Source organism: Cytophaga sp. FL35 (assembly GCF_014349235.1).
Taxonomy (GTDB): domain Bacteria; phylum Bacteroidota; class Bacteroidia; order Flavobacteriales; family Flavobacteriaceae; genus Euzebyella.
This window is the reverse complement of record NZ_JACSOH010000016.1, coordinates 57,672-115,342: the sequence shown is the minus strand read 5'-3', so window position 1 is coordinate 115,342 and position 57,671 is coordinate 57,672. Positions and strand designations below refer to the sequence as shown.

Annotated in this window: 48 protein-coding genes and 5 tRNA genes (2 of these 53 cut by a window edge); 17 read left to right on the top strand and 36 right to left on the bottom strand. The window is 39.5% G+C overall.

What is annotated here, in order from left to right; all coding sequences use genetic code 11:
- The 5 genes from BIZ36_RS13905 to BIZ36_RS13885 all read right to left on the bottom strand — a co-directional run.
- Positions 1–2,149, bottom strand: the 5' end (the start) of a protein-coding gene (locus tag BIZ36_RS13905) for a Calx-beta domain-containing protein (RefSeq protein WP_187458508.1). It extends 2,321 nt beyond the left edge of the window; only the first 2,149 of its 4,470 coding nucleotides appear in the window; it begins with the start codon at positions 2,147–2,149; the stop codon falls past the left edge of the window.
- Positions 2,150–2,315: 166 nt separating this feature from the next.
- Entirely contained in the window at positions 2,316–6,065 is a 3,750-nt protein-coding gene (locus tag BIZ36_RS13900) for a Calx-beta domain-containing protein (RefSeq protein WP_222937397.1), read from the bottom strand.
- 174 nt (positions 6,066–6,239) lie between these two features.
- Entirely contained in the window at positions 6,240–8,192 is a 1,953-nt protein-coding gene (locus BIZ36_RS13895) for an OmpA family protein (protein ID WP_187458507.1), read from the bottom strand.
- A gap of 14 nt (positions 8,193–8,206) precedes the next feature.
- Positions 8,207–9,166: a PorP/SprF family type IX secretion system membrane protein gene (locus BIZ36_RS13890; RefSeq protein WP_187458506.1), complete on the bottom strand. Its 960-nt coding sequence runs from the start codon at positions 9,164–9,166 to the stop codon at positions 8,207–8,209.
- A 14-nt stretch (positions 9,167–9,180) separates the two neighbouring features.
- Positions 9,181–12,270 (bottom strand): T9SS type B sorting domain-containing protein, encoded by a 3,090-nt coding sequence (locus BIZ36_RS13885; protein ID WP_187458505.1) that lies wholly within the window; start codon positions 12,268–12,270, stop codon positions 9,181–9,183.
- A 379-nt stretch (positions 12,271–12,649) separates the two neighbouring features.
- Here BIZ36_RS13885 and BIZ36_RS13880 point away from each other — a divergent pair, with 379 nt between their 5' ends.
- The gene (locus BIZ36_RS13880; protein ID WP_187458504.1) at positions 12,650–14,239 is read left to right on the top strand and encodes a peptide chain release factor 3; all 1,590 of its coding nucleotides are present in this window, start codon (positions 12,650–12,652) and stop codon (positions 14,237–14,239) included.
- Between the two features lie 53 nt (positions 14,240–14,292).
- On the opposite strand, the gene BIZ36_RS13875 is transcribed toward BIZ36_RS13880, so the two are convergent.
- From BIZ36_RS13875 to BIZ36_RS13755, 25 genes are all read right to left on the bottom strand, one after another.
- The gene (locus BIZ36_RS13875; RefSeq protein WP_187458503.1) at positions 14,293–14,604 is read right to left on the bottom strand and encodes a DUF3467 domain-containing protein; all 312 of its coding nucleotides are present in this window, start codon (positions 14,602–14,604) and stop codon (positions 14,293–14,295) included.
- A 51-nt stretch (positions 14,605–14,655) separates the two neighbouring features.
- Positions 14,656–18,954 (bottom strand): DNA-directed RNA polymerase subunit beta', encoded by a 4,299-nt coding sequence (rpoC, locus tag BIZ36_RS13870; protein ID WP_187458502.1) that lies wholly within the window; start codon positions 18,952–18,954, stop codon positions 14,656–14,658.
- A gap of 37 nt (positions 18,955–18,991) precedes the next feature.
- Positions 18,992–22,801, bottom strand: coding sequence for a DNA-directed RNA polymerase subunit beta (gene rpoB, locus BIZ36_RS13865; protein WP_187458501.1), 3,810 nt, complete (start codon positions 22,799–22,801; stop codon positions 18,992–18,994).
- Positions 22,802–22,957: 156 nt separating this feature from the next.
- On the bottom strand, positions 22,958–23,338 hold the full coding sequence (rplL, locus tag BIZ36_RS13860; protein WP_187458500.1) for a 50S ribosomal protein L7/L12: 381 nt from the start codon (positions 23,336–23,338) through the stop codon (positions 22,958–22,960).
- 51 nt (positions 23,339–23,389) lie between these two features.
- A complete protein-coding gene (gene rplJ / locus BIZ36_RS13855) occupies positions 23,390–23,905 on the bottom strand; it encodes a 50S ribosomal protein L10 (RefSeq protein ID WP_187458499.1) in 516 nt (171 codons plus the stop codon).
- Between the two features lie 28 nt (positions 23,906–23,933).
- Complete coding sequence (rplA, locus tag BIZ36_RS13850) at positions 23,934–24,623, bottom strand: 50S ribosomal protein L1 (protein ID WP_187458498.1); 690 nt, start codon at positions 24,621–24,623, stop codon at positions 23,934–23,936.
- 20 nt (positions 24,624–24,643) lie between these two features.
- The gene (gene rplK / locus BIZ36_RS13845) at positions 24,644–25,081 is read right to left on the bottom strand and encodes a 50S ribosomal protein L11 (RefSeq protein ID WP_072994518.1); all 438 of its coding nucleotides are present in this window, start codon (positions 25,079–25,081) and stop codon (positions 24,644–24,646) included.
- Positions 25,082–25,148: 67 nt separating this feature from the next.
- Positions 25,149–25,700: a transcription termination/antitermination protein NusG gene (gene nusG / locus BIZ36_RS13840; protein ID WP_187458497.1), complete on the bottom strand. Its 552-nt coding sequence runs from the start codon at positions 25,698–25,700 to the stop codon at positions 25,149–25,151.
- A 9-nt stretch (positions 25,701–25,709) separates the two neighbouring features.
- Positions 25,710–25,898: a preprotein translocase subunit SecE gene (secE, locus tag BIZ36_RS13835; RefSeq protein ID WP_187458496.1), complete on the bottom strand. Its 189-nt coding sequence runs from the start codon at positions 25,896–25,898 to the stop codon at positions 25,710–25,712.
- 11 nt (positions 25,899–25,909) lie between these two features.
- Positions 25,910–25,985 (bottom strand) — tRNA-Trp (locus BIZ36_RS13830).
- 76 nt (positions 25,986–26,061) lie between these two features.
- Positions 26,062–27,249, bottom strand: coding sequence for an elongation factor Tu (gene tuf / locus BIZ36_RS13825; protein WP_187458495.1), 1,188 nt, complete (start codon positions 27,247–27,249; stop codon positions 26,062–26,064).
- Positions 27,250–27,305: 56 nt separating this feature from the next.
- A tRNA-Thr gene (locus BIZ36_RS13820) sits at positions 27,306–27,377 on the bottom strand.
- Between the two features lie 82 nt (positions 27,378–27,459).
- Positions 27,460–27,532: transfer RNA gene (locus BIZ36_RS13815), tRNA-Gly, on the bottom strand.
- An 83-nt stretch (positions 27,533–27,615) separates the two neighbouring features.
- Positions 27,616–27,697, bottom strand: a tRNA-Tyr gene (locus tag BIZ36_RS13810).
- A gap of 24 nt (positions 27,698–27,721) precedes the next feature.
- Positions 27,722–27,795 (bottom strand) — tRNA-Thr (locus BIZ36_RS13805).
- Between the two features lie 112 nt (positions 27,796–27,907).
- On the bottom strand, positions 27,908–28,210 hold the full coding sequence (hpf, locus tag BIZ36_RS13800) for a ribosome hibernation-promoting factor, HPF/YfiA family (protein ID WP_187458494.1): 303 nt from the start codon (positions 28,208–28,210) through the stop codon (positions 27,908–27,910).
- 38 nt (positions 28,211–28,248) lie between these two features.
- The gene (locus tag BIZ36_RS13795) at positions 28,249–29,139 is read right to left on the bottom strand and encodes a tyrosine-type recombinase/integrase (RefSeq protein ID WP_187458493.1); all 891 of its coding nucleotides are present in this window, start codon (positions 29,137–29,139) and stop codon (positions 28,249–28,251) included.
- Between the two features lie 138 nt (positions 29,140–29,277).
- A complete protein-coding gene (gene rpsU / locus BIZ36_RS13790) occupies positions 29,278–29,472 on the bottom strand; it encodes a 30S ribosomal protein S21 (protein WP_187458492.1) in 195 nt (64 codons plus the stop codon).
- A 113-nt stretch (positions 29,473–29,585) separates the two neighbouring features.
- Positions 29,586–30,755: an acyl-CoA dehydrogenase family protein gene (locus tag BIZ36_RS13785; protein ID WP_187458491.1), complete on the bottom strand. Its 1,170-nt coding sequence runs from the start codon at positions 30,753–30,755 to the stop codon at positions 29,586–29,588.
- A 12-nt stretch (positions 30,756–30,767) separates the two neighbouring features.
- Complete coding sequence (locus BIZ36_RS13780; RefSeq protein ID WP_187458490.1) at positions 30,768–31,646, bottom strand: ComEA family DNA-binding protein; 879 nt, start codon at positions 31,644–31,646, stop codon at positions 30,768–30,770.
- A gap of 15 nt (positions 31,647–31,661) precedes the next feature.
- Positions 31,662–33,731: an amino acid carrier protein gene (locus BIZ36_RS13775; protein ID WP_187458489.1), complete on the bottom strand. Its 2,070-nt coding sequence runs from the start codon at positions 33,729–33,731 to the stop codon at positions 31,662–31,664.
- 112 nt (positions 33,732–33,843) lie between these two features.
- Entirely contained in the window at positions 33,844–34,851 is a 1,008-nt protein-coding gene (locus BIZ36_RS13770; protein ID WP_187458488.1) for a potassium channel family protein, read from the bottom strand.
- Positions 34,852–34,853: 2 nt separating this feature from the next.
- Entirely contained in the window at positions 34,854–35,081 is a 228-nt protein-coding gene (locus BIZ36_RS13765) for a PspC domain-containing protein (RefSeq protein WP_121848075.1), read from the bottom strand.
- Between the two features lie 83 nt (positions 35,082–35,164).
- The gene (locus BIZ36_RS13760) at positions 35,165–36,448 is read right to left on the bottom strand and encodes a DUF2851 family protein (RefSeq protein ID WP_187458487.1); all 1,284 of its coding nucleotides are present in this window, start codon (positions 36,446–36,448) and stop codon (positions 35,165–35,167) included.
- A 75-nt stretch (positions 36,449–36,523) separates the two neighbouring features.
- On the bottom strand, positions 36,524–36,832 hold the full coding sequence (locus tag BIZ36_RS13755; RefSeq protein WP_187458486.1) for a rhodanese-like domain-containing protein: 309 nt from the start codon (positions 36,830–36,832) through the stop codon (positions 36,524–36,526).
- 178 nt (positions 36,833–37,010) lie between these two features.
- On the opposite strand from BIZ36_RS13755, the gene BIZ36_RS13750 reads away from it, so the two are divergent.
- The 12 genes from BIZ36_RS13750 to BIZ36_RS13695 all read left to right on the top strand — a co-directional run bounded on the left by BIZ36_RS13750 (position 37,011) and on the right by BIZ36_RS13695 (position 46,388).
- Positions 37,011–37,457, top strand: coding sequence for a MarR family winged helix-turn-helix transcriptional regulator (locus BIZ36_RS13750; RefSeq protein WP_187458485.1), 447 nt, complete (start codon positions 37,011–37,013; stop codon positions 37,455–37,457).
- 22 nt (positions 37,458–37,479) lie between these two features.
- A complete protein-coding gene (locus BIZ36_RS13745) occupies positions 37,480–38,112 on the top strand; it encodes an NAD(P)H-dependent oxidoreductase (protein ID WP_187458484.1) in 633 nt (210 codons plus the stop codon).
- 36 nt (positions 38,113–38,148) lie between these two features.
- Complete coding sequence (locus BIZ36_RS13740; RefSeq protein WP_187458483.1) at positions 38,149–38,724, top strand: YceI family protein; 576 nt, start codon at positions 38,149–38,151, stop codon at positions 38,722–38,724.
- 326 nt (positions 38,725–39,050) lie between these two features.
- Positions 39,051–40,448: an anthranilate synthase component I family protein gene (locus BIZ36_RS13735; protein WP_187458482.1), complete on the top strand. Its 1,398-nt coding sequence runs from the start codon at positions 39,051–39,053 to the stop codon at positions 40,446–40,448.
- Between the two features lies 1 nt (position 40,449).
- Positions 40,450–41,013 carry an anthranilate synthase component II gene (locus BIZ36_RS13730; protein ID WP_187458481.1) on the top strand — a complete coding sequence of 188 codons (564 nt, stop codon included), beginning with the start codon at positions 40,450–40,452 and terminating at the stop codon, positions 41,011–41,013.
- A gap of 43 nt (positions 41,014–41,056) precedes the next feature.
- Positions 41,057–42,049 carry an anthranilate phosphoribosyltransferase gene (gene trpD, locus BIZ36_RS13725; protein ID WP_187458480.1) on the top strand — a complete coding sequence of 331 codons (993 nt, stop codon included), beginning with the start codon at positions 41,057–41,059 and terminating at the stop codon, positions 42,047–42,049.
- Between the two features lie 131 nt (positions 42,050–42,180).
- Positions 42,181–42,969: an indole-3-glycerol phosphate synthase TrpC gene (trpC, locus tag BIZ36_RS13720; protein ID WP_187458479.1), complete on the top strand. Its 789-nt coding sequence runs from the start codon at positions 42,181–42,183 to the stop codon at positions 42,967–42,969.
- A gap of 12 nt (positions 42,970–42,981) precedes the next feature.
- The gene (locus tag BIZ36_RS13715; RefSeq protein ID WP_286174786.1) at positions 42,982–43,671 is read left to right on the top strand and encodes a phosphoribosylanthranilate isomerase; all 690 of its coding nucleotides are present in this window, start codon (positions 42,982–42,984) and stop codon (positions 43,669–43,671) included.
- Positions 43,671–44,852: a tryptophan synthase subunit beta gene (trpB, locus tag BIZ36_RS13710; RefSeq protein WP_187458478.1), complete on the top strand. Its 1,182-nt coding sequence runs from the start codon at positions 43,671–43,673 to the stop codon at positions 44,850–44,852. Before BIZ36_RS13715 ends, trpB begins: the two co-directional genes overlap by 1 nt.
- Positions 44,849–45,613, top strand: coding sequence for a tryptophan synthase subunit alpha (gene trpA, locus BIZ36_RS13705; RefSeq protein ID WP_187458477.1), 765 nt, complete (start codon positions 44,849–44,851; stop codon positions 45,611–45,613). Before trpB ends, trpA begins: the two co-directional genes overlap by 4 nt.
- A gap of 3 nt (positions 45,614–45,616) precedes the next feature.
- A complete protein-coding gene (locus BIZ36_RS13700; protein WP_187458476.1) occupies positions 45,617–46,138 on the top strand; it encodes a DinB family protein in 522 nt (173 codons plus the stop codon).
- 109 nt (positions 46,139–46,247) lie between these two features.
- Positions 46,248–46,388 (top strand): hypothetical protein, encoded by a 141-nt coding sequence (locus BIZ36_RS13695; RefSeq protein ID WP_187458475.1) that lies wholly within the window; start codon positions 46,248–46,250, stop codon positions 46,386–46,388.
- A 74-nt stretch (positions 46,389–46,462) separates the two neighbouring features.
- Here BIZ36_RS13695 and BIZ36_RS13690 read toward each other — a convergent pair whose 3' ends face one another.
- The 3 genes from BIZ36_RS13690 to BIZ36_RS13680 form a co-directional block, all read right to left on the bottom strand.
- Positions 46,463–48,181, bottom strand: a complete 1,719-nt coding sequence (locus tag BIZ36_RS13690; RefSeq protein ID WP_187458474.1) for a RagB/SusD family nutrient uptake outer membrane protein — start codon at positions 48,179–48,181, stop codon at positions 46,463–46,465.
- Positions 48,182–48,348: 167 nt separating this feature from the next.
- Positions 48,349–50,928 (bottom strand): phosphoenolpyruvate carboxylase, encoded by a 2,580-nt coding sequence (locus BIZ36_RS13685; RefSeq protein ID WP_286174783.1) that lies wholly within the window; start codon positions 50,926–50,928, stop codon positions 48,349–48,351.
- 336 nt (positions 50,929–51,264) lie between these two features.
- The gene (locus tag BIZ36_RS13680) at positions 51,265–51,930 is read right to left on the bottom strand and encodes a uracil-DNA glycosylase family protein (protein ID WP_187458473.1); all 666 of its coding nucleotides are present in this window, start codon (positions 51,928–51,930) and stop codon (positions 51,265–51,267) included.
- 128 nt (positions 51,931–52,058) lie between these two features.
- On the opposite strand from BIZ36_RS13680, the gene BIZ36_RS13675 reads away from it, so the two are divergent.
- Positions 52,059–52,187 carry a 30S ribosomal protein THX gene (locus tag BIZ36_RS13675; protein WP_187458472.1) on the top strand — a complete coding sequence of 43 codons (129 nt, stop codon included), beginning with the start codon at positions 52,059–52,061 and terminating at the stop codon, positions 52,185–52,187.
- Here the strand turns inward: BIZ36_RS13675 and yaaA are convergent, their stop codons facing one another.
- From yaaA to BIZ36_RS13660, 3 genes are all read right to left on the bottom strand, one after another.
- A complete protein-coding gene (gene yaaA / locus BIZ36_RS13670; RefSeq protein ID WP_187458471.1) occupies positions 52,188–52,949 on the bottom strand; it encodes a peroxide stress protein YaaA in 762 nt (253 codons plus the stop codon).
- A gap of 105 nt (positions 52,950–53,054) precedes the next feature.
- Positions 53,055–54,080 carry an RluA family pseudouridine synthase gene (locus BIZ36_RS13665; RefSeq protein WP_187458470.1) on the bottom strand — a complete coding sequence of 342 codons (1,026 nt, stop codon included), beginning with the start codon at positions 54,078–54,080 and terminating at the stop codon, positions 53,055–53,057.
- Positions 54,081–54,083: 3 nt separating this feature from the next.
- Entirely contained in the window at positions 54,084–54,671 is a 588-nt protein-coding gene (locus tag BIZ36_RS13660) for a PASTA domain-containing protein (RefSeq protein ID WP_187458469.1), read from the bottom strand.
- A 208-nt stretch (positions 54,672–54,879) separates the two neighbouring features.
- Here BIZ36_RS13660 and BIZ36_RS13655 point away from each other — a divergent pair, with 208 nt between their 5' ends.
- From BIZ36_RS13655 to BIZ36_RS13645, 3 genes are all read left to right on the top strand, one after another.
- Positions 54,880–55,863, top strand: coding sequence for a D-alanine--D-alanine ligase (locus tag BIZ36_RS13655; protein ID WP_187458468.1), 984 nt, complete (start codon positions 54,880–54,882; stop codon positions 55,861–55,863).
- 81 nt (positions 55,864–55,944) lie between these two features.
- Positions 55,945–56,400 (top strand): pantetheine-phosphate adenylyltransferase, encoded by a 456-nt coding sequence (gene coaD / locus BIZ36_RS13650; RefSeq protein ID WP_187458467.1) that lies wholly within the window; start codon positions 55,945–55,947, stop codon positions 56,398–56,400.
- A 245-nt stretch (positions 56,401–56,645) separates the two neighbouring features.
- A protein-coding gene (locus BIZ36_RS13645) for a PAS domain-containing sensor histidine kinase (RefSeq protein ID WP_187458466.1) crosses the window boundary here: on the top strand, positions 56,646–57,671 show its 5' portion. 819 nt of this gene lie beyond the right edge of the window; the window shows 1,026 of its 1,845 coding nt (coding positions 1–1,026); the start codon lies at positions 56,646–56,648; its stop codon lies off the right edge, out of view.

Below are 57,671 nucleotides of genomic sequence, written 5' to 3'. Positions count from 1 at the left end.
TAGCTTTGGCTCCTGTTCCGGAAATCGCATAAAAAGAATCCAATGTAAAGCTAGTTCCTTCATTGCTCAATCCGTCAAATCCTTGATAAAGGTTTATATTAACCGCAGGCAATGAACGATCTTCATAGAAAACCATTAGGGCCCAGCCCCCCAATACAGTACTTGTGCTGCAATAATCTCCTGTATTATTTATGTCGAGGTCACTAAAGTCAAATATATTGGAACTCAAATTGGTTACTCCCTGTACTATGGCCGTTACGTCACTTACATATCCATAAAAATTCCTATTCCCTAAGGAAGTTTGATACAGCAAGTTTGCCGAAACGCTCTGTCCTTCAAAAGTAACATCTGCATCCCTAACCGTGCTGGAATGCGACCAGTAGAGATAAGCCCTTTCTACACTGGCGGTAGCGGGAACAGGGGAAACTAAACTATTGCTAGAAGTAGTGGTAATTGCACAAGGGTCTCCCCCATTTGGACTGGTTCTAAGAGTACCTCCGGTGGTTGAATAGTCATAATAACCATCAAATTCCTGAAATAGGGTCAAGGGGTCATTGGCCAAAATTTGGGAATTAATGGTTCCAGTACCTATATCATTATAATTTACTTGGGCGTAATCTGCTTCGGCATCGGTAAATTCAATGGTAAAACTTTCTGCCAACTCAGGAATTCCATCGTTAGCTATAGGAACGGAAATGGTCTGTATATTATTCAATTCACCTGTAAAGGTAAGGGTACCGGAAGAGTTTGTATAATCTGAACCTGCCGTTGCTGTCCCATCCACCGTTTGAAAATCTACTGTAAAAGGCTCCTCTACAAAACCAAAGAGAAAAATATTCCTACCATGGGCAGCCCTAGTGGATCTTACGGTAAATACTGCATTTCCAACATCTTCATCAAAAGAGATATCATCAATAATAATTATCGGCCCCTCGGGAAAGCAGTTTACCTCAGCTTCCCATCCGGCTCCAGTTGAACTTCCGTTAGAGACAAATCTAAACGTTAGACAACCGTTCGCTGCATTGGAATTAATACTGGTAGGCACATTAGAACTATCATATTGGCCAATTAAATTTCCAGAAGTAGAGTTGCCATCATAGATATAAAGTACATCTCCGGAAACCACCTCAAAACTGGTAAAGTCAATATTTAGATATGTATCTGCCGTATCTGGGCAAATAGTGTAAACAATATCTTCATTATTATTATAATTATTGAGTCCGCCCGGATCAAAAAATGTATCGCTGCAAGTGGTAACGGATTGTCCATTGGTCATAATCAATGCATCGTCATCAATAATTGTGGCTGTGGCCGTATCCGAAATATCTACGGAAGGATCGGTAACTACTGTAAATTGCAGCATGAATTCCTCCGGATTTTCAATTACTGAATCATCTAAAATGGAGACTGTAACAATTTCAGAGTCTCCAGCAGTACCATTAAAATTGAGCACCCCAGTTGAATTACTATAATCACTCCCTGCATTTGCCGAACCATCTACCAATTGATAATTTACAGAAAACGGACTTCCGGCATTGGTGCCCGTATGATTTACCGTAAAAGAAACCGAACCATCATTTTCATTCACAGAAACATCATCTACCTCAATTACCGGTATAGGTGCCGGAAATGTGGCAGTAATTTGAAAATTATCAATATAAGCATAATCATTGCTTCGCCAATTATAGAAGGATTTGATAAACCGTATGGTAGTATTATTAGATATAAACCCTGAAATATCTTGTGTAAAGTTTCCATTGGTATTCCCCGTAATGGTAGCAATGGTGGTGTAAGAAGCGCCTCCATTATTGGATACCTGTACCGCCAAATCCCTGCCTCCACCCAAACTTACGGACTGCCAATCAAAAGAGAGTATAGCAGAAGAGGCACCGGTTAAGTTTGCGGTCCTCCGTATAGTTTCGGAATAGAGATAATATAGTTCCAGTCTATTTCCGGTAATTCTAACATACTGACTATTAGGACCATTATTAGTATCACCCGTCTCTATCCAGTTACTGCTAAAGTTTTGGGAACCATTGTTGTTAGCATAGGAAACAGTATTGAACCGATCCAAATAAGTTTCTTGTGCCAAACATTGGAATCCCTGTAAGGATAAAAAGAAGATAAAAAGAAATTGTAAGAACTTCATTCAATCAGAATTAGGCTCACCGCACTTAGTGAGAAAAAGCCCAAAATAGGATTATGAATTCTTTGCTTTAAAAATTTTGTTGTGAAAAACCTTAATTATGGCATCAACCGATGAAATTTAGTGGCACGCAATCTAAAGTCCTAAAAAAATAATGTAGGAAGAATCTTTAGTTTTTGTCAACCCTGTAAGTTATTCTTCTATTGGTAATTACGGTTGGAACCCTAACTTCAACTATAGGTGAAAATTCCGATGTGGAGTTAGATAAAGTTGCTGTTGCAGTGATTAAATTACCCAATTCCGTTCCCGATGGAAAGGGCAATGTAATTTTAAACCTATTACTATTATCTGAATGTCCATCAAAAATTATATAGGAGGAAACCGAGGTGTCTTGATCATTGGCAGAACCTTCTGTTACGGTACCAATATATGTTTGACCTTCGCCATAATCTTTAGTCAGTCCAAGCGTATTGTCACCGGATATAGCGGTGCCCTCATTTACATCCGTAAAATAGAACTCTAAAGTAGCCCCAGGTCTGGCCCACCCCATTACCACTAAATTATTACCTGATTGATAGGCAGCAGAAAGAATAGGGAAATTCAATAAATCATTGGAGCCTGAATCGGAATCGTTCATATCGTTAACCGTAACGCCATCTCCGGAAAGGTCAATTCCCAATGCGGGGACCGCAGTACCATTGTTGTAAAAAGAATTTTGACTAATTAGATTTCCAGTTCCCGTTCCGGTGGTTGTCAAACCGGGGCCAGCGTTGGTATGAATACTATTATTGGTTATTTGAGAGTTACTTCCCGCTAACTCAATTCCCATTTGTTCCGGTTCCGTACCACAATTTCCTCCTATACGCCCAGAACCGGTTATGGTATTTTCTGTTATCACTAAATTACCCGCAGAAGAGGCCGCATCTATTCCAATAGACCCAGCATTCTCTATTAGGTTCTGCTGTATTACAATACCACTGCCTCCATTAATAATGATATTATCATCACAAGAGGTAGCACCATTGGAGAACAGATGATTATTTGAAATTACGGAGCTGGTGCCTCCATTAATATAAATGCCGGCATCCGTATTGTGGGCAATATAATTTGAATCGGCCAAAATATTGCCTCCTCTATTTTCAATACCAAAATCAATATTACCAGAGGAACTACCCGCAGCATTCACTCCTAAAAGATTCTCCAGTATGGAAACACTTCCACCATTTACTCTAACCGCAGCATTGTTATTTGCATACACCGCTATATTTCTTACCACTGTGTTTGCTGCGTTTATTTTTAGGACATCCCCGGCATTCCTGTGAATTTGAATTTCGGGCAATTCATACGCAGGCAATGAAATAGCACTGGTTCCTACAGTTCCCCCACCAATATTACCAGCATTGGTATCTCCTGAATATGCGGTTTGTGTTCTGCCGTCTATAACGGTGTTTGTGTCCGTTATTGACGTTGGCACGTAGGTATTATTTATAAAAATATCAAAATAGCTACCATTATAGTTCCCATCTGCGGTCCTTCCCAAACTATCGCCGCTTGGGGGAATCATAAAAATGGAGGTGTCTTCACCTGCAACTGGATCAAAAATAGAATTGGCCTCAATATCCAAACCTATCTGGTCCAGATTATTACTGTTGATCACAAATTGTTCTAAAGAACCTTGGCCACTTTCATTGGTATTTACAATCGTATTAAAATTATAACCAAAATCAATACCTACGATACCATTACTTGCCAAGGTAACTGTAGACGTTGACTGGGCCCCTATTAAAGTACCGGCGGCAACATCTTGTGCTGAAGGATCGGCACCTCCTACTTCGTTGGTTTCATCTACGATATTGGCACCGTTATGAAAACTTCTAAATGTCTGTACCCCATAACAACCGGTACAGGTATCCCCTCCACCTCGAGAGGAACGTACCGTTTCATTTACAACTCTAACCGTATAATTGCCATCTGCCATTCCTCCAAAAATATACTGCCCATTTTTATCTGTGGTGGTGGTATTGAATAATATTCCCAATGAGTTATAAAGCTCCACAGTAGCTCCCTCCACAGGTAGTCCTGAGGCATTGGCCCTATTCCTACCTGGGCCTCCGGGGTAATTTATGTCCTCGAAAACGTATCCCGTAACCAAATTGGAGGGAACCTTAATAAGCACTGCGTTAGAAATTACATAATCTTGTCCTACATCAACATTCGCAGTAACTTGTGTATCCGTTGGAGCTATATACGTGGCAATATCAAAAGTATCCCAATCCAAACCATAAAGGGTAGCATCATTTATATTTGGCGTTTGGGTATTATCAAAGGCAGTGGAGTTATAAGCGTTATTGCCTGTTTGACCTCCATCCCCTGATAATGTAAAAGTAAAATTTGCCTGATTGGTGATAGATAAACTTTCACCATTGGGATTCGTGGTACCAGCACTACTACCATCTAGTGTTGCATCACCTTCCCAAGACAAAAAAGATGCTTTTGCGCCTGTTCCTGCAATGGCAAAGAAGGAATCTAAGGTAAAGGAACTACTTGCGTTACTCAAACCATCAAAACCTTCATACAAATTAATATTGGATGCTGGAAGGGAGGAATCTTCGTAAAATATCATGAGTGACCACCCTGCCATTACCGTAGCCGTATCGCAATAGGGAGAACCGGAGTTGATATCCAAATCACTAACGTCAAAAGTGGTGGTTCCTAAATTGGCCACCCCAATATTATTGATGATAGAGGTCACATCTCCCACATATCCAAAATGTGTTAAGGTGTTACCATTAAAATCAAGTCCTGCTTCATAAATTCGCTCGGCAGTGACCGTTTGTCCTTCAAAAGTAACGGTATCATCTAGAACATAACTTGAATGTGCCCAATATAGATAGGCTTTCTGAATACTTGCCGTTGCCGGAACAGCACTGAACAATGTATTACTTGAAGTTGTTGCCACGGCACAGGGATCTGTATTATTGTCTAAAGTTCTGAACGTTCCAGCTGTGGAAGTATAGTCTACATAGCCGGCAAATTGATCGAACAAAACCAATGGTTGATCAAAAGGTATTTGAGAATTGATAGTGCCTGTAGCCGTATCCGAAATATCAACACTTGGGTCACTAACAGCGGTTAGGCTCAACGAAAAAGTTTCATCAGCTTCTATTACCCCATCATTTGTAATGGGAACGGACACCGTTTGCGACTCACCTAAAGTTCCATTAAAAGTAAGAGTTCCGTTTGTTGCCACATAGTCTGAACCCGCTAGGGCAGTTCCATCCACGGTGGTGTAATTGACGGTGTAAGAACCAGAGGCCGCTGCTCCCTGTTGGGATACCGTAAAAGTAAGATTGCCGGAATTTTCATCAACTGCAACATCCTCAATATTTAAATATGGATTAGCACTTGCCGTAATTTGAACGTTATCAATTTGGGCAGAATCATCCGCCGCCCAATTGTCCGTTGTTTTACTAAAAGCCACCATGGTATTAGGAGCTATATAACCGGATATATCCAAGGTAAAGGTACCGCTACCAGAAACTGCACCAACCAACGTAAAATTAGCACCACCATTATTGGACATATACACACCAAACTGTTGGGTACCGCCTAGACTATTGGATGTATAATCAAAAGAAAGGGTTGCAGAAGTATAGGCAGATAGATTAGCTTCCCTGTAAATAAACTCATTAAATATATATTGAAAGGTAAGTTGACCAGAATTGATGGCAATGTACTGTGCCGCAGGTCCAAGGTCTGTATCATTGGCTTCTACCCAATTGGTGGACCAATTTTGGGTACCATCATTATTGGAATAAGAAACCGTGGAGAAGGTATCTAAAAAAGTATCTTGTGCTAAAGCATATGGCGCAATCGCAAAGAACACTATGCAAATAATATAACTTAAATTAATCCTCAAGACATATTTCTTTAATTAAAAGTAAATATATTCCTACTTTTATTAAAGAATAAACTTTTGTTGTGAAAAGGTATTTTCTTATTACAATCCGCTCAATAACCGATGTTTGGCATCTATAAATGAAAAAGGCGACCCAAAGGTCGCCTACATCAGAACTTAAAAATAAATAAGATTTTACTCCGTAATAATAAACTCAGAACGTCTATTGAATTGATGCTGCTCCTCTGTACATTTTACACCATCATCACAGTTGTTAAGTAATTTGGTTTCCCCATAACCTTCACTCTGCAACCGCTCTTTAGCAATTCCCTTTTTAATCATATAATTAATGGTAGATTCCGCTCGTTTTTGAGACAACCAAAGGTTGTAGGAGTCCTTGCCTCTACTATCTGTATGGCTATTGACCTTGATTTTTAAACTTGGGTATTTCTCCATGGCCGCAATCACCTTTTCCACCTCTATTTCAGAATCCTTTCTAATATTGTATTTATCAAAATCAAAATAGATGGTACTTAGTTGAAGTAACTTTGCCAAATCATCACCAAATCCTGCACTTACCGTGTTTCTTTCCAAGTAAAAATCAATGGTTTTAGGGTTTCCATCTGATTTCCCCAAGTACTCCTCCGCAGGAATATAACCTTCGGTACTGGCCCTAATAAAATTGCCCTGATTACAATCTACCAATAGTTCATATTTTCCATCCTGATCTGTAATGGCGGATAGAATTTCGGTATTGTTTTCATCAATTACCTTAACCGTGGCACCTACCAACACCTCATTGGAAATCTTGTCCCTCACAATTCCATTTACGGGCTGTCTACAGTCTAGAACTAAAGGTTTTGTTTCTACAAATGAATAAATATCATCTGCCCCAAGGCCCTCAGAACGATTAGATGCAAAATACCCCTCACGAGTATCTTCATTAAAAATAAAGGTAAAGTCATCCATTCTACCATTAACGGGTTCACCCACATTCATGACTATACCATCCCATTTATTTTCAGATATTTTTGTGCCGAAAATGTCCAAACCACCAAGACCAGGGTGACCATCCGACGAGAAATATAGCACCTCTTCCGAAGTTACAAATGGAAATGTTTCCCTAGCTTCCGTATTTATGGTGCTACCTAAATTTTGAGGGGTCCCAAAGGTTCCATCCTCATTGATGGATACTTTGAAAATATCCGATTCACCCAAGGAACCAGGCATATCGGAAGCAAAGTACAATGTTTTTTCATCCGGACTCAATGCCGGATGTGCCACTGAATAATCATCACTGTTAAAAGGGAGGGACTCGATATTGGACCACAAGCCTTCATCATTTTTGGTAGCCCTATAGACCTTTAAACGGACAATACCTTTACTATCCTTTACATATTTACCCTCTTTATAATTATTTCTTGTGAAATAAAGAACGGAAGCATCTTTTGTAGTGGCAGAGGTAGATTCATGCAATCTTGTATTCACATGGTCTCCTAATTTTATAACTAAATTGTTGGAGATACTATCTGCATTTACCTTGTACAAATCCAAGAAATCTTTGGAATTCCAAGTGTGGCGGTATCTAGCAAAGTTACCTGTATCCCTATCGGATGAAAAAATCAAACCTTCCTTGTAAAAAGTAGGGGCAAAATCTGAATAGGGTGAATTATACCTAAACGGAGCCACATTAAATCTACCCGAATTCTTTTTTATCTCATTTAGGTAATTACGTTCTTGATTATAGGTAGATGCCCTTACGTCCTCTCCTGTTGCCTCCAAGAACTGGGACATCACTTCATTGGACTTATCATATTGCTGAAGTGTTTTTAAGGTTTGGGCATACCTAAAATAATATTCAGGGCTTGTTTCTTCCTTATAATCATTGACCAATTTCTCATACGTATTGGCAGCTTTGGAATAATCCGCATTAAAATAGTATGCGTTACCCAACTTTTTTAGCAAGTCTGCAGATGCGTATCCCCGTTGCAATACTTTTTCATAGATATCGATTGCCGGTCTAAAGGAATACTCTTCATACTTTTCATTTGCCTTGGTAACCAAACGATCCGGTTTTTCTTGGCCATAGCCGTGGGTCGTCGCCCCCAAGAGAAACAATACGATTACTATTTGTATTTTTTTAATCATGGTAAAGTATCTATTTAGAAGAAACGTGGGGATACTAATTTTTCAAATGATTTAACCAATTCCCATCTTAAAAAAATCTCAAAAGACCCGCTATTGAATTGAGTATCTCCTAAAGAAGTAGTTTCTGCATCGTACGCCAGGCCCAATAAAATTTGATCGGTAATCTGAAAACCTGCCAAGCCACTCACAGCCGCATCCCAACGGTAGGCAGCACCTAATGAGAACTTTTCGGCAAAGAGGAAATTGGCGGAAACGTCTAACTGTAACGGTGCCCCACTCACCATTTTACTTAAAAGCGCAGGTTTAAATTTCAGATTATCGTTCAAATCAAAAACGTAGCCTGTAATTAAATAGAAATTAATTCTGTCCTGAGAAAGAAAATCAACATCATTGGCATCATTTGAACCGTCATCAAAATGTTCAGTCTCTAAAAGGTTAGGTGCCGAAAGACCTGCATAAAATTTATCCGTATGATAATAGAGCCCTAAACCAAAATTGGGCGAAAACTTGTTCTCAATATTATCTGTGTTGGTAGCTTCCTCAAATCCTGGACGTTGTCTTAATTGTTCAAAGTCCAAATTGAGCATATTACCTCCCAATTTTAGGCCAAAAGACATTTTCCCCTTTAGCGAAACATCAATAGTATACGAAACAAGGGCGTCAATATAGGTTTCTTGAATGGTTCCTTCGCCAATTTTGTCATTTACGACAGATAAGCCATATCCTACCCTACTGTTCCTAATTGGAGAGTGCAGGTTTAGAGTAAAAGTTTCCGGTGCCCCGTCTACCCCTACCCACTGGGAACGGTAAAGAGCAGCAGCACTTAATTGTCCCCTTGATCCCGCATAGGCAGGGTTTACGCTCATGGTATTGAACATGTATTGTGTATACTGCGCATCTTGCTGAGCAGTTCCTTCACTCCAAAAAATCAATAATAAAAATAGAGAAGCTAAAAGACTCTTGTTGATCGTCATAGGTCCTTACTGGATTATTTGCTAATATATATGTAACCTCTGTCCGTTACATTTCTATTATCTACAGTGTTGTAATCAAAGATATAAAAATATACTCCCGCGGGAAGGTAGTCTCCAACACTTACCGTACTTCTACCTTTGGAACGACCATCAAATACATTGTTTTGATTGTTATAGTCTTCTCCTGCATAAACTTCTACACCCCATCTGTTGAAAATCTTCAACGAATTGTTCAAGGCCTTATCTACATTTTCAATCCATAGGAATTCATTCTTACCATCCCCATTTGGAGTTACCATCTGCATTACTACAATTTCCGTTGTTTCCGTTGGATCTAGATAAGAAGGTGTTCCATCATTATCACCATCATCATTAGTAGGGTCCCCATCATTGTTCAAATCCTCATTAGGCGTATCAATACCATCACCATCATCATCAAAATCACGATAGTTTACATCTTCCGTACCATCTGTATCCGGTAAATCATTAGCGGGGTCATCTATCTCATCGTTTACATCAAACCCGTCATAGATATCACTCCCCTCATAACCATCATCCAATCCATCTCCGTCCGAATCCTCTCCCAAAAATTCTTGGTCAGGAATACCGTCAAAGTTAAAATCGTTGCCTTCATTATTATCTGGCACCATATCGTTATCACTGTCCAGATCCCTGTAGTCTTCCGTATCCGCACCATCAGTATTTACAGGAGTTAAACCGTTTGGATAGGCTGAATTTACCCCATTATTTTCCGCATAGGTAGCTTCATCATCATTGTTTGGTGCAATATAGCCATCAGTTGTCTGTGCTTCTACATTGTCCGGAATTCCATCATTATCGGAATCAATATCCAAATGATCCGGATATCCATCCTCATCTGTATCCCAAGGCTCCGTATTTGGATTGTTATCGCCGTCCCAATTTGGGTCTTCCACGGTATCTAAAATTCCATCATTATCATCATCCAAATCTACACTATCCGGCACTCCGTCACCATCCGTATCGGTATCTGGATTAGGGCTACTGTCCGGGTCCAAATAATCAGGTGTACCGTCCTCATCAGAATCGTCGTTGGTAGGGTCACCATCACCATCGCCATCTTCGTCCGGGGTATCAATACCATCACCATCATCGTCAAAATCACGGTAATTAACATCTTCAGTACCATCAGTATCAGGCAAATCGTTGGCAGGATCGTTAATTTCATCATTTACATCAAAGCCATCATTTACATCTGCACCTTCGTAGCCATCATCAAGACCATCACCGTCCGTATCTACACCTGTGTATTCTTGGTCCGGAATTCCGTCAAAATTAAAATCATTGCCTTCATTATTATCCGGAACCGAGTCATTGTCACTATCCAGGTCAATATAGTCTTGGGTATCTTCCCCATCCGTATTTACAGGATTTAATCCCTCAGGGTAAGCGGAATTCAAACCGTCATTTTCAAGATAGGTAGCTTCATCATCTTCGTTTGGTGCTATATAACCGTCTGTTGTTTGTGCCTCAACATTATCTGGAATTCCATCGTTGTCCGAGTCTATATCCAAGTGATTAGGGTAACCATCACCATCTGTATCCAGAGGATTGGTTAATGGGTCATTATCCCCGTCTAAATTAGGATCTTCCACCGTGTCAAGAATACCATCATTATCATCGTCCAAATCTACTGAATCAGGAACACCGTCACCATCCGTATCCTTATCATTGTCATCATTAGGGTCTAAATAATCCGGTGTACCATCACCATCTGTATCATCATTGGTAGGGTTTCCATCTCCATTGGCATCTTCGTCCGGGGTATCAATTCCGTCTCCATCATCATCAAAATCCCTATAGTTCACATCTCCTGTACCATCCGTATCAGGCAGATCATTGGCGGGATCATCAATTTCGTCGTTTACATCAAATCCGTCATTTACATCCGAACCTTCAAAAGCATCGTCCAGGCCGTCCCCATCAGAATCCAAGCCTGTAGCCACTTGATTGGGCAGACCGTCAAAATTAAAGTCATTACCCTCATTGTTATCCGGTACTGTATCATTATCGCTATCGGCATCTAAATAATCCTCTAGATTATCACTGTCCGTATTTACGGGAGTGATTCCCGATGGATAAGCAGTGTTCACCCCATTGTTATCTAAATAGGTCTGAGCATCATCATTATTAGGCGCAATATAACCGTTTGTAGACTGACCCTCTACGTTGTCTGGAATTCCATCATTGTCCGAGTCAATATCCAAATGATTAGGGAACCCATCACCATCCGAGTCCAAAGGGTTGGTCAATGGATCATTATCCCCGTCAAGATTTGGGTCCTCTACAGCATCTAGAATACCATCATTGTCATCATCCAAATCTACATTGTCATTTACCCCATCGCCGTCTGTATCTACACAAACGATTGGGGTTACCCAAACGCGAATACCATTGATAGGAAAACTGGACGTTGTGTAAAACTCAATATCCGTTACCGGTGATTGGGACTCCCATGAAAACCTATTAGGACCATAAATTGGAGAAGCGGTCGTATTTTCCACGTAGTATTCATTGCCGGACTGACCAGAAATTATACCAGCAGGTAGAGGTGCGGTTTGCACGTAAGTTGTTCCATCCAAAGCCCTAATACCGTCCCTATGATTCGAATCTACCCTTGCGGAATGCTCGGCAACAATCATAACTGGTACCGAACCAGAAAAACGAAAAGTAGCAGGAAGATTTTGATTCACTTCAAAAAGTTGCAGGGTACTTTTAGAACTGGCACCTTCTACAGTTACTAATATGCTTCCCGCAGGCAAACCCCATTTTGAACTTAAATCAACGTTGGACGCGTTTAAACTACCATCGGTAACACCATCGGCAAAACCAAAATCTGTAGTTCGTAACTCTCGTGTAGCCAACAGAGGACATCCGTCATAAGTGGTGCCATTGGATAGATTAGAACTAACCGATTCGGTTTGATTTTTTCCTTTTGTAGCATTAAGGTTTTTAGCCTCTGCAGACTTAAAAGAAAGTACAGCCAAAAGGAAAGAAAACGTAAGATTTAAATAAGTACGTTTATTCGTTTTTGAGAATAGAACGCATGGGGTAATTTTTTCCATAAATGATTAGTTTCAATTCAACTAAGCACCATGGCCCGTAGATTATGTAGGTAAGAAGTTTGGGACCTCCAAGTAATTTCAATGCAAGATATATCTAAAAATTAGATCAACAAATGTTTTTGGCCCGCGCCCCTTAACTTTCTGTTCTACGAACTTAATTTATCGATAAAAAGAAAGGAAAGGGTTTGGGTATATTCTACCAAATCCCCGTAAAATCGATAAAATGCTTGCTAAGAAGGCAATATTTGACAAATCCTTTCCGTGATTAAAAATCATGTAAAATAAATAAAAATTAGGCGTACGATATCAAATGGAAAGTACCATATTCATTCCGCCAGAGTTTGTATATTAAGTAGTATTTTTGCCCAAATTTTTCCACATGAACTTTAAAGAGCAAATTCAAAAAAGAAGAACTTTTGGTATTATATCGCATCCGGATGCAGGTAAGACTACCCTAACGGAAAAGCTCCTTCTTTTTGGTGGTGCAATTCAAGAAGCTGGTGCTGTTAAGAATAACAAGATTAAAAAGTCTGCCACCAGTGACTTCATGGAAATTGAAAGACAACGTGGTATTTCTGTTGCAACGTCGGTTCTTGCCTTTATCTATAAGGACAAAAAAATAAACATACTTGATACCCCTGGACATAAGGATTTTGCAGAAGATACCTTTAGAACACTTACCGCTGTTGATAGTGTTATTGTGGTAGTGGACGTTGCCAAGGGGGTTGAGGAACAAACGGAAAAACTGGTAGAGGTTTGCCGAATGCGCAACATCCCAATGATTGTTTTCATTAACAAACTGGACCGCGAAGGTAAAGATGAATTTGACCTTCTAGATGAATTGGAACAGAAACTTGGTCTTTCCGTTACACCTTTAAGTTTTCCCATTGGTATGGGCTATGATTTTAAAGGCATCTATAATATATATGAGAAAAACATCAATTTATTTAGCGGGGATAGCAAAAAGAACATTGAGGAAACCATTGCTTTTGATGATGTTTCCAGTCCTGAATTAGAGAATATAATTGGTAATAAAGCCGCCCAAACATTACGTGATAATTTGGAGTTGGTAAAGGGGGTTTATCCAGATTTTGACAAAGAAAGCTATTTAAAGGGAGAACAACAGCCCGTTTTTTTTGGTTCTGCCCTTAACAATTTTGGAGTCCGTGAGCTGTTGGACTGCTTCATTGAAATTGCACCCGCCCCAAGAGCTAAAAAAGCCGAAGAACGTGTGGTAGAGGCCTCCGAAAAGGATATGACGGGCTTTGTTTTCAAAATCCATGCAAATATGGACCCTAAGCACCGTGACCGTTTAGCCTTTGTAAAAATTGTTTCTGGAACATTTGAAAGAAACAAACCGTATCTACACGTAAGACAAAATAAAAATTTGAAATTTTCCAGCCCTAATGCGTTTTTTGCCGAAAAGAAAGAAATTGTTGACATTTCCTATCCTGGGGATATTGTAGGTTTACACGACACCGGGAATTTTAAAATTGGGGATACGCTTACCGAAGGAGAGGAACTGCATTACAAAGGTATACCAAGCTTTTCGCCGGAGCATTTCCGATACATCAACAACGCAGATCCCATGAAGTCTAAACAACTTTATAAAGGAATTGACCAACTTATGGATGAAGGGGTTGCCCAGCTGTTTACTTTGGAGATGAACGGTCGAAAAGTAATAGGAACCGTTGGAGCCTTGCAGTTTGAAGTAATCCAGTACCGCTTGGAGCATGAATACGGTGCCAAATGTAGTTATGAGAACTTTCCGGTTCATAAAGCATGTTGGATAGAACCTGAAGACCCCAAAAACGAGGAATTCAAGGAATTTAAGAGGGTGAAACAAAAATTTCTAGCAAAAGATAAGAAAGGTCAATTGGTATTTTTGGCAGATTCTCAATTTTCACTACAAATGACCCAACAAAAATATCCAACGGTTAAATTCCATTTTGTTTCGGAATTTGACTAAATCGAATATTTAGCAACAAAAAAGCCGCAATATTCAAATTGCGGCTTTTTAATTTATGCCTCTCCCGTTGGCCCAAAATTAATTGGAATGGGAGGTTGCTCATAATCCTTAATGGTACCGTGTGCCTTCTCAAAACGAGCCACATTATCATTTAAGGCCTTTAAAAACTTCTTTGCATGTTGGGGCGTTAAAACAATTCTACTTTTAACTTTAGCCTTTGGAGACCCAGGCATAACGCTAATAAAATCTACCACAAATTCAGATACCGAATGGTTGATGATTGCCAAGTTGGAATAGGTTCCCTCCGCGGTTTTTTCATCTAATTCAATATTGAGTTGCTTTTGTTTCTGCTCTTTATCGCTCATATCTAAAAAAGAAACCCCCAATAAAATTATTGAGGGTTTATCTATTTATTATTAGAATTTCAGTGCTTCCTTACGGGCCATGATTTCATCATACTCCTCCTTGGAACCTACAATGATATTATCGTAATCACGCATACCGGTACCGGCAGGAATCTTATGACCTACAATAACATTTTCTTTAAGACCTTCTAATGTATCTATCTTACCGCTTACCGCAGCTTCGTTCAATACTTTAGTTGTCTCTTGGAAGGATGCCGCAGAGATAAACGATTTGGTTTGAAGCGAAGCTCTTGTAATACCCTGAAGTATAGGAGTAGCTGTAGCTGCAACCGCATCATTTGCCTGAACCAAGTTTTTATCCGATCTTCTCAAGACAGAATTCTCGTCACGAAGCTCACGCGCCGTAATAATCTGACCTTCTTTTAGATTATCGGAATCACCTTTATCAACAACAACTTTCTTACCGTAAATCTCATCGTTCTCACGGATGAAATCATCCTTATGGACCAATTGGTTTTCAAGGAAGATAGTATCACCTGGGTCTTGAATCCTAACTTTACGCATCATCTGTCTTACTACAACTTCAAAATGCTTATCGTTAATTTTTACTCCTTGTAAACGGTAAACTTCCTGTACTTCGTTCACCAAATATTGCTGAACTGCTGATGGGCCTTTAATTGCCAAGATATCCTCGGGCGTTATGGAACCATCTGACAATGGCATACCTGCACGAACGTAATCATTTTCCTGAACAAGAATCTGATTAGAAAGCTTCACCAAGTACTTCTTTACTTCACCAAGTTTGGACTCGATGATAATTTCACGGTTACCTCTTTTGATTTTTCCAAAAGAAACTACCCCATCAATTGCCGAAACTACAGCTGGGTTAGAAGGATTACGTGCTTCAAAAAGCTCGGTTACCCTTGGAAGACCACCGGTAATATCACCCGCCTTGGCAGATTTACGAGGTATCTTCACTAAGATTTTACCCTCTTTGATATCCTCACCGTTGTCTACCATAAGGTGTGAACCTACAGGAAGGTTATAAGAACGTAGTGTTTCGCCTTTATCATTCTGAATCAATAAAGTTGGAATCAACTTCTTATTTCTAGACTCAGAAATAACTTTTTCCTGGAAACCTGTTTGCTCATCTATTTCAACTTGGTACGTAACCCCTTGCTCAATATTCTCATAAGCAATCTTACCTGGGAACTCAGAAACAATTACACCGTTGTATGGATCCCACGTACAGATTACATCTCCTTTTTTAACTTCAGCACCATCCTTTACCATTAGCTGAGAACCATAAGGAATGTTATTGGTACTCAAGTTGATTCCTGTCTTACCGTCAACTATTTTGATTTCTGTAGTACGGGAAATAACGATCTCACTTGGGTTACCTTCTGCATCTGTTCCGGTTACTGTTCGTAAATCTTCAATTTCTGCCCTACCATTAAATTTGGCAACCAACTTATTATCCTCAGAGATGTTACCCGCAATACCCCCCACGTGGAAGGTACGCAACGTAAGCTGTGTACCAGGCTCACCAATGGATTGGGCTGCAACAACTCCTACAGCTTCACCTCTCTGTACCATTTTGTTTGTAGAAAGGTTTCTTCCGTAACACTTGCTACAAATACCTTTTGGAGCTTCACAAGTAAGTGCGGAACGAACTTCCACTTTCTCGATAGGCGAATTATTGATTTTCTTAATATCCGACTCCATAATTTCCTGACCAGCACTTAAAAGAAGTTCTTCTGTAAGTGGATCGAAGACATCATGAAGCGAAACCCTACCAAGAATGCGCTCCCCAAGGGATTCTACTACTTCTTCATTTTTCTTCAAGGCCTCTACCTCAATTCCACGAAGGGTACCACAATCTTCAATATTGATGATAACATCTTGGGAAACGTCTACCAGACGACGGGTTAGATAACCAGCATCTGCCGTTTTTAATGCGGTATCCGCAAGACCTTTACGTGCACCGTGGGTAGAGATAAAGTATTCAAGAATCGATAGACCTTCCTTAAAGTTAGAAAGAATCGGGTTTTCAATAATTTCACCACCACCTGCGGTAGATTTCTTAGGCTTGGCCATCAAACCACGCATACCGGTCAACTGTCTAATCTGCTCCTTAGAACCCCTCGCACCTGAATCCAACATCATATATACGGAGTTGAATCCTTGCTGATCCTCTCTAATTCGCTTCATTGCCAACTCCGTTAACATGGCATTGGTAGAAGTCCAAACGTCAATTACCTGATTGTAACGCTCATTGTTAGTAATAAGACCCATGTTATAGTTGGCCATAATACCATCAACTTGCTCATTGGCACCGGCAATCATATCCAATTTTTCAGCAGGAATAATAATATCACCTAAACTGAAGGACAATCCACCTTTAAAAGCGAATTCATACCCCATGGTCTTGATCTTGTCCAAGAACTCAGCAGTAGCTGGGACGTTGGTAACCGCCAAAATATCACCAATAATATTCCTTAAGGCCTTTTTGTTCAAGACTTGGTTGATGTAACCTGCTTGTACCGGTACATTTTTGTTGAACAATACTCGACCTACGGTTGTTGGGATAATTTGATAAACCAATTCACCCTCTTCATTGAAGTCTTTAGCTCTAACTTTAATACCGGCATTCAAATCAACTTTACCCTCGTTGAAGGCAATCTCCACCTCTTCAGAAGAATAGAAAGTCAAACCTTCACCTTTTACTGGAACCTCTGGAGTAGACTTACGCTCTTTGGTCATATAGTAAAGACCTAGAACCATATCCTGAGAAGGTACAGTAATTGGCGAACCATTGGCCGGGTTCAATATATTTTGTGAAGCCAACATCAACAATTGAGCCTCCAAAATAGCTTCTGGCCCTAAAGGAAGGTGAACCGCCATCTGGTCACCATCAAAATCCGCGTTAAATGCGGTACACGCCAATGGGTGAAGACGAATTGCCTTACCTTCAATAAGTTTTGGTTGGAATGCCTGAATACCCAAACGGTGCAATGTAGGAGCACGGTTCAAAAGAACAGGGTGCCCTTTCAGTACATTTTCCAAGATATCCCAAACTACAGGCTCTTTTTTATCTATTATTTTCTTGGCAGACTTAACGGTCTTAACAATACCTCTTTCAATCAATTTTCTGATGACGAAAGGCTTATATAGCTCTGCGGCCATATCTTTTGGAAGACCACATTCATACAAGTTCATTTCTGGACCAACGACGATTACCGAACGTGCCGAATAATCCACACGTTTACCTAGAAGGTTTTGACGGAAACGTCCTTGCTTACCTTTTAATGAATCTGAAAGAGATTTTAAAGGTCTGTTAGATTCAGTTTTTACTGCCGAAGCTTTTCTGGTGTTATCGAAAAGAGAATCTACCGCTTCTTGAAGCATACGTTTCTCATTCCTTAAGATAACCTCAGGAGCCTTTATTTCTACCAATCTTTTTAAACGGTTGTTACGAATAATAACCCTTCTATAAAGATCATTTAAATCCGATGTCGCAAAACGACCACCATCCAATGGCACCAATGGGCGCAATTCTGGCGGAATTACCGGAATTACTTTCATGATCATCCATTCCGGATTGTTCTCACGATTATCCTGAGATTCACGTAATGCCTCAACAACCTGAAGTCTTTTTAAAGCTTCTGTTTTTCTCTGCTTGGAAGTTTCTGTATTAGCCTTGTGACGCAACTCATACGAAAGTTCTTTCAAGTCAATTCTTGCCAAGAGGTCGATAAGACATTCCGCACCCATTTTAGCGATAAACTTGTTAGGGTCAGACTCTTCCAAGTATTGGTTCTCTACCGGAATAGATTCCATAATGGTCAAATACTCTTCCTCAGTCAAGAAATCCATTTTCTTGATTTCTTCACCTTCAGGACCTTTGGCGATACCTGGTTGAATAACCACATAACGCTCATAGTAGATGATCATATCCAATTTCTTGGATGGCAGACCTAACAAATAACCAATTTTGTTAGGCAAGGAACGGAAGTACCAAATGTGAGCTACAGGAACTACCAAGTTAATGTGCCCTACTCTATCCCTACGTACTTTCTTTTCGGTAACCTCTACACCACAACGGTCACATACGATACCGCGGTAGCGAATTCTCTTGTATTTACCACAAGCACACTCATAATCCTTAACAGGTCCAAAGATACGCTCACAAAAAAGCCCGTCACGTTCCGGTTTATGGGTACGGTAGTTAATAGTTTCAGGTTTAAGGACCTCCCCGCGAGACTCGGCCAGGATAGCTTCTGGAGAAGCCAATCCAATGGAAATCTTATCAAACCTTTTTACTGGATTATTATCTTTAATTCTAGCCATAATGTACTATGCTACTGTATTATAATGTATGTTAAATCTATTCTTCCAAACGTATATCCAAGCCCAAACCTTTAAGTTCGTGCATCAATACATTGAAAGATTCCGGTAAACCGGGCTCTGGCATGGTTTCACCCTTAACAATGGATTCATAGGTCTTGGCCCTACCGATAACGTCATCTGACTTAACAGTCAAAATTTCACGCAACGTGGCCGAAGCTCCATACGCTTCCAAGGCCCAAACTTCCATCTCTCCAAATCGCTGACCACCAAATTGTGCTTTACCACCAAGAGGTTGTTGCGTAATAAGTGAGTATGGTCCAATGGAACGGGCGTGCATTTTATCATCTACCATGTGACCTAATTTCAACATGTAGATTACACCCACCGTAGCGGCCTGATCAAAACGCTGTCCGGTACCTCCATCAAACAAATAGGTATGACCGAATCTTGGAATACCAGCCTCATCTGTATACTTATTGATTTCATCCAATGAAGCTCCGTCAAAAATTGGAGTAGCAAACTTTTTGCCCAATTTTAAACCTGCCCAACCTAAAACAGTCTCATAAATCTGACCAATGTTCATACGGGAAGGTACACCTAATGGATTCAATACGATATCTACAGGAGTACCATCCTCTAGGAAAGGCATATCCTCTTGACGTACAATACGGGAAACGATACCCTTGTTACCATGACGACCGGCCATTTTATCACCCACCTTTAACTTACGTTTTTTAGCGATATAGACTTTAGCCAATTTCATAATTCCAGCAGGAAGCTCATCACCTACAGAGATAGTAAACTTGTCCCTTCTTAGGTTCCCTTGAAGATCGTTTAACTTGATCTTATAGTTGTGTAGCAAATCTGCGACCGAAGTATTGGTATCCTTATCCGTTGTCCAGCTTCCGCCTACCAAGTGGGCAAAATCATCAACGGCATTCAACATTTTCAAAGTATACTTCTTTCCTTTTGGAAGAACTTCCTCTCCCAAATCGTTCAATACACCTTGAGAAGTTTTACCATTCACTAAAGTGAACAATTTCTCAATCAAAATATCCTTTAGCTCTTGGAATTTTACTTCGTATTCAAGCTCAAGCTTGTTCAACTCTTCCTTATCCTCGGAACGTTTACGTTTATCCTTTACAGAACGAGAGAACAGTTTTTTATCAATAACCACACCTCGTAATGAAGGAGAAGCCTTTAAAGAAGCATCTTTAACATCACCAGCCTTATCACCAAAAATCGCTCTAAGTAATTTTTCTTCCGGAGTAGGATCAGATTCACCTTTTGGCGTAATCTTACCAATAAGGATATCACCAGGCTTAACTTCGGCACCAATTCTAATCATACCGTTTTCATCCAAGTCCTTAGTAGCCTCTTCTGAAACGTTAGGAATATCATGGGTAAGCTCTTCCGCACCTAGTTTGGTATCCCTTACTTCCAAAGAATACTCATCTACGTGAATGGAGGTAAAGATATCCTCTCTTACTACTTTCTCAGAAATTACGATCGCATCCTCAAAGTTATAACCTTTCCAAGGCATGAAAGCAACGGTAAGGTTACGACCAAGGGCCAATTCGCCTTTTTCAGTTGCATAACCTTCACAGAGAACTTGACCTTTTTTAACCCTATCACCTCTTCTTACAATCGGTTTTAGGTTTATGCTGGTACCTTGGTTGGTCTTTCTAAACTTAACCAACTCGTAAGTCTTTGAGTCTTCATCAAAACTAATGAGACGCTCATCATCCGTTCTGTCATATTTTACAGTAATCTTCTTGGCATCAACGTACTCCACGGTACCATCTCCCTCTGCATTTACCAATACTCTAGAATCTGATGCCACCTGACGTTCCAGACCTGTACCTACAATTGGAGAATCCGGTCTTAACAATGGCACAGCTTGGCGCATCATGTTCGATCCCATCAGTGCACGGTTCGCATCATCATGCTCCAAGAAGGGTATCAACGATGCAGATATAGATGCAATTTGATTAGGTGCAACATCCGTATAGTTAACTTCTACTGGGTCAACTACCGGGAAATCTCCCTCTTCCCTTGCAATTACTTTTTCCGTATCAATAGTGCCATCTTCTTTTAGCGGAATGTTTGCCTGGGCAATTTTCATTCCTTCCTCTTCTTCAGCACTTAAATAGGTATATTCCGCTACATCAACCTTTCCATTCTCCACCTTTCTGTAAGGGGTCTCCAAGAAGCCCATTGGATTTACCTTAGAGAATACAGATAGGGAAGATATCAAACCAATGTTTGGACCTTCAGGCGTTTCGATTGGACAAAGTCTACCGTAATGCGTATAGTGAACGTCACGTACCTCAAATCCTGCTCTTTCCCTTGAAAGACCACCTGGACCCAAAGCAGATAATCTACGCTTGTGGGTAATCTCGGCCAATGGATTCGTTTGATCCATGAACTGAGACAACTGGTTGGTACCAAAGAACGAGTTGATAACGGAAGACAAGGTCTTTGCGTTGATCAAATCAATTGGAGTAAACACCTCGTTATCACGAACGTTCATACGCTCACGAATGGTACGTGCCATACGAGCCAAACCAACACCGAATTGGGATGACAATTGTTCGCCTACCGTTCTAACACGACGGTTAGACAAGTGATCGATATCATCAATCTCCGCTTTAGAATTAATAAGCTCGATCAAATATTTTATTATAGTAATGATATCCTCTTTGGTCAAGACTTGCTTGTCCATTCCTATATCAAGACCCAATTTTTTGTTCATTCTGTAACGACCAACCTCACCTAAATTGTAGCGTTGATCGGAAAAGAACAATTTATCAATAATACCCCTAGCAGTTTCCTCATCTGGCGGTTCAGCATTTCTCAATTGACGATAGATATGCTCAACAGCTTCTTTTTCAGAGTTGGTTGGATCCTTCTGAAGGGTGTTGTGAATAATAGCGTAATCTGATTGACTATTGTTCTCCTTGTGTAAAAGAATAGTTTTTACATCGGCATCAATAATCTCATCGATATGGTCTTTTTCAAGTACCGTATCACGATCTAAAATGATTTCATTTCGTTCGATAGAAACTACCTCACCGGTATCCTCATCAACGAAATCCTCATGCCAAGTGTTCAAAACCCTAGCCGCCAATTTACGGCCCAATACTTTTTTGAGACCGGCTTTAGACACCTTAACCTCTTCTGAAAGGTCAAAAATCTCCAAAATATCCTTATCCCTCTCAAAACCAATGGCCCTGAACAAGGTGGTTACCGGTAATTTTTTCTTTCTATCAATATAAGCGTACATAACGCTATTGATATCTGTTGCAAACTCTATCCAAGAACCTTTAAAAGGAATAACTCTGGCAGAATATAACTTGGTTCCATTTGCGTGAAAAGATTGCCCAAAGAAAACACCAGGAGAACGGTGCAACTGAGAAACAACAACTCTTTCCGCCCCATTGATTACGAAAGTTCCACTTGGGGTCATATATGGTATTGTACCTAAATACACATCTTGTACAATTGTCTCAAAATCCTCATGCTCAGGATCGGTACAATACAATTTAAGACGGGCTTTTAAGGGCACACTGTAAGTTAACCCACGCTCTATACATTCTTGAATGGAATATCTAGGCGGGTCAATAAAATAATCTAAAAATTCTAGTACGAACTGATTTCTAGTGTCCGTAATTGGGAAGTTTTCTTGGAAGGTGTTGTACAAACCTTCATCACCCCTTTCGTCAGATTTGGTCTCAAGTTGAAAGAAATCTTGAAAAGACTTAATCTGAATGTCCAAGAAATCCGGATAATCCGGTGTATTCTTAGAGGATGCAAAGTTAATTCTCTCAGTCTGTTGTGTAAACATCTATGGACAGTGTTTTGAACGTGAATACTCTAAAATGCGTAAGCTGTACATGGGTCGTATGTGGCCTCACATACGTATTGAATATAAAAACAAGTTTAGGTCCAGTTCCGTCCTGGGACGAAAAAAGACCTAAACAAGGTGCTATAATTGCCGCTATTATTTAAGCTCAACTTCTGCTCCTGCTTCTTCCAAAGATTTTTTGATACCTTCAGCCTCGTCTTTAGAAACACCTTCTTTTACAGCTTTAGGTGCGCTATCAACAATGTCCTTAGCGTCTTTCAATCCAAGACCGGTCAATTCTTTAACCAACTTAACAACAGCTAGTTTAGAACCACCTGGAGCTTTAAGGATTACGTCAAACTCAGACTTCTCTTCAGCAGCTTCACCAGCGTCTCCACCAGCACCACCAGCAGCCACAGCTACTGCAGCAGCAGCAGGCTCGATACCATACTCTTCTTTTAATATATCAGCCAACTCGTTTACCTCTTTTACGGTCAAGTTAACCAACTGTTCTGCGAAATCTTTTAAATCTGCCATTTTTCTATCGTTTAATAAAAATTTTTAAAATATACTTAGTTTAGTGCGTACTTATTTTTCTGATAATGTTTTAAGGATACCAGCCAATTTGCCACCACCGGACTTAAGACCGGAAATAACATTTTTAGCAGGCGATTGCAATAGTGCGATAACTTCTGCCACCATTTCTTCCTTAGACTTGATACTTACAAGGGCATCAAGATTATTATCACCTATATAAACTGCTTCTTCAACGAAGGCTCCTTTCAACAAAGGCTTATCAGACTTTTTTCTGAAGTTTTTGATAAGTTTTGCAGGGGCGTTCCCTACTTCGGAAAACATCAAGGAAGTGTTACCTTTCAACACACCAGGAAGTTCTCCAAACTCCTTATCGGAAGCTTCCATTGCTTTTGCAAGCAAGGTATTCTTAACTACCGCAAGCTTTATGTTCGCTTTAAAAGCAGCTCTTCTTAAATCAGAAGTCTGTGTAGCGTTCAATCCCGAAATATCGGCCAAGTAAATACTTGGGCTTTCGGCCAACTGCGAAGTCAAATCCTGTATTACGATTGCTTTTTCTTCTCTTGTCATACTGTAAATTTTGAACTACCCAGTTCTGTTAAACTGTCTTTGGATCTAATTGAACACTAGGGCTCATGGTGCTGGACATAAAAATAGATTTCATATAAACACCTTTTGCCGCTGCTGGCTTCATTTTCACCAAAGTTTCAATAAGTTCTTTGGCATTCTCTGCAATTTTATCAGCAGAAAAAGACACCTTACCAATTGCCGCATGAACAATACCTGTCTTATCCACTTTAAAATCGATTTTACCAGCCTTAACATCAGATACTGCCTTAGCAACATCCATAGTTACAGTACCAGTCTTTGGATTTGGCATTAAACCTCTAGGACCTAGAATCCTACCTAAGGGACCCAATTTACCCATAACGCTAGGCATGGTGATGATAACATCAACATCTGTCCAACCGCCTTTAATTTTATCCAAATACTCATCTAAACCAACAAAATCAGCACCGGCCTCTTTAGCCTCTGCCTCTTTATCTGGAGTAACCAATGCAAGAACCTTCACATCTTTACCAGTACCATGGGGAAGTGTCACAACACCACGAACCATTTGATTGGCTTTTCTAGGGTCCACACCTAAACGAACCGCTAAATCAACAGATGCATCAAACTTAACATTGGTAATTTCTTTTACCAAAGCGGCCCCATCATTGATAGAGTATAATTTATCACTATCAATTTTAGCTCTGGCCTCTTTTTGTTTTTTTGTCAACTTTGCCATTTAAATTGCTTTATAAGATTTTAAAAAGGTCTTTTACCTGCTACTTTAAGACCCATAGACCTTGCTGTACCAGCTACCATACTCATGGCAGACTCTATGGTAAAGGCATTTAAATCCGCCATTTTGTCTTCAGCGATAGCCTTTACTTGATCCCAAGTAACATTACCTGATTTTACTCTGTTAGGTTCGCCAGATCCTTTTTTAATCTTAGCTGCTTCCATCAATTGAACGGCCGCCGGAGGTGTCTTCACAACAAAGTCGAACGACTTGTCTTTATACACGGTGATAACAACAGGCAATACCTTACCTTGTTTGTCCTGAGTCCTAGCATTAAACTGCTTACAGAACTCCATGATGTTAACACCGGCAGCACCTAAGGCGGGTCCAACCGGTGGCGATGGATTCGCAGCACCTCCCCTAACTTGTAGCTTAACTACTTTACCTACTTCTTTTGCCATTGTATTAAATTAAATTGAAGTTGTATTTATTTATGGAAGCAACACAACTTAAATATGTAACACTTACTTATATTTTTTCTACTTGCATGTAGCTGAGCTCCAATGGTGTTTTTCTACCGAAAATTTTAACCATTACCTCAAGCTTACGTTTTTCCTCATTGATTTTCTCAACCGTTCCGTTAAAACCATTAAAAGGACCATCGATCACCTTTACCGTTTCACCATGAACGAAAGGAATAGCTACCGTATCCGTATTTACGGCAAGTTCATCAGCCTTACCTAACATACGGTTAACTTCCGCTTTCCTTAAAGGCACAGGGTCCCCACCTTTGGTTTCCCCTAAAAAGCCAATAACATTGGTAATGGAACGAATGATGTGAATCATTTCACCACCTAAATTGGCCTTTATCATAATATAACCCGGAAAATAAACTCTTTCTTTATTTATTTTCTTTCCATTTCGAATCTGCACCACCTTTTCGGTAGGCACCAACACGTCCTCCAAATAATCAGAAAAGCCATGACGCTCCACCTCGGACTCAATATAACCTTTGATTTTATTCTCTTGGCCACTGACCGCGCGCACCACATACCATTTCTTTTCCAATACTTCTGACATTGCCCTTGACTAGTTTAAGACGTTGTTGAAATACAATTGTACCAATTTGCTGAAGACCGTATCGACACCCCAAGTTGCCAAAGCAAATAAAACAGAAAATACAGCTACCACAACCATTAGATTGGAAGCCTCTGCTCTCGTAGGCCACGTAACATTATTACGCAACTCCTCTATCGATTCCTTAATATATGTCAACATGCTATTATATTTGGCACGGGAGGAGAGACTCGAACTCCCGACACCTGGTTTTGGAGACCAGTGCTCTACCAACTGAGCTACACCCGTATATAATTGCACTTAAAGGTGCCCAACAAAAGAAGGACACCCTTAAGAACAATTTTATTACTATATCTATAAGATATTAATCTAGAATTTTGGTAACCTGACCAGCACCTACAGTTCTACCACCTTCACGGATAGCGAAACGTAGACCTACGCTCAATGCGATTGGCTGAATCAAATCTACAGTAATTGTCAAGTTATCACCTGGCATTACCATTTCAACACCATCAGGAAGACTAATGTTACCAGTAACGTCTGTAGTTCTTACGTAGAACTGTGGACGATAGTTGTTATGGAATGGAGTGTGACGACCACCTTCTTCTTTCTTCAAGATATAAACCTCTGCTTCAAATTTAGCATGTGGCTTAACAGAACCTGGCTTACAGATAACCATACCTCTTTTGATATCGGACTTTTCAATACCTCTCAAAAGGATACCAACGTTATCACCAGCCTCACCTCTATCCAAAATCTTACGGAACATCTCAACACCAGTGATAGTAGAAGCCAATTTCTCAGCACCCATACCAATGATATCAACCGCATCACCAGTATTTGCAACACCTGTTTCAATACGACCGGTAGCAACAGTACCACGACCAGTAATAGTGAATACATCTTCAACAGGCATCAAGAAATCCTTATCCACATCTCTCTGAGGCAATTCAATCCACTCATCAACAGCTTCCATTAGACTCATTACGGTATCCACCCATTTTTGCTCACCGTTAAGTGCACCCAAGGCAGAACCAGAAATTACAGGACCATTGTCACCATCGTACTCATAGAAAGAAAGCAATTCTCTTACTTCCATTTCAACCAACTCCAAAAGCTCCTCATCGTCAACCATGTCAACTTTGTTCAAGAAAACAACGATTCTTGGAATACCAACCTGACGACCTAAAAGGATGTGCTCACGAGTTTGTGGCATTGGACCATCTGTAGCAGCAACAACCAAGATAGCTCCATCCATCTGAGCAGCACCAGTAACCATGTTCTTCACGTAATCCGCGTGACCAGGACAGTCAACGTGAGCATAGTGACGATTGGCAGTTTGGTACTCAACGTGTGAAGTATTGATCGTAATACCCCTTTCTTTCTCTTCAGGAGCGTTATCAATAGAATCAAAGCTTCTAAGCTCAGAAAGACCGGCATTTGCCAATACAGTAGTAATAGCAGCGGTCAAAGTTGTTTTACCGTGATCAACGTGTCCAATAGTACCTATATTTAAGTGCGGTTTGGAACGATCAAAAGTTTCCTTTGCCATTTTAAATGAATTTTAATCTTAGTTTATATATTAGTGTACAAATAATGCCTTAATTGAGCCAACGACGGGAATTGAACCCGTGACCTCTTCCTTACCAAGGAAACGCTCTACCCCTGAGCTACGTCGGCGTAAAGTGTTTAGTATCTTCATCCCTAAACAATAAAGGAAGAGATGCCTGCCTTCGCAGAATTGGCACGACTGCCAATTTAGAGCGGGAGACCGGGTTCGAACCGGCGACATTCAGCTTGGAAGGCTGACGCTCTACCAACTGAGCTACTCCCGCGTTACTTTTCAATATTTCAAAAAAATTGACCGCAAAAGTAACGATTCTTAGTCAATTCACGGAAATTAATTTCCGATTTTTAGTGGGGAGAGCAGGATTCGAACCTGCGAAGACATAGTCAGCAGATTTACAGTCTGCCCTCGTTGGCCGCTTGAGTATCTCCCCGCCTTATTTTTTCCAGTATTTCAGAGCCGATGGAGGGACTCGAACCCACGACCTGCTGATTACAAATCAGCTGCTCTAGCCAGCTGAGCTACATCGGCTTTTTACTCAATTTCACACCTCAAAAGAGGCATAAAAAAGTCCGCTATTTCTAACGGACTGCAAATGTAGAGATATTTTTATTTATTCAAAACAAAATCGAAAAAATTTTCATCATGCATGCACACGAAGTTTTTCTTTTCGCTTGATTAATTTCCTTTCAAGAGATCCACAGGAAGAATCTATAGCCTCTTCAAAAGTTTTACATTGTTTCTTTACCATGAACTTATCGCCTGGCACATTGAGCATTATCTCAACAATCTTGTTTTCCTTCGCACTAGTGTTCTGCACTTTTAAGTAAACATCAGAACTTATGACCTTGTCATAAAAAGTTTCCAACTTGTCCATCCGATTTTGTAGAAAATCTATCAATTTTCCGTCGGCATTGAAATTTACTGATTGCACATTTACCTTCATAGGTCGTAATTTTTAGGTTAAACAATGTAAGCGTATCCTCATTTCTTTCCTCTGGGATGAGCCTTGGCATGCACCTTTTTTAACTCGGCAATACTATTGTGCGTATAAACCTGGGTAGAGGCCAAGCTTGAATGCCCAAGTAATTCCTTCACTGAATTCATGTCCGCCCCCTTACTAAGTAAGTGGGTAGCGAAGGTGTGTCTCAAGATATGAGGACTCTTTTTTACTTTAAGCGACACCTTACTAAGGTACCTATTTATTGTTCTATAAACAAGGGTTTCATATAATTTATAACCCGATTTTAACACCATTACATAGTTCGAATCTTCCGTTCCAGGCATCTGCCTACGCAGGTCAAGATACACCTTCATCAATTTGCAGGTATCTGGAAGCAAGGGTATGACACGCTCCTTATTCCTTTTTCCCAACACCTTGACTAATCCATTATTTAAATCGATACCGGAAAGCTTCATATGAATCAACTCTGCACGCCTCATGCCGGTTTCGTACATTAATTGAATCATTAAGCGATCTCTAGTTCCTTCAAACGTATCTGGGTATTGGATATTGGATAGCAAGGAATCCATTTCCGATTCTGAAAAAGGGATTTGAACCTTTTTAGAGGTTTTCAATGCACGATGTTTTGCCAAGGGATTTGAATCAATCAGCCCTACACCCTGCAAAAATTTAAAATATGCCTTTAGAGAGGCCGTTTTTCTATTAACGGACCTATTGGAAACACCGTTCTCCACCAAACAAACTACCCAACTCCTAATCACAGGGTACGAAACTGTGTCAATACGCTGCTCGTCAAGCCTGTTCTTACAAAAGAACGAGAATTCTTCAACATCGTTCACATAAGCCGTTACCGTATGTGCAGAATACTTTTTTTCAAGTGCTAGATAATCGGAAAAGGCTTTTAGCTCCATATAAGCTAAATTATAAAGATTTAACGGTACATCTTAAACGCGAAATAGAAAGAAAAAATTACAGAAAAGACCAAAATAAAAAATCCCATCACGAGGATGGGATTTGATAATTATATTTGTACACCATTTTTAGGGATTTTAGACTTCCTCTTTATCCCTTAAGCTCTGAATGTATTGTGCTTTTTGAATTTGAGCTCTACGCTCTACGGAGGGTTTTGTGAACTGCTGACGCTTACGCAATCTTCTCATCGTTCCCGTTTTATCGAATTTTCTCTTGAAACGCTTTAAAGCCCTATCGATGTTTTCTCCTTCTTTTACTGGTATAATTAACATTGGCTACAACCTCCTTTCTTTAAAATTAAGGCTGCAAATATATAACTAATTTACAAACCCCAACAAATAATTTCACTTAAATTTTGAAGCTTTTATAATTAGCTTCCTGTAGGCTATTTTTTAGGTGCTCTATATTCTTTCTTGTCAATTATTATTTTAGAAAGGATCTCTTTTAATATCTCCGAGGTTCCCCCTCCTATGGGCCCCAATCTACTATCTCGTAATAAACGGGCCATTGGATAATCTTCAATATATCCGTAGCCCCCTAAAAATTGCAGGCAGTTGTAAATGACCTCATCTGCCATTTTTGTAGATTTTAACTTAGAGATAGTGGCTTCCTTAACCACATATTCACCTTTATCCAATTTATAGGTTACCCCATAATTGTAACTTTTGCAAAGTTCCATATCCGCATAGAGGTCTACCAACCTATGCCTTAATGCCTGATACTGGTTAATGGGTTTGCCAAAAGTCTCTCTTTCGTCCATGTATTGCAAAGCGTATTCCAACGCATATTCTGCTCTTGCATGGGCATTGACCCCCATAATCAAACGTTCCAAGGCAAAAGCTTCCATGATGAAGCCAAAGCCCATACCCTCTTCTCCAATGATGTTTGTTGCCGGTACTTCTACATTGTCAAAGGCAAGTTCACCGGTATCCGAGGCCCTCCATCCCAATTTGTTCAATTTATTGGCAGAAACACCCTTACTTCCCAAATCTACTATAAATATGCTAATTCCCTTATTACCTGCCTTGGGGTCCGTTTTGGCGGCTAAGACAATATAATCCCCATAAACGCCATTGGTAATAAAAGTTTTGGAACCATTGATAACATAAATATCACCTTTTCTTTCTGCAGTGGTCCTTATACCTGCCACATCGCTACCTCCAAAAGGCTCCGTAACTCCTAAACATCCTATTTTTTCACCCAATACACTGGGTTCCAGATAACGTTTTTTCTGTTCGTGACTGGCATTCTTGTTAAGATGGGTCATGGCCAAATACGCATGTGCCCACATGGCGGCGGCAAATCCACCGGAATTAATTTTTTGAAGTTCTTCAATAAAGATGATAGTATAAAAAAGGTCCAATCCTAGACCGCCATATTCCTCAGGGGTAGCAAGCCCAAAATATCCCATTTCACCAAATTTCCTCCAAATGAAGGACTCTATTTGACCTGTTTCTTCCCACTTTTCTATATGCGGGACTACTTCTTTCTGTAAAAAATCTTTAAGGCTTTCTCTAAATAATTGATGTTCTTCAGTGAAGCACATACCATGCATAGCTTATTTTTTTTATAAGGACAAATATAAAGCTATTCTATCTATCTTGTCCGAAGGAAAACCATCAATATGCTTTAATTCATCAAAGGAAAGAATGCTGCCGTTCTCCATTCTCTGCCGCACTATCGCTTCTGCCACACTATATCTAATATAAACCAATTTGGAAATTTCTTCTGCTGTGGACGCGTTAATATTGATTTTATTTACCACGGGCTTTTCCATCACCTTAAATCGCTCCAATACCCGCTCTACAACTTCTGGTTCTAAATGATAAACGTCATATAACTGTTCATCAACTAAAAAGCCCCCTAAACGGTCCCTAAACTTAACTATTCTTGCCGAAAGCTTTTCACCTATTCCATTCACCACACGCAAATCTTGGGCTGTAGCTTTATTTAAATCCTTAAGCTCATTGGACGCTCCTTGATTTTTTTCCTTTGAAACTCTAACTTTTTGAGGAGTACTGTTGTTCTTAGTATTTACCCAATCTGGAAACTTAAAATATGGAGAAATAACGCTTAACAAAGAATCCGAAATTTGGGTCACCTTTTTAAATTCCAACGCCGAATTGACAAACTTACCTTTGGACCTAAATTCATGAAGCCGGTCTATTTCAGCGTTGGACATCCCCAACGTATATCCTTTATAATCCGTTATATAATTAGGATTGAAAGGATATATTTCAGATTCTTCTTCCGAATCCAAGTTTTGAAGACTATCAATTTGTGATTGCCATTCCTTGTTTTGAATAAAACTAGGCTCCTTTTCTCCTAAAGGTAAATAGTCAAGAGCAACATAGCTCAATTGAAGAAAAGCTATGACCAACAGCAAATAAAAAATCCCACTTCGTTCCTGTTTACTGAACCTGAAGTGGGACTTAAATTTCTTCATTTATTTTACAAAATGTTATTTGGCCAAGCGCTGCTTTTTAAATAACTGATTGGCCTTTAATTTTCTCCAGTATTCTCCTAAGTCTTCTTTTACTTCTCCAGACATTATGTATAGACCTATAATATTAGGAAAGGACATTGCTAAAATCATCATATCCGAAAAATCAAGAACTGCTCCTAAACTAACAGAAGCCCCGATAACCACGAAAATCAAAAACAAGATTTTATAGATCATTTCCGATTTCTTGCTTTTTCCAAATAAATAGGTCCAAGCCCTCATTCCATAGTATGACCAGGAAATCATAGTAGAAAAGGCGAATAAAAAAACCGCCAATGCCAGTACATATGGGAACCAAGAAATCTGACTTCCAAAAGCATCGGAAGTCAACTGTGCACCGGCCATTCCTTCTACCTCGTGCATACCAGTAAAAATTAAGACCAGGGCTGTAAGGGTACAAACTACTACCGTATCAATAAAAGGTTCCAAAAGTGCCACAAATCCCTCTGAAGGTGGATGATTCGTTTTAGCAGTACTATGGGCTATGGCCGCAGAACCTACCCCCGCTTCATTGGAGAAGGCAGCTCTCTGGAAACCTACCACTAACACCCCAACGATTCCTCCTTTTAATGCTGAAGGACTAAAGGCTCCGTCTACAATAGCGGCAAAAGCCGGACCAATATTCTGAATATTCATAATGATTACCGCCAAGGCAGCAACAATATAGATGGAAGCCATAATGGGCACTACCCGCCCAGTCACTTTTGCGATACTATTAATTCCCCCGATAATTACTACACCTACCAAAATAGCCGTAATAACACCAAACCAAAATCCGTTACCCGCCAATGCCGGGAATTGACCTGCCAATTGTTCAAATGATTGGTTTGCCTGAAACATGTTCCCCCCGCCAAAGGAAGCTCCAATAGCAAGGACGGCAAATAGACCTGCCAGAACTTTCCCAAAACCTTTTAGGTTTCTTTTTTCAAGTCCGTAACGCAAGTAATTCATTGGGCCACCAAACACACGGCCATCGGGCAGTATATCCCTATACTTAACCCCTAAGGTACATTCTACGAATTTGGAGGACATTCCCAACAGACCACAAACGATCATCCAGAAAGTAGCGCCTGCCCCACCTAACGAAACCGCAACTGCCACTCCTGCAATATTCCCAAGACCAACGGTACCGGAAACTGCCGTAGCCAATGCCTGAAAGTGGGTAACCTGCCCGGGGGCCTCAGGGTCATCATATTTTCCTTTCGCCAAATCGATAGAATGACGGAATCCCCTGATATTGATAAAGCCCATTCTTATGGTAAAGAACAAAGCTCCCAACACCAACCAGATTACAATAAAAGGGATATCCTTGGTTAACGGATCCCCATTTGGGTGCGTCATAACCACAGGATCATCATATACAATCTCTGCGAGAAAATGAGCTCCCTGCTCGATAACATGTTCCGCATTTTCCGAATTATAAATGACATTGCCTTCTTTTACCAAATAGTTCAAGGTACCCGAAGCCGAAGCCACCACGGTTCGCTCTCCATTCTTATCACTGGAGATGATGGCTATTTGATCACCCTTAACTACTTTGTCCCCCTCTCCTTTTAGCCATTTCTTAAGTACGAATTTATCTTGGACCTCCGCAGACCAACCAGGGGTACTTATGAGCTTTTTGTCCGCATAGGCAACGGGGTCGTAAACACCAATTGCAGCAAAAGGGTCCCAAAAAAGAACGGAACCAAGCGCCTGTACTGCAGGTGTCATGGTTCCGTTAAAAACTTCGGCGATGGCATTTGTTTCCACCTTATATACTTTGGTAACCGAATTACCTTGAGAGTCCGATACAACTACCGTATATGGTATTCCCTCTGTCAATCCGGTTGCTTTATTAGAGCTAAGCGGGGTACTTTGGTTGCTCCACTTATAACTATATGGAGGCGTACCGCCAAGCACTTGTAAATCTATAACCCCATCGTTTATTTGTTTGGAGGGATTAAAAATTGCCGGTTTAATTGTAAGATCTTGGGAATTTGCCACTATACCTAGCAGCGTAAAAAATAAACCTAAAAGTTTCTTCATATTTTGTTTTATAGGGTTTGGCATCTATGTTATCCTATTTTATGATGGGTGCCAATATCTTAAAAAATAGCAACACAATCAAATAATAACCTTGAATTAACGCAAGAATGAACTAATCAATATGGAACATTTCATTCAACTTTCTTATTTGTTCAGGTCTTCCAAGGACGATTACTTTACCCCTGGACTGCAACTTTAAATCCGCTTCCGGATTAATGATATAATTACCACCCGGTTCCACATAACCAATGATAGTACAGCCGGTTTTTCTTCTCAAATCCAAGTCACGAAGGGAGCTACCTTCTCTTTGGTCTCCAAAATCCTCAATGGCTACTTCTTCCAAATTGGTCGTATTTTCTCCTTCAGTGCTTAGCTTGTCCATAAAATCTATTAAATCTGGCATCACCACCAAAGAGGCCATATGGTCTCCCCCTATGCGATCAGGCATGATTACTTTATCCGCTCCGGCTAATTTCAGTTTCTTTTGAGAAGTTGCAAGTGATGCCCTACTGATGATAAACAACTTTTTATTCAACTGCCTGGCCGATAGTACCACAAAAAGGTTCACGGCATCATCGGGAAGTGCCGCTATAAGGTATTTAGCACGTTCGATACCCGCACTCAACAAAACCTCATCTTCATTGGCATCCCCCTCAACAAAAAGTGCTTCCTCCTCATGCTTTTCAATAACCTCTCGATCTCTTTCTATAATCACAAATGGCCTTTCATATGCTCTAAGCCTTTCTGCGGCCTGCATTCCGTTTCTCCCAAAACCACAAACTATAATATGGTTCTGAAGTTGGTCTATTTGATTTTTCACTTTTTTCTTTTTTAAAAGTTGTAGCGAGTTTCTACTTAAAATGTATTCTGAAATAACCGAAATAGCAAAGGCAAAAATAAATACACTGAGAACAATCAAAAATGCTGTAAATATTTTCCCTTCCGTACTTAAGGGTCTAATTTCCCCATAACCAACGGTGGTTACGGTAATAATGGTCATGTAAAAGGCTTCCACCAAGGTATAATCCGCTATGAACCAATAGCCGAAAATTCCCAGTAACAGAACTGCCAACATTAAAATGATGGCTAAGTAAATCCTGGAACGAAAGAGATTCAGCATATTTAAAGATCAAAAACGGAGGTACGTTTGGTATAGAGCAAGTCTTTTATCTTAAGCCAGAATGCCAAAAATAAATAAAGTGCAAAACCAAAACCTAAAGTAACGAAGGTGAGGTAAATAAAAGACGTGCGAACCACACGAGCTCTTATCCCAAGACGATCCGCTATTCTACCACAAACTTCAAAACCTCTCTTTTGCAGATAATATAGTAGTTGGTAAAAGAGGTTCATAATTATTTTGATTTACAAGACAAGACAAAAAGTTGAACATTGCCTCCAATCTAACTAAATAAAAATTGAGACAATACCCAAAATTAATCATTTCCAGATAATAAGAGCGATCCAATCTGGCATTGCAGGCATTCGTTTTTGGAGCAATAATTCTGATACAATTCTATAAGGGATTGACTCTGCCAGGCATTGGTCGCACTAAGCCCCGCATTCTCAAAATTGCTTATGATGGTATTCTTTTCCGGCTTTATCTTAGTGAGAAAGGAAAAAAACTCATCATTGTCCGCTTTACCAGTTACCTTAAGATAGGTGAATTTTAAAGGTATGATGGCATTAACTATCAACAGGTCCATAAAATTCTTGGACAATTGTTTCATCCTTTTAGCGGACTGCTTCCCAAAAGTATAGTGGTCAATCCAATAAGGATGGGTTGAAACATTCAAAAATTCATACACTTGACTTACATCCCCTAAGTTCATAAGAGTACTAAAAAGGCGGTCTTCTTTGTGGTAGAGATAAGCCAATTGGGAAAGTCTTATTGTTGGGAAATTAACGGGTCTCAATTTGAAAAAATCAGGTTTTAAGACCACTTCATCCTGTATATTGAATTTTAACTTTTGATAATTATACTCCTCTCTTAAAGCAAGGAAATAATCGTCTGTAATCGTATCGCTTTCCAGCAATTTTAGCGCCCCGTAAAAAACACTCTCCAAAGACAAAATATTGCCTCGTAATTTTCTAACGGTTTTAAAGTTCACCACTTTTGAAAGACCAACAAAAGCTTCCCCGTTTATCTTGGACCCGAAGCTTTTGAGCAATAGAACAAACAAGACTTGTTCCCAATCATTTTGGGACATTTCAAGTAATTTTTCAATTTCCTTGGATTTTCTCCTTAGCCGTTCTAAATACAAGCGCTCCATCCAATTATCTAAATGAAACCTATCCACCGTACCAATGGATTTCTCGCAATTGATAAATTTCACATTGCGTTGATCAAAGAGGTTTTGATAATTTGCCAGTAATGTTTTTGAAATAAAATGCCTAAGCTCCAAGGTTGGCAAGGGTATATTTGCACTTCCAAATACTTCAGTATCATGATCCCAAACCACATGTAATATCACATTTTGATAGTTGGGGTCTCTTTCATGACTGTGGGCGTACCAATCCGAGGACTTCAAATGTACTTCCAAATTTCCCACCCAGAGTTGCCGGCCGATCTTCACTTGCGCATTGAAAAAGTCGGGACCGGCCAAATGATTATGGGTACCCGTTTTGATAATTTCAATTTGCTCCCCATCTGTGGTAACAAGATTGTCTAAACCAAGCTTTTTATACTTCCAGATAAAATGGAGCAAATCTTCCCTCATAAGGCAATTAGTAAAACGAAAAAAGTTCAAATACGAGTTGTATTTGAACTTCTTAAGATATAAAAAATATGTCTTTTATTCTGCGACCTCTCCTTCCCAATTCATAAAACCACCCTCCAAATTGTAGGCTTTTTCAAAGCCTACACTATTCATTATAGAACAAGCTTGGGCACTTCTTGCTCCCGAACGGCAGTAAACATAGTATGATTTACTCTTATCCAGTTTTTCCAATTCATCCAAAAAACCTTGCCCTAAATGAATGTCAATATTTTTAGCTCCAGGAATATACCCATCCTCAACTTCTTCAGGAGTACGTACATCCAAAATAAAGGCATTGTTATCATTCTCCAGTTGCTCTTCCCACTCTTGTTGTGATAAATCCATACTATTTATTATTAAAACCAGCCAATAGGATGGTTTCTAGTTATCGTTTCTATTTACTCCCCAAAAATACATTTTTTTAAAAAAGGCGACATCCCTTCATTAACAAAAGTTTATGACCTGCATCAATGAATACAACTTTAAAATATTTTACATTTGTACATACAATTGTTGTAGAGACATGAATGTAGAACAGATTATCAAAACCGAAAAAGAAATTCCTTTGGCAAGCAGGACAATTATTCATTTAAGTTTGGTAATGAATAAAATTAGTGAAATCGTAAGCTCTGCATTGAAACCGTTTGAAATGTCTCCGGAACAATTCAATGTTCTAAGAATTCTACGCGGTCAGAAAAATCAACCTGCCAATCTTTCTACTCTAAATGAAAGAATGGTCCATAAAATGAGCAATACTACGCGTTTAGTGGATAAATTGATCAAGAAGGGATATGTCCATCGCACTGTTTGTCCCAGCAATAGAAGAAAAGTTGAAATACGCATAACTGATGAAGGCAAATCTATTTTAAAAGATTTAGACCAAGCAATGGCTCTTGCGGAAGAAGAAATCTTAAAAAATTTCGATGTTAAAGAACTAAAAGAACTGAATACACTTTTAAACAAGTTTTAAATCTTAATACTAAATTTATTTTATGAGTACGTATATTGAAAATCTCCACTGGCGCTATGCCACTAAAAAATTTGATAAGGATAAATCCATTTCCGAGGAAGACCTAGGTACATTACTGGAAGCAACTTCCTTAAGCGCCTCTTCCTATGGTTTACAGCCTTATAAGATATTAGTCCTAAAAGATGCGGAGATTAGGGAAAAACTGCAGCCGTTTGCCTGGAACCAATCGCAAATCACTGAAGCCTCCCATCTTATTGTTATTGCAAACCAAACCACATTTGGTGAAGAATTGGTAGATGATTATTTAGAAAACGTTAGTGAAACTAGAGACATTCCCCTAAAAAATTTGGAAGGCTACGCAGAGATGATGAAAGCCAACCTTATTCCATTAACAGATGAGCAAAAAACCCAATGGACCGCTAAGCAGGCCTATATTGCTTTGGGAAACTTACTGTCGGCAGCGGCGGACTTAAAAATAGACACATGCCCCATGGAAGGTTTTGATGCCACCAAATTCAATGAAATATTAGGATTGAACGAATTAAACCTAAATGCAGTAGTTTTGGCGGCAGTGGGTTACAGGTCAGAAGAAGATCAAACCCAACATTTTAAGAAGGTAAGAAAATCCAATAAAGATTTAATCACGCATATATAACAAGTACTAACATTATTAACTAAATTTATTACAATTATGAAAAAAGGAGTATTTAGCTTGGCTTTGGCCTTGGTTTTTGGTGTAGCAACTGCCACAGAACCAGTTGCAGAAGAAAAAAAAGAAGTAAAGACTGAGGCCAGTACCGTAACTTGGAAGGCTTACAAAGTAACCGGTTCACACGAAGGAACCGTAGCTTTAAAATCTGGATCTTTGACTTTTGATGGCGATAAGCTAACCGGAGGAGAATTTGTTGCCGATATGACCAGCCTTATTTCTACCGATATGGAAGGCGATGGTAAAGCAAAATTAGAAGGTCACTTAAAGGCTGATGATTTTTTTGGGGTTGAAAAGCACGAGACTTCAAAACTGGTTTTCACCAATGTGAAGTCTACCGGAAAAAACTCATACGAAGTCACTGGGGACCTAACTATCAAAGGAATCACCAAACCAGTTGTTTTTGATGTTTCTGTATATGGTAGCAAGGCTACGGCCAACGTAAAGGTTGATAGAACCAAATATGACATTAAGTACGGTTCTGGAAGCTTTTTTGAAAACCTAGGTGATAAAACTATCTACGATGAATTTGATCTAGTTGTAGACTTGGAATTCTAAGAGTTAATCTATAACGTATAATAAACTTGACCTCACAAGTTTCTCCCGGCTTAAGGAATTTAAATTCTTAAGCCGGGATTTTTTTTTGCTTCCATCTAACAATGCGCACTTAAATTGTGAGTAGTCTCACCAGGCCGCTATTTTCTTTTATTTTTGATTTGGGGTTTAACAAATGATTTTTATATTTGAACCTATGTATAGAAAAAACGCAAATACTTGGTGGTGGAAAAACTCGCAAATCAATTCGTGAGCAGACCCCATTGTAGTAAAACAATATAAAAGGCTTGTCAATCACGACAAGCCTTTTGCTTTTCAACCCAATCAAAATGAAGTACGAACTAAAGACACATTACAAAAAAATACTTGCAGACACCATTACCCCGGTAAGCGTATATCTCAAGATTAGGGACAAATTCCCCAACAGTATTCTTTTAGAAAGTAGCGATTACCACGCCAATGATAACAGTTTTTCCTATATCTGCTGCAACCCTATTGCTTCCATTAAGGTGGAAAATGAAGAACTTACAAGTGTTTTTCCGGATGGTTCCAAATCCACAAAAACAATTGACTCCTCCACCGATGTTGTGGCGGAAATCCACCAATTTGGTCAAAACTTTATAACGGAAGACAACAGTTTTAAATTCATCAATAATGGACTTTTCGGCTATATGGCCTATGATGCGGTACGTTATTTTGAGGATGTTGAAATCTCCAAAAAAGACAATTCCGTAGCCATCCCTGATGTTTACTATGCCGTTTACCAGAACATCATAGCCATCAACCACTTTAAGAACGAAGCCTACCTATTTGCACATAGTTACGAAAAAGAAGAGAACATAGCGGAAATCGAGCAACTTTTGAATGTAAGGAACTTCGCTACCTACAATTTCTCCTTGCAAGGTGAAGCTACCAGTAATCTGGAAGATGAAGAATACAAAGAGCATGTGCGTTTGGCAAAAAAACATTGTCACCGCGGAGATGTGTTCCAATTGGTACTTTCAAGGAGGTTTTCCCAAGGTTTCAAGGGGGATGAATTTAACGTCTACCGGGCACTTCGTTCAGTAAACCCTTCGCCCTACTTGTTTTATTTTGATTACGGCGATTTTAAGATTTTTGGAAGTTCTCCCGAAGCCCAACTAATAGTCAAAGACGGAAAAGCTGAAATACACCCAATTGCGGGCACGTTTAAACGCACAGGAAATGATGAACAGGACGCCATTTTGGCCCGTAAACTTTCTGAGGACGACAAAGAAAATAGCGAACATGTTATGCTCGTAGACCTCGCTAGGAATGACCTTAGCCGAAATGGCAATATGGTAGAGGTAACCAACTATAGGGAAGTTCAGTTCTTTTCACACGTCATTCATTTGGTATCCAAGGTTACCGGACAGAAGAAAGAGAACATCACCACCATGAAAGTAGTGGCAGACACCTTTCCTGCCGGTACATTGAGCGGTGCACCAAAACATATGGCCATGCAACTTATTGAGAAGTATGAGAAAACAAGTAGGGGTTACTACGGGGGTGCCATTGGTTTTATGGACTTTAACGGAAATTTTAACCATGCCATAATGATCCGTACTTTTTTAAGTAAAAACCATGCCCTGCATTATCAGGCCGGCGCCGGATTGGTTGCCGCCTCTAATCCAGACGATGAATTACAAGAAACCTATAACAAACTAGGCGCCCTTACCAAGGCTTTGGAAATAGCCAAAACCATTTAAGATGAATAAGATTTTAGTCATAGATAATTACGACAGTTTCACCTATAATTTGGTTCACTATCTAGAAGATTTGGATTGTGAGGTGGTTGTAAAAAGAAACGACCAGCTAACGTTGGAAGAAGTGGATGCCTTTCATAAAATAGTACTTTCCCCGGGACCGGGTATTCCAGATGAGGCCGGTTTATTAAAGCCTATCATTAAAAAATATGCCGCCACCAAAAGTATTTTTGGGGTGTGCCTAGGCCAACAGGCCATTGGAGAGGTATTTGGCGGTAGCTTAATCAATCTGGATGAAGTGTATCATGGTATTGCGACAAAAATAAAGCTTACAAAAGAGGATACGAATTTTGAAGGCTTGCCAGAAGAAATTGAGGTTGGACGGTACCATTCTTGGGTAGTTGCGCCAGATTTACCAGAAGGTTTGGAGGCTACGTCCTTTGATGAAAATGGGCAAATTATGAGCCTGAGGCATAAAGAATATGATGTTTCCGCAGTTCAGTTTCACCCAGAATCGGTATTAACACCACAAGGAAAACAAATTCTAAAAAACTGGTTGAATAGCTAAATAAATTTCCGCTTTTGCGGGAATAAGAGGAAGATATACGCAAATGAAAGAGATACTCAACAAACTGATCAATCACGATTTCCTCTCTAAGGAAGATGCCAAACAAGTACTGGTAAATATTGCCAAAGGGGAATACAATAGCAGTCAAATTGCGGCCTTTATAACGGTTTATATGATGCGCAGCATCACCATTGAAGAATTGGAAGGCTTTCGTGATGCCCTGCTAGAACTTTGTCTAGCGGTAGATTTAAGCGAATATGACCCTATTGACCTTTGTGGTACGGGCGGGGATGGTAAGGACACCTTCAACATTTCAACTTTAGCCTCCTTTGTAACAGCAGGTGCCGGAGTGAACGTAACCAAGCACGGTAATTATGGGGTTTCCTCAAAATGTGGAAGTAGCAATGTGATGGAGTTCTTGGGAATCAAGTTCAGTAACGAAGCCGACTTTCTTAAAAAATCAATTGACGAGGCCGGAATTTGTGTATTGCACGCACCGCTTTTTCATCCTGCCATGAAAAATGTAGCACCTATCAGAAGGGAATTGGCCGTAAAAACCTTTTTTAACATGTTGGGCCCCATGGTAAACCCAGCGTTTCCCAAAAATCAAATGGTGGGCGTTTTTAATTTGGAACTGGCCAGAATGTACGGCTATCTCTATCAGAATACCGACAAGAAATTTACGGTTTTGCACGCTTTGGATGGATATGATGAAATATCATTGACCGGAAACACCAAAACTATTAGCAATCATACGGAAAGCATGCTGAAGCCTCAAGATTTTGGGGTGGAACCTATTTTGCAATCCCAAATCGTGGGAGGTGACTCTATTGAAGAATCCGCACAAATTTTCCTCAACGTTTTACAAGGAAAAGGTACGGAAGCCCAAAACAATGTGGTCTGTGCCAATGCGGGTGTAGCCATTGCTACAGTTAAAAATATAAGTCCAAAAGAAGGGTTTGAAAAGGCCAAAGAATCTCTTTTAAGCGGCAGCGGATTAAAAGCTTTGAAGAAGTTGCAGGAGTTGAGTAAGTAATTGGTTGATGGTTGATGGTTGATGGTTGATGGTTGATGGTTGATGGTTGATGGTTGATGGTTGATGGTTGATGGTAAGCTAACATTTTTGATTTTTCATCCATGGAAAAAGAAAAAGCTATTAAATAAGAAATGAACATATTAGATAAAATAGTAGCCGATAAACGCAAGGAAGTTGATTTGCGCAAAGCGCTGATTCCCGTAAAACAACTGGAGAATTCGGTGCTTTTTAACAGGGTTTCACCCTCCTTGGCTTCAGCACTCCGTGCCAGTTCCACGGGAATTATCGCTGAACATAAAAGACGTTCCCCCTCCAAATCGGTTATCAATCAAAATGAAAATGTACAGGATGTGGCCATAGGTTATGCCAATGCTGGTGTTTGTGGCATGTCCGTACTTACAGACGGCAAGTATTTTGGTGGCTCTTTGGACGATTTGTTATTGGCGCGCGCCTCGGTGGAAATTCCGCTTTTGAGAAAGGAATTTGTAATTGACGAATATCAGATTTTGGAATCCAAGGCCTACGGTGCCGATGTTATCCTACTCATTGCGGCCATCCTTTCAAAAGAAGAAATCAAGCAACTTTCGGAGTTCGCCAAAAGTCTGAATTTGGATGTGCTTTTGGAAGTTCATAATTTGGAGGAACTTCAAAAATCCATCATGCCCAGTTTGGATATGTTGGGTGTTAACAACCGAAATTTAAAGACATTTGAGGTAAGCCTGGAAACCAGCAAATCGCTATCCACGGAAATCCCAGAAGAATTCGTAAAAGTTTCCGAAAGCGGTATTAGTAATACATCGGCCATAAACGAATTAAAAGGTTATGGCTACCAAGGCTTTTTGATTGGTGAGAATTTTATGAAAACCGAAAATCCTGGGGAGAACGCCAAAAAATTTGTAGAAGAGCTAAAGAGAATATAAAAGGTCGTTTTTATGAATTATCATTACAGCACACCCAAAGAAGAACCCAGCACCCTCGCCAATGGCCGTTTGCATTTAAAGGTTTGCGGCATGAAGCATAATACCACCGAAATTGCTTCATTGCAGCCAGACTATTTGGGCTTTATTTTTTATGATAAGAGCGAACGGAATTTTAAAGGGGAATTGACACCCGTACCCCACAAGATAAAGAAAGTTGGAGTGTTCGTTAATGCCGGTATTCAAACGGTATTGCAAAGAATAGAGGATTATAATTTGCTTTTGGTACAGCTGCATGGCAATGAAAGTCCGGAGTATTGCAATGAACTAAAATCAAAAGCCAAACAAATACAAATTATAAAAGTGTTTTCTGTTAAGGATGCATTTGACTTTGCCGTTCTTGAACCCTATGAATCAGTATGTGATTTTTTCCTGTTTGATACGAAAGGAAAATTACCGGGCGGAAATGGTTACGCTTTCGATTGGTCCGTCCTTAAAAATTACCCTTCCAACAAACCCTATTTTTTAAGTGGGGGCATTGGTCTGGAAGATATCGATAACATTAAAGAATTTACCCAGCGTCCGGAAGCCAAATACTGCCACGCCATTGATGTGAACAGTAAATTTGAAATAAAACCGGGACTCAAAAATACGGCCGATGTAAAGGCCTTTAAAGAATTGCTCAATAAAATACATATACAATAATGTCTTACAACGCCGATAGCAGGGGGTATTACGGAGAGTTTGGGGGTGCGTTCATCCCCGAGATGCTCTACCCCAATTGTGAAGAATTACGACAAAATTACGTTCAGGTAATGCAAGAAGACTCTTTTAAAAAGGAGTTTCAGCAATTGCTAAAAGATTATGTGGGTCGCCCTACCCCACTTTATTTTGCGGAGCGGCTATCCAACAAATACAACACTAAAATCTATCTGAAACGTGAAGACCTTTGCCACACAGGCGCCCATAAGGTCAATAATACCATCGGTCAAATATTAATGGCCAAACGCTTGGGTAAAAACCGCATCATTGCCGAAACAGGTGCCGGCCAACACGGTGTTGCTACGGCAACGGTCTGCGCTTTAATGGGGATTGAATGTGTGGTGTACATGGGTGAAATTGATATTCAACGCCAAGCCCCCAATGTGGCACGTATGAAAATGTTGGGTGCGGAAGTGCGCCCTGCAAAATCAGGTAGCCGAACCTTAAAAGATGCGACCAATGAAGCCATTAGGGACTGGATCAACAATCCGGTGGATACCCATTACATTATCGGTTCCGTAGTGGGGCCACACCCCTACCCTGATATGGTAGCGCGGTTTCAGTCGGTTATTTCGGAGGAAATCAAATGGCAACTAAAGGAAAAGGAAGGCAAGGAAAACCCTGATTATGTGGTTGCCTGTGTGGGTGGAGGAAGCAATGCTGCGGGTGCCTACTATCACTTTTTGGATAATCCGGATGTGGGCATCATCGCCGTGGAAGCTGCCGGAAAAGGAATTGATTCCGGAGAAAGTGCCGCTACCTCGGCCCTGGGAAAAGTGGGTATCATCCACGGAAGTAAAACCTTGTTGATGCAAACTGCCGATGGCCAAATTACAGAGCCTTACTCCATAAGTGCAGGACTGGATTACCCCGGTGTAGGCCCCATGCACGCCCACCTGTTTAAATCTGGTCGTGGGGAATTCATTTCCATTACCGATGCGGATGCTATGCAAGCCGGACTGGAGCTCTCTAAATTGGAAGGCATCATTCCCGCCATAGAGTCATCACATGCATTTGCCATTCTGGAAACCCGAAAATTTGAAGCCGATGATGTGGTAATCATCAACCTTTCAGGTCGCGGAGATAAAGACCTCAATACATACATTGATTATTTTAAGTTATGACAAATAGAATTTCCCAAAAACTTCAAGAAGATAAAAAGCTCCTTTCCATCTACTTTACGGCCGGGTACCCTTCCTTGAGCGATACCGTGAATGTTATTGAAGGATTGGAAAAGAATGGGGTTGATATGATTGAAATAGGCCTGCCTTTTAGCGACCCCCTAGCGGATGGCCCTACCATTCAGGAAAGTTCTACTAAGGCCCTTAAGAATGGAATGACCACCGAAGTTCTTTTTGACCAATTAAAGGATATTAGAAAAACGGTTTCCATTCCCCTGATTATTATGGGCTATTTTAACCCGATGTTGCAATATGGCGTGGAAGCTTTCTGCCAAAAATGTCAGGAAATTGGCATTGATGGGCTCATTATCCCCGACCTACCAGTGGATGTTTACAACGAGGAATACAAGACCATATTCGAGGAACACGGTCTTGTCAACGTATTTTTGATTACGCCCCAAACCTCGGATGAACGTATTCGTTTTATCGATTCCGTTTCCAGCGGATTTATCTACATGGTAAGTTCTGCGAGCGTTACCGGTGCCAAAAGTGGTTTTGGCGACGAACAGACCCACTATTTTGATAGAATAGCGGCCATGAAACTTAAAAACCCACAAATCGTAGGATTTGGTATCAGTAATAATGAAACCTTTACAGCGGCTACTGAAAAAGCCAAAGGAGCGATTATTGGTTCGGCCTTTATCAAACACTTAACGGCTTTTGGTGCCGATAAATTTGACAACTTTGTAAATAACATTCGCTAGCTAATGTCATCTAATTCCAATCCGCAGTATGAAGTTTGGCTGAGAGGCCCCGTAGAGGGAATACCGGCGTTACTACAACCTGCGGCGCATGCCCTTCTTCAAACATCGGAAGAACTAAAAAAGTACACCGATGGCATTTCCCCAGAGCAACTTTGGGAAAAACCTTTGGGCAGGGCTTCCATCGGATTTCATTTACAGCATATCACCGGGGTTTTAGACCGAATGATGACCTATTCCAAAGGCGAAAGTTTAACCGAAAGTCAATTTGAATTCTTAAGGGCCGAAGGAAAAGAAAGTAGTGCCATCCGCTTAGAAAACCTCATCACCGACTTTGATAATAAACTTGCCGAAGCGCTCTCCTATTTTAAAACCTTACCGGAGGAAATTCTCACGGAAAAGCGCACGGTTGGCAGAAAGAAACTCCCCAGTACGGTCATTGGTTTGTTGTTTCATGCCGCTGAACACTCACAACGGCATACTGGACAACTTTTGTTTACTGCGAGCATACTAAAATGTGCGGAATAAATAGCATTTTTATCGCTTTAACAGACCCTAACAAAGACTTACAAAGCCCTTAACGCCCTTTTGCCCGTGTGTTTCTTACATTTAGGTAAATCATAAAAAGGAAATAGAAATGGGAATTATAAAAGATAAAAAGTTGAGAAGAAAAACGGAACAAACGAATCCAACAAACCCCACGGGCAACACACAAGTGGATACTAACAAGTTCGATATTGATGAAAAGACCATCAAAAATCAGCAAAACAAGAAATAAAGGATTCTGAAGATATTATAAACAAAAAATCCCCGAAGATTTATGCTCCGGGGATTTTTTTGTTTTATTGATTATCAATATCCAGGATTTTGTTGTACCTCCGGGTTTACATCCAATTCGTTTTGAGGAATCGGCCAGATGTATTTATGACTTTGAAAATCTTTTACGTCCTGCGGGTGTTGTTCGTTAAATTCCAATAGTTTATTTTCTAGCAATTGCCAACGTACAAGGTCATCTTTCCGGTGTCCTTCAAAACAAAGTTCCAATTTCCTTTCCTCCACAATAGCATCAAAAAATTCTTGCTGGTTCAATCCTAAAGGCAAATCAAAATCTCCATTTTGATGGGCTCTTCTCCTAACGGAATTAAATGCTTCATAAGCCAATGCCGTAGGGCCATTTACATTATTTTCGGCCTCGGCCAACAACAAAAGTACATCTGCATATCTGATTAGTACAACCTGATTTATGTTTTTGCTTTCTAAAAGGTTATCCTTCGCCATAAATTTTAAAGGCCTCCAACTATTTGGATCGGTTTCATTTTCAATCTGTCCGCTAGCAATTCTAAATGAAGCTATATTCTGATGGAATCTAACATCGGGAACATTGATTGGAAAGGTGACCGAATCCGTAAAGGTTTCGCCTGCCCCAGATGCCGTTATGAATGAACGATCCAACAATAACAAATCATCACCTGCAAAGCCGAGCGGCCCCCAGTTTCTTCCATATAATCCAGAGGTGAATTTAAACATAAGAATATTTTCCGTGCTTTGGGAACCTTGATCTAAGCTGAAAACCTCAGAATAATTCTCCTCTAATGAAAACCAATTCTGCAACTTTTTAAATTGCTCTAGTGCCAACGAATATTTTCCGGTTTGTAGTAAAGGAAAACCTGCCATTTGCATATACACCTTGCCAAGTAGAGCCGTTGCTGCTTCCTTGCTAGCCATAAATACAGATTCTATATTGGGTAAATATTGTTTGGCGAACATTAAATCTTCTATAATCTGTTGATATACCTCTTCACCGCCCTGCACAATGGGCAAAGGAGTTTCAATATCAGAATTTACCGTTGTTACTAAAATTGGGTTACCATAAATCTTTACCAAGTTGAAATAAGTTAAGGCCCTTAAAAATTTAAATTCAGCTTCCAACCTCGTTGTGTCAATTTCCTGAGTACCTAAACATTCAGGATCCTTCAAACATTCCAGACCGGTATTTATATCCAGTATGATAGCATAATAATCCTTATAAACTTGATTTACCAGCCTATCTTGTGAAGATAATCGATATGTATCCAAAGCCGTTCGCTCCCCATTGGTTTGCTTATTTACGTACGTAAAATCGGTACCAATATCACCCCAAAGAGTACTAAATCCATCAAAATTATAACTCTGACCCACACTTTCGTATACGGAGGCAAGAACTAAAGTTACATCTATTTCATCGGGGTAAATTGGTGGTGGAGATACAAGGTCCAACCTAGTATACGCCGTATCGTCTTTTATTACTGTTATAAAGCTTATAAAATAATCTTCTGGAGCCTCTGGAATCACCACTTGTACTTCATATTCGCCAACTACGATATTGTCGAAAAATGCACTACCATCGCTATCTGTAAGTAGGGAAGATGTTGTGGGTTTAGTAGTTACCATGGCATTTTCATACGGCTCATTGTCCAAAAAAACCTGTACTTGAAAGCTTCCTTTTTCCAATGCGGGAGTATCTTCTTCCGTATCACTACAACCAAGAAATAAAAGAACGCAGCACATGTAGAAAAGACACCTAATGAACATATAAAATAGATTGAATAAAACAGGCTGAAACTTACACCAATTAGTTAGTTGGTGAAAGATGGAAATGACCAATGACTTAAAAATCGGTCAAAACGCATTTTTACTAAAATCAAAAAGGGATTCCCAAATTCTTGAAAATCCCTCTTTCGAATAATATAAATTAATGCTTAAGCCGAGTTTCTACTGGCATTGATATTCCCGTAGAGGGAACGTGTAACAATTTTCTCGTACAAGTCATTATATTCCGTCTCTTGGCCTATTTTCTGCAAGGCATATTGCTGAATTACCAATAAAGGCAGTACAATGTTCTCACGAATTCTAATGGATTCACGTGAAACCGCTTCGTTCTCCATTAAAATCTTGCTTCCGGAAATCATTAACAACATCTTTTTTGAAAGCTCGTATTCTTCATGTAAAATATTCCAGAATGCTCCGTACTTTTTATCCTCCTTCATATAACTGGTCAATTCAAAATAACATTTTGAGAGCGACATCATACTATTGAGCATTAAAGCCTTAAAGAAAGGAACCTCTTTGTACAATTTTTTAATTTCGCTTATGCGACCTTCATCCTTTAATTTCTTGATGGCGGTACCCAATCCAAAGTATCCAGGAACGTTTTGCTTCAACTGGCTCCATGAACCCACAAAGGAAATGGCACGCAAATCAGAGAGCTCCAATTGTTTTTTATTTCCCCTCTTACCTGGCCTACTACCAATATTGGCTTTTTGATAGTATTTAAGTGTACTTCTGTTCTCTAAATAAGGTATGAACATTTCATGCTGCTTAAGGGCATCATATTTGTCAAAACTTAATTCAGAAAGTTCTTCGATCAACTTACGTTGTTGTCTTGAAATAACGTTTTCCTTTCCAAATAGGTTGTTGGACAAGCCCGCGGTCAAGAGCTGCTCACTGTTATGAATAAAATGTTCTTTAGTACCGTAGGTACTGGTAATGGTCTGCCCTTGAATGGTCAATTGAATCTCATTATTGGCAACCTCTTTGGTCTGAGCAGCATAGAAACGGTGCGTTTTACCACCACCTCTTGCTGGCGGTCCACCACGGCCATCAAAGAATATGGCTTTGATACCGTTTTTACTACAGACCTTTGAAAGGGTTTCCTTGGTTTTAAGGATATTCCAGTTGGCTTTTAAGTAACCACCGTCTTTGGTACCGTCTGAAAAGCCCAACATAATGGTCTGATCATTATTTCTTCTTTCTAGGTGCTCTCGGTATTCAGGAAGATCAAACAAAGTCTGCATGGTTTCCTCTGAACTATCCATTCCCTTCATCGTTTCAAACAAAGGAATGATATCAAATGTTATTTCATCGCTTTTCCAACCACACCATCTGAACAACCCAAACACAAATAGCACGGAGAAGATATCCTCGGAATTACTAATGATGTAGCGATTACAACCTTCTTCCCCATTGGCAGCTTGTATATCCTGCAATTGGGAGATATTCTCTATGGTATCTTTAATAATTGGCTCATCGTAATCTTTGGAATCCAATTTAATATTCTTGTTGATCAGAATATCTACCAATTCATCCTGTGAGAGCTCATCCAAGGATTCTTTTATTATACCATTTGTTTTTAAAATGGTCTCAACAGCCAAATAATGCTTACTGTGATCTTGGCGAATATCAAGCGTTGCAAAATGGGTCTTAAAGATTTTTACCTTGTCCAAGAAATAATCCAGCTCCTTTAAGTATAAACTGTGGTAATTGTTAATCAGTAATTCTCTAATGTCCAACAAAGGCTGAAGAATATCATTGTAACCTATGGTCTTGGAACTATCGAACATAGCAGTGTACAAATTGCTTCTTAGTTTCCCAATGGGCTCTTGTACTCCTTTAAAAGTCAATTTCTTTTGAATCTTTTTAAGGTCATTATAGTAACATTTCATCAATGTAATACGAAGCTCATCAGCCACATCCTTTGTGATAGGTGCTGTAACGTAGGGGTTACCATCCCTATCACCGCCTGGCCAAAAACCAAGTTTCATGATTTTATGGTTATCGAACTCGGTATTCTTTATATTCGATTTGATGTAGTGATATAACTCTCCTATAGCCTCGTAATACGTGTGTCTAAGAATATAAATGATATTCTTGGCTTCGTCTAAAGGAGTGGGTTTTTTAGAGTTCAATAAGGAAGTAAGCCCCAACTGTTGTAATGTAACATCAATATCATCAATACGGTCTTCTAGAATCAAGGACCGTAAATCATCAATAATATCGAGTACCGCTGGAGTATAAAACTGCGTTGGATGCGCCGTTAGAACGATTCGAGCACTAAAAGTGGACAGTTTTTTAGAAACCTTGTCCCAACTTTTATTCTTGTCTACCAGCTCAAAGTAATCCTTAATACTAAGAGACCTTCTATGTGCCTGCATTTTTGGGAAGGCTGCATCTTCCACACTATCATATAGAACTACCTGCCTTTCTACATACTGAATAATTCGGAACATAAAGTCAATACGCTCTTGTTCCGATTCAATGTCTACATAACTATCAAAAAAAGCTTCTAATATCTCTTGTGGATTCTGTCCGGAATCCAAGCCTTTTTGGCATTGATCCAGTAAAAGTGGTATCAAAATACCTACATTTTCAATATTTCGATACGGAAGATTTAAGAAAAGGCTATTATAGACGTTGAACTTATTATTGACAGATTTTTTAAACTCATTTAGTTTTTCATCTTGCTGTTGCATAGGCTGTTTTAATAAAAAGTTGTTTTTCAAGCTATTTTTTTTGGTACTGGCAATTCTCTTAAGCACCATAAATATCGCTATTCTTGAGAGATTGCCAACGTTGCAAATTGACTTATAACAAAAATAACTGGCTACACTACAAAAACAACATAGTTCACAACAATAATTTCAATAGTGTACAGCTTACAGGTACTTTTACAATGTAATAAAATCAGAAGTAAATTTTTTCATTTTCATATAGTGTTCTCGTAAAAGAGCTTTATCAAAACTTGATAAGGCTCTTTTTAGTTTTAAACACTTTACTTCCGTTAAAACATCTAATTCGCCCGGCGGGAACATACTAATTTGAGGTATAAAAACGAAGTTCTAAGGAATAAAAAATTGCCTGTATTGATCTACTCTAAAATCAAGGGTGTTGTATGTAGGATTATTTATCTTTCTTGCCTTATATTCCAATAGGCTTCCCACAGCCCTATTCGCAGCTCCGGATGGTGCTGTTAATGAAACCGTCCTAACTTCCCTTTTAGATTGGGGTAACTGAAATTTATAGATTCTAGGAACAACTTCAGTAATGGTCTCCAGACTTATTTTTTTGGGTTTGACCAGCTTTCTAAAAAAATACTCGGGACCATTTTTACTGTTCCCACCCATAAATAAAATCGTATCTATTCTTTCATATTCTTCCAAATAGGAAAGCATGGGCCGCAATTTTACGTTTTGCATGCCCAAATCAGAGGCGTCTATTTTCTCCCTTTCGGCACTTTCCACGATATCACAAACTCCAATTTTATGTTTAACTAGAAAGTCCTTACGCTGATTTATGGCAAATTCCGTGGTTTCGTAAACCAATCCAAGACCAAATAATTGGTCCAAAATAGGCCAAAGCATTCCATTTCTACTTCCGTAGCAAAAATCTACATCATCAGGTTTTAATTGTCCTTCCGTAAACCTAGGTGGAGGCAAAGTTCCTACTATTAGTTTTGTAGCTTCAGGAAATAAAAAGGGTTCATAGGGGTGGGTGTGTAAAAACAAAATGACATATTTTGACTACAAACTTACACGTTTGAAGTGATGCAAACCCTATCAAAGAAGCTAACAACTTATTTAATACCATTTGACTTGATGCCAGTAATTAACTACTTTCCCAAAAATTAAGAAATATGGGAAAAGGAGACAAGAAATCACGCAGAGGAAAAATTGCCAACAGGTCTTACGGCTCAAAAAGGCCAAGAAAAATAAAAAGGAAGCCCACAGTAGAGGAAAAAATAGGCCTGAGCAAGAAAAAATAATTATCTCACAAAAACGGGTTCCAACTCCTTTTGGGTATGTTCTTCGCTAAATTTATACCCATCGTAGTCAAAGGCCTTTATATCATCTATGGTACTGGCGCCGGTATCTATAATATAGCGTACCATGGAGCCTCTTGCTTTTTTGGCAAAAAAACTAATGACTTTTAGCTTGTCATTCTTCCAATCTTTAAAAACCGGAGCTACGACGGGAACTTTGAGCACCTTTGTATCCACAGCTTTGAAATATTCATTACTTGCCAAATTAATGAACAACTCATCATCCTTAAGCTCATTGTTCAAGGCCGCTGTTATATCCTTTTTCCAGAATTGATACAGATTTTCTTTTCTTCCTACCTTTAGTTTGGTTCCCATTTCCAAACGATAGGCCTGCATTAAATCCAACGGTTTTAATATTCCGTACAAGCCAGAAAGAATTCTTAACCTATTTTGGAGTTTATCTATTTTCTTTGTTGGAATACTGAAAGCATCTAAACCTTGGTACACATCCCCACTGAAAGTATAAATAGCAGGTCGAGCATTTTCCTCATTGAATGGAGTAGAAAAATTTTGATTTCGTTCCCAATTAAGTTCTGCCAAATTATCTGAAATAGACATCAACTCCTTAATGGCTTTAGGCTTTTTCTTGGCCAAAACGTTATTCAGCTTCACAGCTTGATCCAAAAAAATGGGTTGTGTAGGTTGTATTTGAGGAAATTCTGTTTCAAAATCCAAAGACTTCGCCGGAGAAACTACTATTTTCATTATTCTTTGTTCTTAAAAGGATACGACAAATTTACTGATGTTACCTTAGACCATCAACCAAGAAAAAGAAGACTTTTCAATAGGAATATTGAATAAAACTATGGTTTACTGACTATGTTTGGAATAGTGTCTCCACTTTTCAATGCACTGCACCATATCCGTGGGAATTTCAGAATCAAATCGCATTTGCTCCCCTGTAACCGGGTGAATGAACCCTAATGTTTTTGCATGCAATGCCTGTCTAGGTAATAATTTGAAGGCATTATCTACAAATTGCTTGTATTTAGTAAAAGTGGTACCCTTGAGTATTTTATCGCCCCCATATCTTTCATCATTGAACAAGGTATGACCAATATACTTCATATGCACCCTTATTTGGTGGGTACGGCCAGTCTCTAATTTACATGACACCAAAGTGACATAGCCCAAACGTTCCAAAACCTTATAATGTGTAACGGCCTCCTTGCCTTCATCCCCCTCTGGAAAAACTTGCATTTGCAAGCGGTTTTTAGGATTTCTGGCAATATTACCTTCTATAGTTCCTTCATCATCCTCTACATTTCCCCAAACCATAGCTATATATTCCCTTTCTGAAGTCTTATCAAAAAATTGTTTGGCCAAATGGGTCATTGCAGCTTCGGTTTTTGCAACAACCAGCAATCCTGAAGTATCTTTATCTATTCTGTGTACAAGCCCAGGCCTTTCATTACTGTTAACAGGTAAATCCTGTATGTGATGAAGTAAGGCGTTGATCAGGGTTCCGGAATAATTTCCATGTCCCGGATGTACCACCATGCCCGCTGGTTTGTTTACCACTAACAACACATCGTCCTCATAAACAATATCCAAAGGAATATCTTCGGGAACCAAAAGAAATTCATGGGGCGGGTGTTCTAACAATACCTTTACCTCATCTCCCGGTTTTACTTTATAGTTCTGCTTTACAATACTACCGTTTACCCAAATATGCCCGCTTTTTGCGGCCTGTTGTATTTTGTTTCGGGTGGCATACTCTATAAAGTTCAATAAAAATTTATCAACCCTTAATGGGTCCTGGCCTTTGGAAGCAATAAAACTATGGTGTTCAAAAAGTTCATCATCGCTCCAATCAGCGGTATCATTAGATTGCATAGGTTATTCAGAATCTGCTTGAACCCTGGCTTGATCCGTTACGGTACCGTTGCCACACACAAGTTCAATCTTAGAAGTTTTAGGTAATTTATCACCCGGCTTAACATATTTACCCTTATATTTTAAATGATAGACCATGTTCTTGCCAAGTTCGTCTATATAAGTTACTCGCTGAACGTCCAACCCAACCGCCTTAAGCATAGATGCTGCATTACGTTGTGTTACTTGAATGATATTAGGTATAGAAACCTTTTTATAGCCTGATGGATTTACGGTAAAATAAATTTTCCTGTTTTCTTTTACTTTATTTCCTGCTGGTGGATTTTGCTCAATGATTGAAAACCTTGGAAAATCGGGATTGTAGTTGGCAGAATCCAAAACTTCATAGCGCAAACTGGCATCCTCAACAGCTTTTCGCATTTCAGGAACGGACATTTTGGAAAAATCCGGCACTTCAACGAATTCCCCGTGATTGGTGCTGCTATCCAACCATCTTAGAACAACAAAAACTAAAATTATGGATATCAAAAGGGCCAATCCCAATTGAATTAAAAATACCTTACTCCTAAGAAAATTAAAGAAATTTCGCATATGAGGTGTTTTGACCCAACAAATATAAGTAATGATGTTGGTTGTTAATTAGCTTTTAAATCAAAGTTGGTAATACCTGCCTTTTTCTATTTAAACTATGAAAGCCACTAGAGATACGTCTTATGATACTCAATAGGATTTCCATCGGTAAAAAATTAAACGCATTGTTACTTTTTTCTTTTCTTTGAACTAAGCTAAAAACGGGCAGATGAAAAAAAATATTGCCATCATTATGGGTGGCTACTCCAGTGAAGTTGAAATATCCCTGAAAAGTGGAAATGTGGTTTATGATTCAATGAACAAAGACAATTTCAATTTATATCGCATTCATATTTTAAAGGATAAGTGGGTATATGTGGATGATGACAACGAAGAATTTCCAGTAAACAGAGATGATTTTTCGGTAGAAAAAAATGGAGTGAAAGTCCATTTTGACTGCGTTTTTAATGCTATACACGGTACTCCCGGAGAAGATGGGCTTATGCAGGCCTATTTTGAACTTTTGGGTATAACACATACTTCCAGCGATTATTACCAATCTGCGCTTACATTTAACAAAAGAGACCTTTTAAGCACCTTGAAGCCGTATGGTATAAAAGCAGCGGACTCCTATTATTTAAACTTGGGGGATACTATAGACACCGCGGAAATAGAAAAAAAGGTAGGGTTTCCTTGCTTTGTAAAAGCGAACAAGGCGGGCAGCAGTTTTGGCATATCTAAAGTTTATAATAAGGAAGAGTTGATACCGGCCATTGAAAAAGCGTATAAAGAGGATGATGAAATCATTATTGAATCCTATTTAGACGGAACGGAAGTATCTGTTGGAGTTATTACATATAAAGGAGAAATCAAGGTTTTACCGATTACCGAAATTGTTAGTGACAACGACTTTTTTGACTACCAGGCAAAATACGAAGGTAAATCCCAAGAAATCACCCCCGCTAGACTTACGCAAAAGCAAGAAGAGAACGTAGTCGCCGCTGCAAAAAAGGCCTACGAGGTTCTTAAAATGAGTGGTTATACCCGAAGTGAGTTTATTTTTAGGGGAGACGACCCCTATATGTTGGAAATGAATACCACCCCTGGACTTACAAGAGAGAGTATTTTACCTCAACAGGCAAGAGTTGCAGGTATTTCAATTTCAGAATTATTTGAAAGCGCCGTACACGAAGCAATTAACAAAAAAGGGTAATTTTAATAAAAAGGACATTTTGCTAAATAGAATGGTTAAATTACGATTGAAAACTTAGCAGATAATCAACCCCCTTAAAATATGAAACGTGCAATTTTTCCAGGCTCCTTTGACCCATTGACTTTGGGTCACTATGATATAATTACTAGAGGTATTACCCTTTTTGATGAAATTATAATTGCCATTGGGGTAAATGCGGACAAAAAATATATGTTTTCCTTGGAGCAACGAACGGACTTTATAACCAAGGCTTTTAAGGAGGAACCAAAAGTGCTCGTACACACCTACGAGGGGCTTACCGTGGATTTTTGTAGGAAGATGAACGCTAGTTTTATTTTAAGGGGTTTGAGAAATCCTGGAGATTTTGAATTTGAAAAAGCCATTGCACATACCAATCGGAAGCTTTCTGAGATAGAAACGGTATTTTTGCTTACCTCGTCAGGTAAATCTTACATTAGCTCCTCAATTGTTAGGGATGTCATTAGAAATGGAGGAGACTATACGGGGTTGGTTCCAGATACTGTTAGAATTCCTTAGCCTGATTTTTTCGCTAAGTCAGGTAATTTTTAGTTTTATTTTTACGTTATAATTTATGATTCTCGTTAAGAGGTGTCTTACGATTAAATTTTTTAACATATCTTCGTAAGAAATAACCTTCAAGTGAAAAATGTTCTCGAGCAAACCACTTAAAAGGGAAATCAAACAACGGGTTTTTTAATGTTCACAACAAACCTTTAGTCAAGAACATTAATCGCTCTACATTAGTACGAAATTTCGTAAGTATGTCGAAGGGATCTGAAATAGCGGACCATAAATACCTGATTAAACAGCTGCCAACGGCAACTGCCTTTGTGAATACAGACTTTGAGTTGGTATACGCATCTGACAAGTGGCTTACTCAACATAATCAAAGTCCTTGCGATGCTTTTGGTAAAAGAATTGACTATCTCTACCATACTAACAACCAGTTGGTAAATACTTTAAGTAACTGTATTAACGATAAAGTGGATCGGACTTTCGAGGAATGTAAATATGATCCTTCTGGAAAGAAATGGTTTGAATGGCATTGCAATCCTTGGTTAGACTCCAAAGAAAATGTGATCGGTCTTATAATTAGGACAGAGGACGTTACCCAACTAAAACTCTCAGAAATTAACTTGGGTAGGTTACGTTCCAAATTGGATATTATCTCGGAAATTGGGAAAATAGGAAGTTGGGAATATGACCTTATTGCCGACAAAGTAATCTGGTGTGGAGTTACACGAAAGATTCACGAAGTAGATAGTGAATTTGAACCTAGCCTTGAAGAAGGTGTTGCCTTTTACAAAGAAGGTTATAGTAAAAATCTTATCTCCATGGCAGTTCACGATGCCTTGACAAAGGGTAAATCCTACAGTGAAAAGTTACAGATTATAACAGCCAAAGGAAACGAAATTTGGGTGCAAGCCAATGGCACGCCTGTTTATGAAGACAATAAGATTGTAGCCCTCAGAGGCACTTTTCAAGATATTAATGACAAGGTAAAATCAGAGCACAAAACGAAGGCCAACGAAACTTTGTTACGTACCCTTATTGACAATTTACCCTTAAACATCTACATAAAAGATAAGGAGTCCCGGAAAATTCTGGTCAATAAAGCAGAATGTGACTATTTAGGTATCAGCGATGCAAATGAAATCCTTGGTAAAAATAATTTTGAACTTTACGATAAGGACATAGCAGAGGCTTTGAACCAGGAAGACCAACAAGTTATGGACACTCTTGTTCCTATCCTAAACAAGGAAAGTAGGATACGTAACAAGAATGGC

Bases quoted from the DNA above. Each gene is read 5' to 3' on its own strand.
- rplK (WP_072994518.1), bottom strand. From the start codon at position 25,081: ATGGCAAAAGAAGTAGGTAAAGTAGTTAAGCTACAAGTTAGGGGAGGT.
- rpoC (WP_187458502.1), bottom strand. From the start codon at position 18,954: ATGGCTAGAATTAAAGATAATAATCCAGTAAAAAGGTTTGATAAGATT.
- trpD (WP_187458480.1), top strand. From the start codon at position 41,057: ATGAAAGAGATACTCAACAAACTGATCAATCACGATTTCCTCTCTAAG.
- BIZ36_RS13880 (WP_187458504.1), top strand. From the start codon at position 12,650: ATGAACTTTAAAGAGCAAATTCAAAAAAGAAGAACTTTTGGTATTATA.
- BIZ36_RS13660 (WP_187458469.1), bottom strand. From the start codon at position 54,671: ATGCGAAATTTCTTTAATTTTCTTAGGAGTAAGGTATTTTTAATTCAA.
- secE (WP_187458496.1), bottom strand. From the start codon at position 25,898: ATGTTGACATATATTAAGGAATCGATAGAGGAGTTGCGTAATAATGTT.
- hpf (WP_187458494.1), bottom strand. From the start codon at position 28,210: ATGAAGGTAAATGTGCAATCAGTAAATTTCAATGCCGACGGAAAATTG.
- BIZ36_RS13690 (WP_187458474.1), bottom strand. From the start codon at position 48,181: ATGTTCATTAGGTGTCTTTTCTACATGTGCTGCGTTCTTTTATTTCTT.
- rpoB (WP_187458501.1), bottom strand. From the start codon at position 22,801: ATGTTTACACAACAGACTGAGAGAATTAACTTTGCATCCTCTAAGAAT.
- BIZ36_RS13730 (WP_187458481.1), top strand. From the start codon at position 40,450: ATGAATAAGATTTTAGTCATAGATAATTACGACAGTTTCACCTATAAT.
- BIZ36_RS13760 (WP_187458487.1), bottom strand. From the start codon at position 36,448: ATGAGGGAAGATTTGCTCCATTTTATCTGGAAGTATAAAAAGCTTGGT.
- BIZ36_RS13780 (WP_187458490.1), bottom strand. From the start codon at position 31,646: ATGAAGAAATTTAAGTCCCACTTCAGGTTCAGTAAACAGGAACGAAGT.
- BIZ36_RS13775 (WP_187458489.1), bottom strand. From the start codon at position 33,731: ATGAAGAAACTTTTAGGTTTATTTTTTACGCTGCTAGGTATAGTGGCA.
- rpsU (WP_187458492.1), bottom strand. From the start codon at position 29,472: ATGTTAATTATACCAGTAAAAGAAGGAGAAAACATCGATAGGGCTTTA.
- BIZ36_RS13695 (WP_187458475.1), top strand. From the start codon at position 46,248: ATGGGAATTATAAAAGATAAAAAGTTGAGAAGAAAAACGGAACAAACG.
- rplA (WP_187458498.1), bottom strand. From the start codon at position 24,623: ATGGCAAAGTTGACAAAAAAACAAAAAGAGGCCAGAGCTAAAATTGAT.
- BIZ36_RS13665 (WP_187458470.1), bottom strand. From the start codon at position 54,080: ATGCAATCTAATGATACCGCTGATTGGAGCGATGATGAACTTTTTGAA.
- BIZ36_RS13890 (WP_187458506.1), bottom strand. From the start codon at position 9,166: ATGACGATCAACAAGAGTCTTTTAGCTTCTCTATTTTTATTATTGATT.
- BIZ36_RS13700 (WP_187458476.1), top strand. From the start codon at position 45,617: ATGTCATCTAATTCCAATCCGCAGTATGAAGTTTGGCTGAGAGGCCCC.
- trpA (WP_187458477.1), top strand. From the start codon at position 44,849: ATGACAAATAGAATTTCCCAAAAACTTCAAGAAGATAAAAAGCTCCTT.
- BIZ36_RS13655 (WP_187458468.1), top strand. From the start codon at position 54,880: ATGAAAAAAAATATTGCCATCATTATGGGTGGCTACTCCAGTGAAGTT.
- tuf (WP_187458495.1), bottom strand. From the start codon at position 27,249: ATGGCAAAGGAAACTTTTGATCGTTCCAAACCGCACTTAAATATAGGT.
- BIZ36_RS13770 (WP_187458488.1), bottom strand. From the start codon at position 34,851: ATGCTGAATCTCTTTCGTTCCAGGATTTACTTAGCCATCATTTTAATG.
- BIZ36_RS13795 (WP_187458493.1), bottom strand. From the start codon at position 29,139: ATGGAGCTAAAAGCCTTTTCCGATTATCTAGCACTTGAAAAAAAGTAT.
- BIZ36_RS13765 (WP_121848075.1), bottom strand. From the start codon at position 35,081: ATGAACCTCTTTTACCAACTACTATATTATCTGCAAAAGAGAGGTTTT.
- BIZ36_RS13895 (WP_187458507.1), bottom strand. From the start codon at position 8,192: ATGATTAAAAAAATACAAATAGTAATCGTATTGTTTCTCTTGGGGGCG.
- coaD (WP_187458467.1), top strand. From the start codon at position 55,945: ATGAAACGTGCAATTTTTCCAGGCTCCTTTGACCCATTGACTTTGGGT.
- BIZ36_RS13875 (WP_187458503.1), bottom strand. From the start codon at position 14,604: ATGAGCGATAAAGAGCAGAAACAAAAGCAACTCAATATTGAATTAGAT.
- trpC (WP_187458479.1), top strand. From the start codon at position 42,181: ATGAACATATTAGATAAAATAGTAGCCGATAAACGCAAGGAAGTTGAT.
- yaaA (WP_187458471.1), bottom strand. From the start codon at position 52,949: ATGAAAATAGTAGTTTCTCCGGCGAAGTCTTTGGATTTTGAAACAGAA.
- BIZ36_RS13715 (WP_286174786.1), top strand. From the start codon at position 42,982: ATGAATTATCATTACAGCACACCCAAAGAAGAACCCAGCACCCTCGCC.
- BIZ36_RS13885 (WP_187458505.1), bottom strand. From the start codon at position 12,270: ATGGAAAAAATTACCCCATGCGTTCTATTCTCAAAAACGAATAAACGT.
- rplL (WP_187458500.1), bottom strand. From the start codon at position 23,338: ATGGCAGATTTAAAAGATTTCGCAGAACAGTTGGTTAACTTGACCGTA.
- trpB (WP_187458478.1), top strand. From the start codon at position 43,671: ATGTCTTACAACGCCGATAGCAGGGGGTATTACGGAGAGTTTGGGGGT.
- BIZ36_RS13785 (WP_187458491.1), bottom strand. From the start codon at position 30,755: ATGCATGGTATGTGCTTCACTGAAGAACATCAATTATTTAGAGAAAGC.
- BIZ36_RS13750 (WP_187458485.1), top strand. From the start codon at position 37,011: ATGAATGTAGAACAGATTATCAAAACCGAAAAAGAAATTCCTTTGGCA.
- BIZ36_RS13745 (WP_187458484.1), top strand. From the start codon at position 37,480: ATGAGTACGTATATTGAAAATCTCCACTGGCGCTATGCCACTAAAAAA.
- BIZ36_RS13735 (WP_187458482.1), top strand. From the start codon at position 39,051: ATGAAGTACGAACTAAAGACACATTACAAAAAAATACTTGCAGACACC.
- BIZ36_RS13675 (WP_187458472.1), top strand. From the start codon at position 52,059: ATGGGAAAAGGAGACAAGAAATCACGCAGAGGAAAAATTGCCAACAGG.
- nusG (WP_187458497.1), bottom strand. From the start codon at position 25,700: ATGTCAGAAGTATTGGAAAAGAAATGGTATGTGGTGCGCGCGGTCAGT.
- BIZ36_RS13755 (WP_187458486.1), bottom strand. From the start codon at position 36,832: ATGGATTTATCACAACAAGAGTGGGAAGAGCAACTGGAGAATGATAAC.
- BIZ36_RS13740 (WP_187458483.1), top strand. From the start codon at position 38,149: ATGAAAAAAGGAGTATTTAGCTTGGCTTTGGCCTTGGTTTTTGGTGTA.
- rplJ (WP_187458499.1), bottom strand. From the start codon at position 23,905: ATGACAAGAGAAGAAAAAGCAATCGTAATACAGGATTTGACTTCGCAG.